This window comes from Rhodococcus sp. 14-2496-1d (assembly GCF_002259365.1).
Taxonomy (GTDB): Bacteria; Actinomycetota; Actinomycetes; order Mycobacteriales; family Mycobacteriaceae; genus Rhodococcoides.
In genome coordinates this window covers 56204-111761 of sequence record NZ_NPFV01000018.1, presented here as the reverse complement: position 1 = coordinate 111761, position 55558 = coordinate 56204, and the positions used below count along the sequence as shown (strand labels likewise).

At 65.0% G+C, this 55558-nt stretch carries 60 protein-coding genes and 1 riboswitch (1 of these 61 only partly in view); of the genes, 23 read left to right on the top strand and 37 right to left on the bottom strand.

Annotation, left to right across the window (positions count from 1 at the left end):
* The first annotated feature begins 151 nt into the window (after positions 1 to 151).
* Entirely contained in the window at positions 152 to 490 is a 339-nt protein-coding gene (locus CH296_RS14045; protein WP_094685047.1) for a TfoX/Sxy family protein, read from the top strand.
* Positions 491 to 504: 14 nt separating this feature from the next.
* Here the strand turns inward: CH296_RS14045 and CH296_RS14040 are convergent, their stop codons facing one another.
* From CH296_RS14040 to CH296_RS14015, 6 genes are all read right to left on the bottom strand, one after another.
* A complete protein-coding gene (locus CH296_RS14040) occupies positions 505 to 1029 on the bottom strand; it encodes a GNAT family N-acetyltransferase (RefSeq protein ID WP_094685046.1) in 525 nt (174 codons plus the stop codon).
* 16 nt (positions 1030 to 1045) lie between these two features.
* Positions 1046 to 2074, bottom strand: coding sequence for an FAD-dependent oxidoreductase (locus CH296_RS14035; protein WP_094685045.1), 1029 nt, complete (start codon positions 2072 to 2074; stop codon positions 1046 to 1048).
* Positions 2075 to 2081: 7 nt separating this feature from the next.
* Positions 2082 to 3059: an ABC transporter substrate-binding protein gene (locus CH296_RS14030; RefSeq protein WP_094685044.1), complete on the bottom strand. Its 978-nt coding sequence runs from the start codon at positions 3057 to 3059 to the stop codon at positions 2082 to 2084.
* Between the two features lie 34 nt (positions 3060 to 3093).
* Complete coding sequence (locus tag CH296_RS14025) at positions 3094 to 3891, bottom strand: amino acid ABC transporter ATP-binding protein (RefSeq protein WP_094646783.1); 798 nt, start codon at positions 3889 to 3891, stop codon at positions 3094 to 3096.
* Entirely contained in the window at positions 3888 to 4853 is a 966-nt protein-coding gene (locus CH296_RS14020; protein ID WP_373557282.1) for an amino acid ABC transporter permease, read from the bottom strand. The genes CH296_RS14025 and CH296_RS14020 overlap by 4 nt, the downstream gene beginning before the upstream one ends.
* 116 nt (positions 4854 to 4969) lie before the next feature.
* Positions 4970 to 5063, bottom strand: a riboswitch (SAM riboswitch).
* Positions 5064 to 5166: 103 nt separating this feature from the next.
* The gene (locus CH296_RS14015) at positions 5167 to 6522 is read right to left on the bottom strand and encodes an LLM class flavin-dependent oxidoreductase (protein WP_094685043.1); all 1356 of its coding nucleotides are present in this window, start codon (positions 6520 to 6522) and stop codon (positions 5167 to 5169) included.
* 203 nt (positions 6523 to 6725) lie between these two features.
* Here CH296_RS14015 and CH296_RS14010 point away from each other — a divergent pair, with 203 nt between their 5' ends.
* From CH296_RS14010 to CH296_RS13995, 4 genes are all read left to right on the top strand, one after another.
* On the top strand, positions 6726 to 7064 hold the full coding sequence (locus CH296_RS14010) for a WhiB family transcriptional regulator (RefSeq protein ID WP_306436981.1): 339 nt from the start codon (positions 6726 to 6728) through the stop codon (positions 7062 to 7064).
* Positions 7065 to 7151: 87 nt separating this feature from the next.
* The gene (locus CH296_RS14005; protein WP_094631006.1) at positions 7152 to 7910 is read left to right on the top strand and encodes an HAD-IIA family hydrolase; all 759 of its coding nucleotides are present in this window, start codon (positions 7152 to 7154) and stop codon (positions 7908 to 7910) included.
* Entirely contained in the window at positions 7910 to 8983 is a 1074-nt protein-coding gene (locus CH296_RS14000) for an isochorismate synthase MenF (RefSeq protein ID WP_094685042.1), read from the top strand. The genes CH296_RS14005 and CH296_RS14000 overlap by 1 nt, the downstream gene beginning before the upstream one ends.
* Positions 8984 to 9162: 179 nt before the next feature.
* Positions 9163 to 10104, top strand: a complete 942-nt coding sequence (locus tag CH296_RS13995) for a TauD/TfdA family dioxygenase (RefSeq protein WP_176459343.1) — start codon at positions 9163 to 9165, stop codon at positions 10102 to 10104.
* 5 nt (positions 10105 to 10109) lie between these two features.
* On the opposite strand, the gene CH296_RS13990 is transcribed toward CH296_RS13995, so the two are convergent.
* From CH296_RS13990 to CH296_RS13975, 4 genes are read right to left on the bottom strand one after another with little or no spacing between them, the layout of a single operon-like run.
* Complete coding sequence (locus CH296_RS13990; RefSeq protein ID WP_032397133.1) at positions 10110 to 11333, bottom strand: O-succinylhomoserine sulfhydrylase; 1224 nt, start codon at positions 11331 to 11333, stop codon at positions 10110 to 10112.
* Positions 11330 to 11743, bottom strand: coding sequence for a rhodanese-like domain-containing protein (locus CH296_RS13985; protein WP_032397134.1), 414 nt, complete (start codon positions 11741 to 11743; stop codon positions 11330 to 11332). The genes CH296_RS13990 and CH296_RS13985 overlap by 4 nt, the downstream gene beginning before the upstream one ends.
* 45 nt (positions 11744 to 11788) lie before the next feature.
* A complete protein-coding gene (locus tag CH296_RS13980; protein ID WP_094630957.1) occupies positions 11789 to 12316 on the bottom strand; it encodes a hypothetical protein in 528 nt (175 codons plus the stop codon).
* 34 nt (positions 12317 to 12350) lie between these two features.
* Complete coding sequence (locus tag CH296_RS13975; RefSeq protein ID WP_094659539.1) at positions 12351 to 13211, bottom strand: TauD/TfdA family dioxygenase; 861 nt, start codon at positions 13209 to 13211, stop codon at positions 12351 to 12353.
* 296 nt (positions 13212 to 13507) lie between these two features.
* Between CH296_RS13975 and CH296_RS13970 the strand changes: the two genes are divergently transcribed.
* Entirely contained in the window at positions 13508 to 14893 is a 1386-nt protein-coding gene (locus CH296_RS13970; protein ID WP_094685041.1) for an FAD-dependent oxidoreductase, read from the top strand.
* Positions 14894 to 14960: 67 nt separating this feature from the next.
* On the opposite strand, the gene CH296_RS13965 is transcribed toward CH296_RS13970, so the two are convergent.
* Positions 14961 to 15830, bottom strand: a complete 870-nt coding sequence (locus tag CH296_RS13965; RefSeq protein WP_179277722.1) for an SMP-30/gluconolactonase/LRE family protein — start codon at positions 15828 to 15830, stop codon at positions 14961 to 14963.
* A 55-nt stretch (positions 15831 to 15885) separates the two neighbouring features.
* Here CH296_RS13965 and CH296_RS13960 point away from each other — a divergent pair, with 55 nt between their 5' ends.
* Positions 15886 to 16632 carry an amidohydrolase gene (locus CH296_RS13960; RefSeq protein WP_094631008.1) on the top strand — a complete coding sequence of 249 codons (747 nt, stop codon included), beginning with the start codon at positions 15886 to 15888 and terminating at the stop codon, positions 16630 to 16632.
* Position 16633: 1 nt separating this feature from the next.
* On the opposite strand, the gene CH296_RS13955 is transcribed toward CH296_RS13960, so the two are convergent.
* Both CH296_RS13955 and purT read right to left on the bottom strand, forming a co-directional pair.
* Complete coding sequence (locus CH296_RS13955) at positions 16634 to 17116, bottom strand: DUF456 domain-containing protein (protein WP_094685039.1); 483 nt, start codon at positions 17114 to 17116, stop codon at positions 16634 to 16636.
* A gap of 24 nt (positions 17117 to 17140) precedes the next feature.
* Positions 17141 to 18337: a formate-dependent phosphoribosylglycinamide formyltransferase gene (purT, locus tag CH296_RS13950; RefSeq protein ID WP_094646778.1), complete on the bottom strand. Its 1197-nt coding sequence runs from the start codon at positions 18335 to 18337 to the stop codon at positions 17141 to 17143.
* A 95-nt stretch (positions 18338 to 18432) separates the two neighbouring features.
* Here purT and CH296_RS13945 point away from each other — a divergent pair, with 95 nt between their 5' ends.
* Positions 18433 to 19509, top strand: a complete 1077-nt coding sequence (locus tag CH296_RS13945; RefSeq protein ID WP_094646874.1) for a CaiB/BaiF CoA-transferase family protein — start codon at positions 18433 to 18435, stop codon at positions 19507 to 19509.
* 87 nt (positions 19510 to 19596) lie between these two features.
* On the opposite strand, the gene CH296_RS13940 is transcribed toward CH296_RS13945, so the two are convergent.
* On the bottom strand, positions 19597 to 21078 hold the full coding sequence (locus tag CH296_RS13940; RefSeq protein ID WP_094685038.1) for a PLP-dependent aminotransferase family protein: 1482 nt from the start codon (positions 21076 to 21078) through the stop codon (positions 19597 to 19599).
* Positions 21079 to 21169: 91 nt separating this feature from the next.
* Between CH296_RS13940 and CH296_RS13935 the strand changes: the two genes are divergently transcribed.
* Positions 21170 to 21694: a methylated-DNA--[protein]-cysteine S-methyltransferase gene (locus CH296_RS13935; RefSeq protein ID WP_094685037.1), complete on the top strand. Its 525-nt coding sequence runs from the start codon at positions 21170 to 21172 to the stop codon at positions 21692 to 21694.
* A 67-nt stretch (positions 21695 to 21761) separates the two neighbouring features.
* Here CH296_RS13935 and CH296_RS13930 read toward each other — a convergent pair whose 3' ends face one another.
* The 8 genes from CH296_RS13930 to CH296_RS13895 form a co-directional block, all read right to left on the bottom strand.
* Complete coding sequence (locus CH296_RS13930) at positions 21762 to 22202, bottom strand: LGFP repeat-containing protein (protein ID WP_032397143.1); 441 nt, start codon at positions 22200 to 22202, stop codon at positions 21762 to 21764.
* Between the two features lie 88 nt (positions 22203 to 22290).
* The gene (locus tag CH296_RS13925; protein WP_094685036.1) at positions 22291 to 23970 is read right to left on the bottom strand and encodes a signal peptidase I; all 1680 of its coding nucleotides are present in this window, start codon (positions 23968 to 23970) and stop codon (positions 22291 to 22293) included.
* 3 nt (positions 23971 to 23973) lie between these two features.
* Entirely contained in the window at positions 23974 to 24582 is a 609-nt protein-coding gene (locus tag CH296_RS13920; protein ID WP_094630965.1) for a SipW-dependent-type signal peptide-containing protein, read from the bottom strand.
* A complete protein-coding gene (locus CH296_RS13915) occupies positions 24582 to 25094 on the bottom strand; it encodes a hypothetical protein (RefSeq protein WP_094685035.1) in 513 nt (170 codons plus the stop codon). Before CH296_RS13915 ends, CH296_RS13920 begins: the two co-directional genes overlap by 1 nt.
* Entirely contained in the window at positions 25091 to 25690 is a 600-nt protein-coding gene (locus CH296_RS13910) for a signal peptidase I (protein ID WP_094630967.1), read from the bottom strand. The genes CH296_RS13915 and CH296_RS13910 overlap by 4 nt, the downstream gene beginning before the upstream one ends.
* Complete coding sequence (locus CH296_RS13905) at positions 25687 to 26247, bottom strand: hypothetical protein (protein WP_094630968.1); 561 nt, start codon at positions 26245 to 26247, stop codon at positions 25687 to 25689. Before CH296_RS13905 ends, CH296_RS13910 begins: the two co-directional genes overlap by 4 nt.
* A 9-nt stretch (positions 26248 to 26256) precedes the next feature.
* Positions 26257 to 26805 carry an alternate-type signal peptide domain-containing protein gene (locus CH296_RS13900; RefSeq protein WP_094630969.1) on the bottom strand — a complete coding sequence of 183 codons (549 nt, stop codon included), beginning with the start codon at positions 26803 to 26805 and terminating at the stop codon, positions 26257 to 26259.
* Between the two features lie 424 nt (positions 26806 to 27229).
* A complete protein-coding gene (locus CH296_RS13895; protein WP_032397149.1) occupies positions 27230 to 28519 on the bottom strand; it encodes an adenylosuccinate synthase in 1290 nt (429 codons plus the stop codon).
* A 202-nt stretch (positions 28520 to 28721) separates the two neighbouring features.
* On the opposite strand from CH296_RS13895, the gene CH296_RS13890 reads away from it, so the two are divergent.
* The 3 genes from CH296_RS13890 to CH296_RS13880 all read left to right on the top strand — a co-directional run bounded on the left by CH296_RS13890 (position 28722) and on the right by CH296_RS13880 (position 30743).
* Entirely contained in the window at positions 28722 to 29387 is a 666-nt protein-coding gene (locus CH296_RS13890; RefSeq protein ID WP_032397150.1) for a hypothetical protein, read from the top strand.
* Entirely contained in the window at positions 29384 to 30157 is a 774-nt protein-coding gene (locus CH296_RS13885; RefSeq protein WP_045198668.1) for a site-2 protease family protein, read from the top strand. The genes CH296_RS13890 and CH296_RS13885 overlap by 4 nt, the downstream gene beginning before the upstream one ends.
* A 118-nt stretch (positions 30158 to 30275) precedes the next feature.
* Entirely contained in the window at positions 30276 to 30743 is a 468-nt protein-coding gene (locus CH296_RS13880) for a pyridoxamine 5'-phosphate oxidase family protein (RefSeq protein WP_176459341.1), read from the top strand.
* Here the strand turns inward: CH296_RS13880 and CH296_RS13875 are convergent.
* The 3 genes from CH296_RS13875 to CH296_RS13865 form a co-directional block, all read right to left on the bottom strand.
* Positions 30733 to 31662 carry a cation diffusion facilitator family transporter gene (locus CH296_RS13875; RefSeq protein ID WP_094630970.1) on the bottom strand — a complete coding sequence of 310 codons (930 nt, stop codon included), beginning with the start codon at positions 31660 to 31662 and terminating at the stop codon, positions 30733 to 30735. The two genes, CH296_RS13880 and CH296_RS13875, sit on opposite strands and share 11 nt — an antisense overlap.
* A gap of 78 nt (positions 31663 to 31740) precedes the next feature.
* Entirely contained in the window at positions 31741 to 32808 is a 1068-nt protein-coding gene (locus tag CH296_RS13870; protein ID WP_094614127.1) for an aromatic acid exporter family protein, read from the bottom strand.
* Positions 32809 to 32872: 64 nt separating this feature from the next.
* Positions 32873 to 33289: a DUF3151 domain-containing protein gene (locus CH296_RS13865; RefSeq protein WP_032397398.1), complete on the bottom strand. Its 417-nt coding sequence runs from the start codon at positions 33287 to 33289 to the stop codon at positions 32873 to 32875.
* Between the two features lie 149 nt (positions 33290 to 33438).
* Between CH296_RS13865 and CH296_RS13860 the strand changes: the two genes are divergently transcribed.
* Positions 33439 to 34230, top strand: coding sequence for a hypothetical protein (locus tag CH296_RS13860; protein WP_094659545.1), 792 nt, complete (start codon positions 33439 to 33441; stop codon positions 34228 to 34230).
* A gap of 87 nt (positions 34231 to 34317) precedes the next feature.
* On the opposite strand, the gene fbaA is transcribed toward CH296_RS13860, so the two are convergent.
* On the bottom strand, positions 34318 to 35358 hold the full coding sequence (gene fbaA / locus CH296_RS13855) for a class II fructose-bisphosphate aldolase (protein WP_094630972.1): 1041 nt from the start codon (positions 35356 to 35358) through the stop codon (positions 34318 to 34320).
* A 289-nt stretch (positions 35359 to 35647) separates the two neighbouring features.
* Here fbaA and CH296_RS13850 point away from each other — a divergent pair, with 289 nt between their 5' ends.
* Complete coding sequence (locus CH296_RS13850) at positions 35648 to 36352, top strand: VTT domain-containing protein (RefSeq protein WP_045198665.1); 705 nt, start codon at positions 35648 to 35650, stop codon at positions 36350 to 36352.
* Positions 36353 to 36380: 28 nt separating this feature from the next.
* Positions 36381 to 37076 carry a DedA family protein gene (locus CH296_RS13845; RefSeq protein ID WP_045200918.1) on the top strand — a complete coding sequence of 232 codons (696 nt, stop codon included), beginning with the start codon at positions 36381 to 36383 and terminating at the stop codon, positions 37074 to 37076.
* A gap of 31 nt (positions 37077 to 37107) precedes the next feature.
* Here the strand turns inward: CH296_RS13845 and CH296_RS13840 are convergent, their stop codons facing one another.
* The 4 genes from CH296_RS13840 to CH296_RS13825 form a co-directional block, all read right to left on the bottom strand.
* Positions 37108 to 38244, bottom strand: a complete 1137-nt coding sequence (locus tag CH296_RS13840) for a glycoside hydrolase family 76 protein (RefSeq protein WP_094630973.1) — start codon at positions 38242 to 38244, stop codon at positions 37108 to 37110.
* A gap of 74 nt (positions 38245 to 38318) precedes the next feature.
* Positions 38319 to 39008: an RNA methyltransferase gene (locus CH296_RS13835; RefSeq protein WP_179273147.1), complete on the bottom strand. Its 690-nt coding sequence runs from the start codon at positions 39006 to 39008 to the stop codon at positions 38319 to 38321.
* Entirely contained in the window at positions 39005 to 39613 is a 609-nt protein-coding gene (locus tag CH296_RS13830; RefSeq protein ID WP_179273146.1) for a DUF6636 domain-containing protein, read from the bottom strand. Before CH296_RS13830 ends, CH296_RS13835 begins: the two co-directional genes overlap by 4 nt.
* 137 nt (positions 39614 to 39750) lie before the next feature.
* Entirely contained in the window at positions 39751 to 40539 is a 789-nt protein-coding gene (locus CH296_RS13825; RefSeq protein ID WP_045200914.1) for an SDR family oxidoreductase, read from the bottom strand.
* 89 nt (positions 40540 to 40628) lie between these two features.
* Here CH296_RS13825 and CH296_RS13820 point away from each other — a divergent pair, with 89 nt between their 5' ends.
* Positions 40629 to 41081 carry a hypothetical protein gene (locus CH296_RS13820; RefSeq protein WP_032397157.1) on the top strand — a complete coding sequence of 151 codons (453 nt, stop codon included), beginning with the start codon at positions 40629 to 40631 and terminating at the stop codon, positions 41079 to 41081.
* Here the strand turns inward: CH296_RS13820 and CH296_RS13815 are convergent.
* Entirely contained in the window at positions 41052 to 41687 is a 636-nt protein-coding gene (locus CH296_RS13815) for a lysoplasmalogenase family protein (protein WP_045198660.1), read from the bottom strand. The two genes, CH296_RS13820 and CH296_RS13815, sit on opposite strands and share 30 nt — an antisense overlap.
* A gap of 133 nt (positions 41688 to 41820) precedes the next feature.
* Between CH296_RS13815 and CH296_RS13810 the strand changes: the two genes are divergently transcribed.
* The 5 genes from CH296_RS13810 (at position 41821) to CH296_RS13790 (ending at position 46879) form a co-directional block, all read left to right on the top strand.
* A complete protein-coding gene (locus CH296_RS13810) occupies positions 41821 to 42417 on the top strand; it encodes a hypothetical protein (protein ID WP_094685034.1) in 597 nt (198 codons plus the stop codon).
* A 74-nt stretch (positions 42418 to 42491) separates the two neighbouring features.
* A complete protein-coding gene (locus tag CH296_RS13805) occupies positions 42492 to 42953 on the top strand; it encodes a MarR family winged helix-turn-helix transcriptional regulator (RefSeq protein ID WP_032397159.1) in 462 nt (153 codons plus the stop codon).
* Positions 42950 to 44176 (top strand): MFS transporter, encoded by a 1227-nt coding sequence (locus CH296_RS13800; RefSeq protein WP_094685033.1) that lies wholly within the window; start codon positions 42950 to 42952, stop codon positions 44174 to 44176. The genes CH296_RS13805 and CH296_RS13800 overlap by 4 nt, the downstream gene beginning before the upstream one ends.
* Before the next feature lie 275 nt (positions 44177 to 44451).
* Positions 44452 to 46284 carry a hypothetical protein gene (locus CH296_RS13795; protein ID WP_094685032.1) on the top strand — a complete coding sequence of 611 codons (1833 nt, stop codon included), beginning with the start codon at positions 44452 to 44454 and terminating at the stop codon, positions 46282 to 46284.
* Positions 46271 to 46879 carry a class F sortase gene (locus tag CH296_RS13790; protein WP_094630979.1) on the top strand — a complete coding sequence of 203 codons (609 nt, stop codon included), beginning with the start codon at positions 46271 to 46273 and terminating at the stop codon, positions 46877 to 46879. Before CH296_RS13795 ends, CH296_RS13790 begins: the two co-directional genes overlap by 14 nt.
* A 22-nt stretch (positions 46880 to 46901) precedes the next feature.
* On the opposite strand, the gene pyrE is transcribed toward CH296_RS13790, so the two are convergent.
* The 5 genes from pyrE to clpB form a co-directional block, all read right to left on the bottom strand.
* Positions 46902 to 47450: an orotate phosphoribosyltransferase gene (gene pyrE / locus CH296_RS13785; protein WP_032397163.1), complete on the bottom strand. Its 549-nt coding sequence runs from the start codon at positions 47448 to 47450 to the stop codon at positions 46902 to 46904.
* 103 nt (positions 47451 to 47553) lie between these two features.
* On the bottom strand, positions 47554 to 48144 hold the full coding sequence (locus CH296_RS13780) for a LemA family protein (RefSeq protein WP_256980449.1): 591 nt from the start codon (positions 48142 to 48144) through the stop codon (positions 47554 to 47556).
* 58 nt (positions 48145 to 48202) lie between these two features.
* On the bottom strand, positions 48203 to 49273 hold the full coding sequence (locus CH296_RS13775) for a hypothetical protein (protein ID WP_094685030.1): 1071 nt from the start codon (positions 49271 to 49273) through the stop codon (positions 48203 to 48205).
* An 85-nt stretch (positions 49274 to 49358) separates the two neighbouring features.
* Positions 49359 to 50354 (bottom strand): DUF5666 domain-containing protein, encoded by a 996-nt coding sequence (locus CH296_RS13770; protein ID WP_094685029.1) that lies wholly within the window; start codon positions 50352 to 50354, stop codon positions 49359 to 49361.
* A gap of 93 nt (positions 50355 to 50447) precedes the next feature.
* Positions 50448 to 52994, bottom strand: coding sequence for an ATP-dependent chaperone ClpB (gene clpB, locus CH296_RS13765; RefSeq protein ID WP_094685028.1), 2547 nt, complete (start codon positions 52992 to 52994; stop codon positions 50448 to 50450).
* A gap of 203 nt (positions 52995 to 53197) precedes the next feature.
* Between clpB and CH296_RS13760 the strand changes: the two genes are divergently transcribed.
* Positions 53198 to 54361 carry a globin domain-containing protein gene (locus CH296_RS13760; RefSeq protein ID WP_094685027.1) on the top strand — a complete coding sequence of 388 codons (1164 nt, stop codon included), beginning with the start codon at positions 53198 to 53200 and terminating at the stop codon, positions 54359 to 54361.
* Positions 54362 to 54383: 22 nt separating this feature from the next.
* Here CH296_RS13760 and CH296_RS13755 read toward each other — a convergent pair whose 3' ends face one another.
* The gene (locus CH296_RS13755; protein WP_143544543.1) at positions 54384 to 55055 is read right to left on the bottom strand and encodes a hypothetical protein; all 672 of its coding nucleotides are present in this window, start codon (positions 55053 to 55055) and stop codon (positions 54384 to 54386) included.
* A 293-nt stretch (positions 55056 to 55348) separates the two neighbouring features.
* Here CH296_RS13755 and CH296_RS13750 point away from each other — a divergent pair, with 293 nt between their 5' ends.
* Positions 55349 to 55558, top strand: partial view of a helix-turn-helix domain-containing protein gene (locus tag CH296_RS13750; RefSeq protein ID WP_032397406.1) — the start only. 210 nt of this gene lie beyond the right edge of the window; 210 of the gene's 420 nt are visible here — the first part of the coding sequence; the start codon lies at positions 55349 to 55351; its stop codon lies beyond the right edge, outside the window.

Below are 55558 nucleotides of genomic sequence, written 5' to 3'. Positions count from 1 at the left end.
CAGCATCAGGGCACAGCCCTGCCTCGAGGACACCGCTCTGCTTCTGCACAACCTGCTACCGACACAGCAGTCCACACACGGGGTGATTCGCGGTTGCGTCCGATGCGGAACAGGTCTTCGATGAGTGCAGCGACCACCGGAGAGGCAGGACATGCCGTACGACGAGCTACTCGCAGACCGCGTCCGCGCCACTCTCGCCGATGAAGCGAATCTGCGCGAGCAGAAGATGTTCGGCGGTCTGGCGTTTATGGTGCGCGAGAAAATGGTGGTGTGCGTCGGGACCGGAACCCGCGCTCTGCTGGTTCGTGTCGACGGTGTGCGCGAACCCGAATATCTCCAGCGGGAGGGAGCACACCACGCCGTGATGGGTCGAGACCGGTCGATGGGCCAAGGGTGGATCACCGTCGACGCAAACTCGCTGAACAGCGAAAAGGCACTGGAATTCTGGGTCGCCGCAGCGCTCGCGTACAACGCGAGCCGAGCCGGCTGATCACTGCAACGGGCTCATTCGAGACTCTTCTCGAAGGGATGTGATCCGACAGTCCTGGACGGCAGGCTCCGGTCGTACAGTGGGGTGTATCCGGCTGACAAGTACAGCGCCACAGCCTCGGGCTGGTTCCAGCCGGTCGTCAGATACACGCGGCGATATCCGCGCTCACGTGCGCTGCGTTCCAGCTCGGCAACGACACGCTTGCCGAATCCCCTGCCGCGGTGCTCTTTCGAGGTCCAGATACGTTTGAGCTCAGCGGTATCCGAGTCGTACTGCCGGTACGCACCTCCCGCCACAGGAACGCCGTCGGACAATGCTATGACCAGCACACCGCCCGGCGGGGCGAATTCCTGCGCGGGATACGACTTCAATTCTTGGTACTGAACGCCGGGACTACGGCCGTACCTGGACGCGTACTCGTTCGCCAGCTCCTGCAGCAGAGGCGCCGCGAGTGGATCGTTCTGATCGACTTCGACGAAGGTAAGCCGCCCTGGACCGGCATCGCCAGTGAGGGTGTTCAGGTCGAACGTTGCGCTCATGTGCTTCCTGTCTCGTCTATCCGTCGACCAGATCTGCGACCAGTTCCCCGACCGCAGGGGCGAACTTGAATCCGTGGCCCGAGAATCCCGCAGCGACAACGGTGTTGCCTGTGCGTCCGATGGCGAAGTTGGAATCGGGCGTACTGGTGTACAGACACGTCAGCGGGTCGGCCGTATCGGCGTTCACTCCCGGGAGCCAGTTGCGTGCGTACGCGATCAGGCGATCGACTCCCGCTGGTTCGGGCACGAAGTCGCGGGTGTTCGGATCGACGACCGGTCCCGTGGCGTGTTCGCCGATCTTGATGCCGTCGAGTGAGGACAAGCCGTAGATGCCGGCCGTATCCAGAAGTGCACCGGGATGATGAATGAAGCTCGGCCACTCCACGTCCGGGCACAACGGTACGAAATGTGCCGGCTGTTCCTGGGTGGTGACCAAAGGCGGAATCACTCCCTGCGGCACGAACTCGGATGTCCACGCTCCTGTAGCGAGGACGACCACGTCGGCCACGTAGGTGCGAGTGTCCGTCACCACGTCGGAGCCGGCGAGCTCGCGCACCGGCGTCTCGTATTCGACGATCGCACCGCGCGATCGAGCTGCTGCCGTTGCCGCGGCGACGCTGCGATCGGCGTGCAGTCGCCCGGCCTCGGCATGGAACAGCACAGTGGTGTCGAATCGAAGTCCGGTCCACCGCCGCTGCGCAGCAACCGGTTCGAGAACCTCGAACTCGAGCCCGGCTCGCTTCAGTGCGTCGATCCTCGGATTCACCGTCGCCGGATCTCCATGATCCACAGCCCCTGTGATGTCCAACAAGCCGGTGTCGGTAGCGGTTTCGAGATCTCGCCAGAGCGTGTGCGCCCGAGCGGCCAGTGATACGTAGTGGTCGTCGGCGTAGGCATGCCGAAAGATTCGCGAACTGCCGTGCGAGGCACCGTTCTTGTGTCCCGGACCGAATTGCTCGAGCACGGTGACGTCGCGCCCGCGTTCGGCGATCTGCCACGCCGACGACGCTCCGACGATGCCGCCGCCGACTACCACTACTTTCACCGTGTACCTACGCTGCGGGCTTGCGAGGCAGCCCGGGCGGATTGATGACGGACTCGGACACGGCCTCGGACTGGAGGCCCCACCGATCGATGACCCGCTGGTAGCTGCCGTCGTCGATGGCATGTTGCAGTGCCTCGTGGATGGCCTCGATGAGACCGTTGTCCTTCTTGGTCAGGACCGCAATCTCGCCCTGCAACGCATCGCCGGCCCCGGAGAACGTCCCGACGACCTTCGATTCCCCACTGGTTGCCGCGTGGTAGACGGCAGAGGGGTTGGGGCCGAGATAGCCGTCGATTCGCTTCGATCCCAGCGCCAGGTAGTAATCGGACGTGTTCTGGTAGTAGGCGAGCTCTGCCGGTGCGAGACCTTCGGCCACGTTGGCCTCGTTCCAGTCCACCAGCAGCTGCTCCTGGTTGGTGCCGGAGCCGACGCCGATCTTCTTGCCTGCGATGTCCTGACGCTTCTCGACCTTCCAGTCGGTGTCCTTCTGGGTCTCGAAGGCGAGGTTGTCGAGACGGTACGTGGCGAAGTCGTACTTGTCCTTGCGCTCCTCGGTGACCGTGACGTTGGAGATGAACACGTCGTTCTCACCGGAGTCGATCTTGACGAAGTTCTGCGACCAGTCGGCAACCTGCAGATCGACGTCCAGCCCGAGAATGTCGCCGACGAGGTAGGAGAAGTCGACCTCTGATCCGACGATGGTGGTGTCGTCGGTGGCGTAGAAGCGCAGTGGCGGCGCAGTTCCGCCCGAGCCGGTGACGATCAGGGTTCCTCGGTCCCGAATGGCCTGTGGCACTTTCGCTGCGATCTCGTCGACCTTGTCGACCCGGACTCGTTCGGTCTGCTCGGGCGAGAGGTCGAAGCTTTGTCCCTGCTCGGTGACGACCTGCGACTCGGCCGCGGGTTCGCTGCAGGCGGTCGCAGTGAGCGCCACGATAGCCAATGCTGCGGCCATGACCGTCAGCCTGCGTGATGGTTTCGACATGGGTGTTGTCCGTCTTTCGCTGAAGTGAGGTGGTTTACAGAACGTGGGAGAGGAAAGCTTTGGTCCGCTCGTGCTGCGGCGAATCGAGAAGTGTTGCAGGAGGTCCTTGTTCGACGATCACACCGGAATCCATGAACACGACGGTGTCGGCGATCTCGCGGGCGAAGCCCACCTCGTGCGTGACGATCACCAGAGTGGCACCGTCGCGGGCGAGTCCACGGATGACTTCGAGCACCTCGCCCACGAGCTCCGGATCGAGTGCCGAGGTGGGCTCGTCGAACAGAATCACTTTGGGGCGTAGCGCCAGTGCCCTCGCAATGGCCACTCGCTGCTGCTGGCCACCGGAGAGCCGACGAGGGTAGTCGTGCGCTTTTGCGGCGACACCGACCCGCTCGAGCAATGCCAGTGCCTCGGGCTCGACGTCCGCACGCTTGCGCTTCTGCGCCGAGATCGGTGCCTCGATGACGTTCTCGAGCACCGTCAGGTGAGGAAAGAGGTTGAAGTTCTGGAATACGAAACCGATCTGCGAACGCTGGCGCAGGATGTCGCGATTGCTGAGCTCGTGCAGCTTCGAACCTTTGCGCCGGTATCCCACCAGGTCTCCGTCGACGCGAACGGTGCCCTGGTCGACCTTCTCGAGGTGGTTGAGGGCACGGAGCAGCGTGGACTTACCGGATCCGGACGGGCCGATGATCACGGTGACCTCTCCGGGGCGAACGGTCAGGTCCACACCCTTCAGAACTTCGAGGGCACCGTAGGACTTGTGCACCCCGCGCACTTCGACGGCGTACTTCGTTTCCGATCTGGACGTGCCGGCATCGAGCGTGGTCATCGTGTTGCTCCTCGCGGGGCCAGGGTGATCTCGGCCAGTTTCTTCCGTAGCTTCTGAATCGGCGTGAGCTCGATGGTGCGGACGGCCCCCTTGGCGTAGTGCCGTTCCACGTAGTACTGCACCACCGACAGAATCGAGGTGAGAATGATGTACCAGACGGTGGCCACCATCAGCAGCGGTACTACTCGGCCGCTTCGGCCGTAGATGACCTGAACCTGATAGAACAGCTCGGCGATGGCCATGACGGAGACGATCGAGGTGCCCTTGAACAGGCTGATCACCTCGTTGGCGGCGTTGGGGAGAATGCCTCGCATCGCCTGTGGGAGGACGATCTTGAAGAACTCTCGGCGCTTCGGAATACCCAGTGCTGCAGATGCTTCCAGCTGCCCCTGGTCCACCGAGATGATTCCGGCGCGGACGATCTCGGCGGAGTATGCAGCCTGATGCAGGGCCAGTCCGATGATCGCAGCTGTCGAGCCACTGATGACGTTGTTGACGTCGAACTCGAAGAAGCTGGGACCGAACGGAATCCCCAGCGACAGGGTCTGATACAGGTACGCAATGTTGAACCAGAACAACAGCTGCACGATCAGTGGAATGGATCGAAACGCCCAGATGTAGAACCACGAGATCATCTGCAGGACGGGATTGTTCGACAGCCTTGCCACCGCTAGGGCGATGCCGAGGGCAAAGCCGATCAGGGTCCCCCAGAACGTGAGCTGGATGGTGAGCCACAGAGCCGAGAGCACCGATTTCGCCGTGAAGTACTGAGCGAAAGTGCCCCAGTCCCATCCCGCATTGGTGGCCAACCCGTGCAGGAACTGAGCGACCACGACCAGGGTGGCGACGCTGATGACCCAACGCCACGGATGCCACTTCCTGGCGACGACGAGTTGCTCGTCCGGCAGTTCTGCGGTGTCGCTCGAAACGGTGGATGTCGGCGAGGTCTGTAGTTGCGTCACCGGAGCCGCCGGTGCGGATGGGCAGCGATCATCGCTGTGGTGCCTTTCGAAAGGGTGGACTGTGAGTACGCGAATCGGTCAGGCGGGCGTACGGATACAGGTGTTCATCAGCAGTTCCTCCATCGGTCCTGGCGGTAGCACCCACACGCCCGAGGGCGGGGTTGCTGCGACGTCGTAGAGCCAAGGTCTCTCGGTCGCTCTGGATGGTGACAGGAATGTATAGAACGTCAGATTGAAAAGTCAAGTGCGCGTAGTCTTTCGGGTTGAAATCACGATGATTTCAACCCTTGCCACGTTTCCGAACTGCCCGGTGTCAGCTGAAGGCGCCCCGGTATCGGACAGCCGGATGCGACGCGGGCAGTCTGTCCCGGCCGGTGAGTTTGGCTCGGACGGTGCCCCGGCCGTACTCCCGTTGCGCCAGCCCGCGTTGCCGAAGAACCGGCATCAGATGATCGATGAATTCCAGGTAGCTGCCCGGGATCGTCGAGTTGATGACGTTGATCCCGTCGACGCCGGCGTCGCGCCACTGTTCGAGACGATCGGCGATGGACTCCGGCGTTCCCACCACCCGCCCGCTCCGAGTCCGCATGTGCGCCAGATCCCGAACGGTGGGTTCTCGATCGGTGATCGCCTCGCGGAGCCACGCCAACGTGCTCTGCGAGCCTTGTCCCTGCACCTGACCGATCGGGGTGTCCAGGTCGTAGGAGCCCAGATCTATGCCGATCCCACCCGCAGCGTGCGCGATCATCGCCTCGTCGTCGACGTATTCGTCCAACTCCGCTTCTCTGCGTCGAGCTTCGCTCTCGGTACTACCGATGACGAACGACAGACCCTGGAAGAATTCGAGGTCCCCGGGGGACCTCCCTGCCTCGACGACCAGACGGCGCGTGTCGGCGATGAGCGAGCGCGCGGCCTCGGGTGTGGGAGAGGCGATGAACTGGGCCTCGGCGTTGCGCGCAGCGAAGCGTCGGCCCGTCGGCGACGATCCGGCCTGGAACAACAGTGGTGTCCGCTGCGGAGACGGAGCCACGAGATGCGGGCCCTCGACGCTGTAGCGCGCACCGACGTGATCGATCTTGTGCACCTTCGAGAAATCACCGTGTCGACCGGATGCTTTGTCCTGCAACAGAGCTCCGTCGTCCCACGACCCCTCCCACAGCTTGTACACGACGTCGACGTACTCGTCCGCCCAGGCGTATCGATCCTCGTGCAGAGCCAGATCTCCGTAGCCGAAGTTGCGCCAGGCGTTGGGTGACAGGCTCGTGACGATGTTCCAGGCGATACGGCCGTTGGACGCATGATCGAGCGTGGACATCTTCCGCGCGAAGTTGAACGGATGCTCCTGCAGAATCGACGAGGTCAAGGCGATCCCGAGATGCTCTGTCGCGTAAGCGATCGCCGACGCGATCACGGTGGGATCGTTGCTGGGAATCTGCAAACCGGACTCGACGAACTTCTCCCACGAACCTCGATGGTCGTCGTACAGCCCCACGACATCGGCAAAGAACACGAAATCGAACTTGCCTCGCTCGAGTTGTTTCGCCAACGACACCCAATGCTCCAACGAGGAGAAATCGGACTGCTCCGCTTCCGGCTTGCGCCACGCACCGTGCACGATATGAGAGGTGGTGTTCATGACGAATGCGGAGAACCTGAGCGGCCGAGTCATATCTGCACCTTGCCACGAATTCGCACCACCCGGCGAAGCTGCAACACTCCGCAGCCGTCGGCAACGCACCGACCGCAGCCCCTCGAATCAGCCTGATTTCAATCATTGCGTCGCACCATCGACCCGGCGAGCCTTTTCGGTAGCGAATCGTTCTGTGCGGGCCGGGTCTCGCGCAGCGTCGACGAAAGGAATGGGTCGCCACGATGCCGAACAGCTCTGCCACGTCGAAGAACACCGCAATCGCCATGACCGAACGCAGAATCTCCTCCACCACCGAATCCTGGGATTGGCAGGTCGACGCACTGTGCCGAGGACAGGACTCGGACATCTTCTTCTCCCCGTCCGGCGAAGGCCGCTCGGCTCGCCGCGCACGGGAGGACCGCGCGAAGCAGGTGTGCGCGGGCTGCGGGGTCATCGACGAGTGCCGACGATTCGCACTGGCCGCCAACGAACCGTTCGGAGTCTGGGGCGGAACGACAGCCCGGGAGCGACAACAGCACCGAGCCAACTCCCGGCGTGCGGAGGAACTGCAGGCGAGTTAGTACCGTAGTCGCGCCTTCGGTGCGACCGCCGTAGTTCACAATGGGTGGGTGAGCGAAACCGAGAAGCCTCAGCAGTGGACGTACCTGATGGACATGGACGGCGTGCTCGTCCACGAGGATCACCTGATCCCCGGTGCCGACACGTTCCTCGCCGAGCTGCAGGCCAACGAGATTCCGTTCATCGTGCTGACCAACAATTCGATTCGCACCCCCCGTGACCTGCGCGCGCGTCTCGCATTCACCGGTCTGGACATTCCGGAGAAGTCGATCTGGACCTCCGCCCTCGCCACCGCGACATTCCTGGGCAATCAGCGGCCCGGTGGTAGCGCCTACGTCGTCGGCGAGTCGGGTCTGACCACCGCCCTACACGACATCGGCTACACCCTCACCGACTCCAGCCCCGATTACGTGGTGCTCGGCGAGACCCGGACGTACTCGTTCGAGGCCATCACCACCGCCATTCGTCTCGTCGAGAGGGGTTCGCGCTTCATCGCAACCAACCCCGATGCCACCGGCCCGTCCCGCGAGGGGTCACTGCCCGCCACCGGTTCGGTGGCCGCGCTGATCACCAAGGCCACCGGTAAGGAGCCGTACTACGTCGGCAAGCCCAACGCGTTGATGATGCGGTCGGCCCTGCGCGCGATCGGCGGACATTCCGAGAACACGCTGATGATCGGCGACCGGATGGACACCGACGTGCTCTCGGGCCTGGAAGCCGGACTGCAGACCATCCTGGTCCTCACCGGGATCTCGACGGTCCAGTCCGTCGAGCAGTACCCGTACCGGCCGACCAAAGTTCTCGATTCCGTCGCAGACCTGGTGGGCCGCACGCAGAACCCGTTCTGATGACTCTCGAATTCGTTCTGTCCCGCCATGATCACCACGTCGTCGGGCTGGGTGTCCGGCACACGTTTCCCGATATCGCCGACGCAGTCGCTGCGGTGCGGGACGGCCGAAATGTCGTCGGCGCAATCCCTTTCGACATGTCCGACGCCACCGCCCTGATCGAGCCGGAGCAGTTCTACCGCCTCGACGGACCCTGGTCGACGGTCGATGCTCAACCGCCGTTGCCCGAGGTGACCGTCGCACGACAGATTCCCGATCCCGACGTGCACGTGCAGCGAGTGCGGGATGTCGTCGAGCAGCTGAAAGCCGGTGTGGCCGAGAAGATCGTCCTCGCGCGGGCCATCGAGGTGACCGCGGATTCCCCGATCGACGCTGCCTCGGTGCTCAGCGCTCTGGTCTCACGCGATCCGATGGGCAACGGCTTCCTGGCGGACCTGTCCCCCGCCACGCATCGGGGTAGGCACATCGTCGGCGCGAGCCCGGAACTGTTGGTTCGCAAGCGCGGCAACATCGTCACCTGCCATCCGTTCGCCGGCACGGCCGCACGATCGACCGACCCCGACGAGGAAGCGCGCATCTCCGCGGCGTTGGCGGCCAGTGCGAAGGATCAGGCCGAACATCGCTTCGTCGTCGACGAGATCCGGGCTGCGTTGACGCCGTTCTGCGAGACGCTGGAGGTGCCCGAGTCGCCACAGCTCAGCAGTACTCCGCAGCTGTGGCACCTGTCGACGCCGATCGTCGGCACCTTGGCCGACCCCGAGACCTCGGCGCTCGACCTCGCGCTGGCACTGCACCCCACCGCTGCAGTCGCCGGTGTCCCCCGCGCGGCAGCGATGGCGGCGATCGCAGACGTCGAAGGCTCCCGCGGCTTCTACGCCGGAGCGGTCGGCTGGACCGACGGCAGCGGCGACGGCGAGTGGATGGTGACGATCCGCTGTATCGAGCTCTCGGCAGACGGACGGTCAGGAACGGCCACGGCAGGTGGGGGCATCGTCGCCGATTCCGACCCCGACGCCGAGCTGGACGAGACCACGGCCAAGTTCCGCACCGTTCTCAGCGTGTTCGAGCACTGACGTCCACCCGTACACCGCTACCAATCGATCGTGGTGTCGAGATCCTGGTGTCGAGATCCTGGCATTGAGATCACGGTGAATCGAACTGTGTACATCCACGATCGACAGTGGTCAGCTTGTTGAATTACGCACTGCGCCGGTGTGATTCGGGCAGTCTTCGACCAGCGAAAGGTATCGACATGTCGGTGGACACTCTTGCCGAGAATACGACAGCTCTGCGTGCGATCAAGATCGGCGGCAACCTCGGTGCCCGCATCGAGGGTGTGCGACTCGGCGGCGATCTCGATGCCGACACTGTCGAGTTCGTTCGTCGGGCTCTGCTCGAGCACAAGGTCATCTTCTTCGGCGGCCAGCACCATCTCGACGACGAAAGCCAGTATGCGTTCGCCGAATTGCTCGGGTCGCCGACCACCCCGCACCCGACGGTGACCTCCCGTGGCACCAGGACACTGGCCATCGACTCCGAATACGGCAAGGCCAACAGCTGGCATTCGGATGTGACCTTCGTCGACCGCATCCCGAAGGCCTCGATCCTGCGTGCGGTCAGCCTCCCGGAATACGGCGGGAACACCACCTGGGCCTCACAGACCGCCGCCTACGCTCAGCTGCCGGATTCACTGAAGGCGTTGGTGGACAACCTCTGGGCCACGCACTCGAACAACTACGACTACTCGGCGACCGCTGCAGAGAAGATCAGGAACGACAAGACCGAGGAGTACCGAAAGGAGTTCCAGTCCACATACTTCGAGACCGAACACCCAGTCGTCCGCGTACACCCCGAGACCGGCGAGAAGACTCTGCTACTCGGTCACTTCGTGAAGAACTTCATCGGATTGTCGACCAAGGAGTCGCATACGCTGTTCGATCTCCTACAGAATCGAGTGACCAAGCTGGAGAACACTGTTCGCTGGACCTGGAGCCTCGGCGACGTGGCCATCTGGGACAACCGTGCCACCCAGCACTACGCCGTCGCCGACTGGGACGATCAGTACCGCCGCCTCGAACGCATCACCTTGGCCGGCGACGTGCCGGTACACCCGAACGGTGAGAGAAGCCGAGTGGTTGCAGGCGATGCCGCGCACTACTCCCTCATCGACAAACCGGTACCGGTGACACTCTGACCCAGCTACTTCAGCGCCTGATCCAGATCCCCGATCAGATCCTCGGTGTCCTCCAGACCGATCGAGATGCGTACGACGCCGTCGGTGATGCCCACTGCTGCACGGCCTTCCGGCCCCATCGCGCGGTGCGTGGTGGTCGCCGGATGCGTGATCAGCGTCTTCGAGTCGCCGAGGTTGTTGGAGATGTCGACGATGCGCAAGGCGTCGAGCACCTCGAAAGCACGCTTCTTGCCCTCGCCCTCGGGAGCGTCGAGCTCGAACGTCACGACGGTACCGCCGCCCGACATCTGCGACTTCGCCAGCTCGTACTGCGGATGCGACTGCAGGAAAGGATATTTGACCCATCTGACCGCCGGATGGCCTTCGAGGAACTCGGCGATCTGCAGCGCCGATTTCACCGAATGCCGCACCCGCACCGGCATCGTCTCCAAGCCCTTGAGCAATGTCCAGGCGTTGAACGGGCTCAGCGCCGGGCCGGTGTGCCGCATCAGAGTCTGCACCGGTCCTTCGATGTACTCCTTCGAGCCGAGGATGGCACCGCCGAGAACCCGCCCCTGGCCGTCGATGTGCTTGGTACCCGAGTACACGACCACGTCGGCACCGAGTTCGAGGCTGCGCTGCAGCAGCGGCGTTGCGAACACATTGTCCAGCACCACCGTTGCGCCGGCCGCATGAGCCAGCTCGGAGACGCGCCTGACATCGACCAACGACTGCATCGGATTGGACGGGGTCTCGAAGAACACCGCCGTGGTCGGCACCGACAGCGCCTGCTCCCACTGCTCGAGGTCTTCGCCGTCGACAAAGACGGTCTCTACTCCCCACCGCGGCAGAATCTCGTTGCACACCACGAAGCACGATCCGAAAAGACTACGCGCAGCGACCAATCGGTCACCGGCCTTCAGCAATGCACCCAACGCGGTGAACACCGCGGACATCCCGCTCGAGGTTCCGAAGCATGCCTCGGCACCCTCGATCAGCCGCAACCGTTCCTCGAACATCTTGACCGTCGGGTTGCCGTAGCGCGAGTACACGAAATGATCGATTTCACCGGTGAACGCCTGCTCGGCCGCACCGGCACTCTCGTACACGAAACCCGAAGAGAGATAGAGGGCTTCGGCGTTCTCGTCGAAGCCGGATCGCATCAGGCCGCCGCGCACTCCCAGCGTTCCCTGACCCACGCCCTCGGGCAAGGGCTTGTCGAATCCGCCGCCTTTGGGAAGGTTCGTCACGACTGCCTCCAAGGCAACCCGACCGCACGCCAACCCGTGGCTCCGCGGTGGCCGTCGGCGTCGGTGGCACCTTCGAAGCCGTCGAGCACGTTGTAGGACGGACCGATGCCTGCTGCCGTCGCGGCCTCGGCGGCTCCGATGGATCGCTGACCGGAGCGGCACAGGAACACCACCGGTCGATCGCCGTCCACGCCTGCGGCTTTGAGATCGTCGACGAAGTTGGCGTTCCGGGCACCGTCGGGGAAGCTGACCCACTCGATCAGGTGCGTCGGGCGGTCGATGCCGGAGGTGTCCGGCACTCCGACGTACTGCCACTCGGCGCGCGTACGAACGTCCACGAGCACGGCCTCGGGGTTGTTCTGCAACAACTCCCAGGCAGCTTCCGGGGTTATGTCACCTGCGTAGGTCACTGGATCAGCCTTCCGTCACTTGCCGTTACGTCACACATACCGAGATCAGACATTGCACACCAGCCACTTGTCGTCGACGCGGAGGAACTTCCACACGTCGTCGGTCTGCGCTCCGGATTTCTCTTCCTTCAGCGGAACCGTGACCATTCCGCGGTCGCCGTTGACCTGATAGTCGGAGGGCACCCCGTCGATGGACGTCTTGCCGTTCCGCTCGACCTCGCCTGCTCGATCGGTTCGGTACTGCGCATCGTCGCCCGGAACGAGGCGCTCGACCTGATCGAAGCAGGTGTTCTGGCGCAGCAAGTCTGCGTCGCCGGTGTTCTGTGCCTCGAGGAATCCGTCGACGGCGTCGGTGAGCAACTGGGCCTGCGTCACGTTGTCCTCGGCAGGTGCGAACTTCGAGGCCGCGAAGATGCCGACCAGCAACACCACGACGACGCCGACGGCGAGGATGAACGGCCACGCGTTGGGCGGACGCTGCTCGCCGGAGTCGGCAGCCGCCTTGGACGCGTTGTTGCGCGCTTCCTCACGACTGTCGACCCACTGCTGCCTACGTTCACTCCACGACGCCATGCGGCCAATCTTCCTCGATCCGACGGGCCGGGCACTAGCGGGGTCCGACGGGAATGTCTCCTCGCAACGTGATGCGGTGCATCTTGCGGTGCTCGGTGCCGTAGTCGCGATTGGCATAGTGCGAGGTGCTGCGGTTGTCCCACAGCACCAGATCGCCCAACCGCCAGCGGTGCCGCACGATGTGTTCGGGCTTGGTCAGGTGCGCGTACAGCAGGTCCAGGATTCCGCGACTCTCGGCCTCCGACACCCCCACGATGTGGGAGGTGAAACCTGGATTGACGAACAGCCCCTTGCGGCCGGTTTCCGGATGGACCCGCACGACCGGATGTTCGACGGGGACCAGCGCGGTGACTTCCTTGCCGTCCCACACGTTGCCTTTTCCGCCGCGCTTCTGCGCGAGGTAGTAGCCGAACTCGCGGTTGCCGTCGTGCATTGCCGTGAGGCCGTCGATCATTCGGCGGACCGGTGCGGACAGCGATTCGTAGGCGAGCTGACTGTCGGCCCAGTTGGTGTCGCCACCGTGCGGCGGTAGGACGACGGGACGCAGGATCGAGCCCATCGGCGGGCGTTCCATGAACGTGACGTCGGTGTGCCAGACGTCGGCGAATCCGTTGTCCTGGCTGTCGAGGGCGTAGACCTCGGGGGCGACGTGACCGCTGTCGTGCACCGGGTGACCTGCGGTGAGGTCACCGAGCCTGCGGCCGAAATCGATGTGGCCCGCGTCGTCGAGCGTCTGCCCACGCAGCACGAGAACCTTGTGTTCGACGAGGGCTCGTCGCACGGCGTGAATCTGGCTGTCCGACGCCGACGCGACGTCGAGGCCGATGACCTCGGCACCGAAGCTCGGGCCGAGCTTGTCGAGAGTGAGAGTTGCGGTCTGTTCCAGAGTGGTCATGTGTCCTCGAATCCGTGCACGGCCGAGCGCTGATCTTCGGCAACGCTGCCGTCGAGAGAGGGGTCCCGTCCTGCTGGAGGAGGGGAAGGGGCGTCGGGTCTTGTCACCGACAACACATGTTGGTGCAGGTACGACAGAAGTCGACGGTGAACCGTCGGACCAGGTATGTCGTGTGCACAGAGCAATTCCTACCGGAAACCGGGAAATCCGGCAAGTTGCCCACTGCCCCAGCTCAGGTAGTCCTTAATTTATGCTGGGGTGTCCGCACTTCCCTCGAAGAAGGTAGCTCGCTGCACATGACCGATCAGACTCGTCCACTCCGCGTCGCCATCGTCGGTGCCGGACCGGCAGGCATCTACGCCGCCGACGCGCTCATGAAGTCCGACCACAATGTCAGCGGACCGGGCGTCAGCATCGACCTCTTCGAGCGCATGCCTGCGCCGTTCGGGCTGATCCGCTACGGCGTGGCCCCCGATCATCCGCGCATCAAGGGCATCATCACCGCCCTGCACAAGGTGCTCGACAAGCCGCAGGTTCGCCTCCTCGGCAACATCGACTACGGCACCGACATCACGTTGGACGACCTGCGCCGCTTCTACGACGCCGTCATCTTCTCCACCGGTGCCAACGCGGACCGCGCCCTCAACATCCCCGGCATCGACCTCGAGGGCAGCTACGGTGCCGCCGACTTCGTCTCCTGGTACGACGGCCACCCGGACGTGCCGCGCTCCTGGCCGCTCGAGGCCGAGAAGGTCGCCGTCCTGGGTGTCGGAAACGTCGCTCTCGACGTCGCGCGCGTGCTCGCCAAGACCGGTGACGAACTGCTCCCCACCGAGATCCCCGCCAACGTCTACGAGGGCCTCAAGGCCAACAAGGCGGTCGAGGTGCACGTCTTCGGCCGCCGCGGACCGGCTCAGGCGAAGTTCACCCCGCTCGAGCTGCGCGAGCTCGACCATTCCCCCAACATCGAGGTCATCGTCTCTCCCGAGGACATCGACTACGACGAGGGCTCCGAGCAGGCCCGCCGCAGCTCCAAGCAGATCGACATGGTCGCCAACACCCTGCAGGACTGGGCCATCCGCGACGTCGGCAGCCGCCCGCACAAGCTGTTCCTGCACTTCTTCGAGTCACCCCACGAGGTACTCGGCGAGGACGGCAAGGTCGTCGGTCTACGCACCGAGCGCACCGAGCTCGACGGCACCGGCAACGTCAAGGGCACCGGCAAGTACAACGACTGGGACGTTCAGGCCGTCTACCGCGCCGTCGGCTACCTCAGCCAGAACATCAGCCAGCTCCCGTTCGACGAGCAGGCAGGCACCATCCCCAACGAGGCCGGACGCGTCGTCGAGTCCCCGTCCTCCACCACGCCCGTTCCGGCCACGTACGTCACCGGCTGGATCAAGCGCGGACCCGTCGGCCTCATCGGCCACACCAAGGGCGACGCCAACGAGACCGTCGCGAATCTGCTCGAGGATGCGCCGAGCTTCGTCGGCGCAGTCGAACCGGATCTCGATGCCGTCACCTCGTTCCTCGAAGGCAAGCAGGTCCCCTTCACCACGTGGGACGGCTGGTACCGCCTCGACGCGCACGAGCGCTCACTCGGCGAGCCCGAGGGCCGCGAGCGCGTGAAGGTCGTCGAGCGTGAGGACATGCTGAAGGCATCCGAGCCCGACAAGGCCTGAGTGCCTGCGGCAGTGGTGTGGTTGTGTGCCCCAGGGAGCGCACAACCGCACCACTGCGCGAAGCGCACTACACGCGCACTGCCAACAACTTGCCCTCGGTCTCGATCTTGCGTTGATGCTCGTTGAAATCCGGTGCCGCGCAGACGAACAGCGTGCGGCCGTCGGATCCGCCGAGTCCGCAGGCGAAGACTCCGAGATCGAAATCGAGTTGCTCGAGAACCTCCCCGCCCTGCGCAACGTGCAGCACTCGCTGCCCCAGTGCGTCGGCGATCCACATAGTGCCGTCGGTGTCGATGCAGCATCCGTCGGCGGCCACTTTCACCTCCCCGATGGCCGTGGCCATGTCCGTCGACGACGGCAGTTCGCCGAACTTCGCCCAATCACGGCGCTCCCCCAGTGACCCGTCCTCGGCGATGTCGAAGGCACTGACCCGATTGCCGACCGTCTCGTCCACCAGCAGTTCGCCCGACGCGGTGAACGCCATTCCGTTGGGGAAGTACAGATCCGACGCCACGACGTGCGCGGAACCGTCCGGGTCGACGCGAATCAGGTCGGCCGTCTCGACGGGCGCGAAGTTCATCAGATCGAAGCCGAAATTGCCGATGTACGCGCGGCCGTGCGCGTCGACGAGCATGTCGTTCAGATTCGCCCGAACATAAGTCGACAGATCCGCGTGCACGGTCAGCGAACCGTCGTGCTCACGCAGTAGCAACTTGTAGTCACGCATCGACACGATCAGCAGCCGCCCGTCGGGCAACCATCCCAGGCCCGACGGCTGATTGGGCACCTCGGCTTCGACTCGTACGTCGGAGCCGTCCTCGAGGGCGGACACGACGCGATGGGAGTAGAAGTCCGATACCCAGATCCTCCCCTCGTGCCATCTCGGACATTCGAAGTAGGTGTATCCGTCGAGAACGACTGTGGTCTCCGGTTTCATGTTTCGAATTCAAACACCGCGGACGGTGGCCGCGACGCCGAATGCGCGAGCTGGCATGCTGGGGCCCGTGTTCGACGCCCACCTACACATCATCGACCCCGCGTTTCCGCTCATCGAGAACCACGGTTTCCTGCCCGATCCGTACACCGTCTCGAACTACCTATACGACGTCGACGGGCTCGGTATCACCGGTGGCGCAGTGGTCTCGGGATCGTTCCAGGGCACCGACCAGACCTACCTGCTCGCGGCGTTGAAGACCCTGGGGCGTGGCTGGGTGGGCGTCACTCAGATCGATCCGGAGTGCTCCGACGAGGACATCGTCGCGCTGGACGACGCGGGTGTCCGCGGAATGCGGTTCAACCTCAAGCGCGGCGAGACGGACGTCCAGATGCTCACCACCCAGGCGCGGCGCGTGCACGAACTGGTGGGGTGGCACGCCGAGCTGTACGTCGATGCGTCCCTGTTGCTCTCCCTCGAACCCATCCTCGCGAAGCTACCGGCCGTGAGCATCGACCACCTGGGACTGTCGACGCAGGGCCTGCCGTATCTGCTCGACCTCGTCGACCGCGGAGTACGCGTCAAGGCAACGGGATTCGGCCGGGTGGACCTCGACATCATCGACACTCTGCAGAAAATTCATCGCGTGAATCCGGCAGCATTGATGTTCGGCACCGATCTACCGGGCACCCGCGCCCCGCGTCCGTTCTCGGAGACCGACATCGACATCATTTCTCACGCCGTCGGCGGCGACCTCCCGGCGGTGCTCGACGGCAACGCCCGGGCCTGGTATCGGGTCACCTGACCTAGACGAAGAGCGCTCCGCCGAGCCACACCGCCGAGGCGAGCAACGCGCCGAACAGCTCCACCAGGATGGACAGTCCTGCCGCCTTGGTGGCGTGCACGGTCGATCTCCATGCCTCGGAATGATTGCGATGCCTGGGCACCTCGGCGACGTAGACGCCGGCGATGAAGCCGACGAACAGTCCGACGACGGGGATGACGAAGAATCCGACGATGCCGAGCAGTCCGCCGATCATCAACGATCGCATCGGCACTCCGGCCTCCCGCATGCGCCGGCCCGGCCAGGTGTACTTCACGACGCCGCTCAGAACCAACAACACCGTCGCGACCGCGAACACCGTCCAGGCGGCGGCTCCGCCGGTGACCCACGCCCACACGGCGACGGCCGCGAAGATCAAGATGGTGCCCGGCAGAATCGGGACGACGATACCGACGAGGCCGACCAGAATCACCAGGCCGACCAGGACCTCACCGAGCACGCTCATGGGCTCAGTGTGCCCTGTGCCGAGTCAGACGACAGGACGAACCTTGCCTGCTGCCTCGCGGGCCCTGCTCCGTGCCGTCTCGATGTCCGAGGCCGTCGACACCGCGACGCCCATCCGGCGTCGGACGAAGCTCGTCGGCTTGCCGAACAGGCGCAGGTCGGTCTCGGGGACGGCCAGCGCATCGGCGACGCCCTCGAAGTGAATGCCGTCTGCGTCGACACCGCCGTAGATCACCGCCGACGCACCCGGCGACAGCAGCGTCGTGTCGATCGGCAGACCCAGAACGGCGCGGGCATGCAGCTCGAACTCCGAGAACCGTTGCGTACGAAGCGTCACCAGGCCCGTATCGTGCGGCCGCGGACTGACCTCGGAGAAGTACACGTTGTCGCCCTGCACGAACAGTTCGACGCCGAACAACCCACGCCCACCGAGCGCCGTCGTGATGCGCTCGGCGACGTCGCGCGCACCGGCCAGGGCCGCGTCGGACATCGGTTGTGGTTGCCAGGATTCGATGTAGTCGCCGGACTCCTGCAGGTGCCCGATCGGCTCGCAGAACGAAGTTCCGTCGCTCGCTCGAACGGTGAGAAGTGTTATCTCGTAATCGAAATCGACGAATCCCTCGACGATGACACGGCCGAGGTCGACGCGACCGCCCTTCAGGGCGTAGTCCCACGCCGCTTCGACGTCGTCCTCGCTGCGCACGACGGACTGCCCCTTGCCCGACGAGGACATGACGGGCTTGAGAACGGCAGGAAAGCCGATGGTGGACAACGCTTCTCGTACGTCTTCCAGCGAATCGGCGAACGCGTACGGTGACGTCGGCAGCCCGAGCTCCTCGGCGGCGAGACGCCTGATGCCCTCACGGTTCATGGTCAACTGCGTCGCGCGCGCCGTCGGGATCACCACACTCCTGCCCCGCGCTTCGACCTCGGCCAGGGCATCGGTCGCGATGGCCTCGATCTCCGGCACCACGAAATCCGGCTGCTGCGAATCGATCAGCGCCAGTAGTTCTTCCGGGTTGCTCATGTCGATCGTGAACGCGTGATGAGCCACCTGATGGCCAGGGGCGTTGTCGTAGCGATCGACGGCGATCACCTCGACGCCGAGGCGCTGGAACGCGATGATCACCTCTTTGCCCAGCTCACCCGAGCCGAGCAGCATCACCCGGGTGGCCCCGGGAGTGAGCGGTGTACCGATACGGACGGGATCTGCGGCAGTCACAGCCCTATTATCCACACCCCGATCGGTTGGACGACCTAGTACAAGTTAGTCTCCATTCACATTCGCAGGTGACGAGTCGGAACGAGGCAAACAACGTGTCGAACACTGGTGGACCACTCGCAGGGCTTCGCGTGGTCGAACTCGCGGGCATCGGGCCCGGCCCGCACGCCGCACTGCTGCTGGCCGACCTCGGCGCAGACGTCGTACGCGTCCAGCGCGCCGGGCAGATCTCTGCCCACGACCACCAGCTGCGCAGCCGCACCATCGTCGAGGCCAACCTCAAGGATCCGGCCGACATCGAGAAGGTGCTCGGTCTCGTCGAACGCGCCGACGTGCTGATCGAGGGCTTCCGACCCGGCGTCACCGAACGCCTCGGCCTCGGACCCGACGACGCCCTCGCCCGCAACCCGCGCCTGGTCTACGGCCGCATGACCGGCTGGGGCCAGCAAGGCCCGTGGGCGCAGACCGCAGGCCACGACATCAACTACATCTCCGTCACCGGCGTGCTGAACGCAATCGGTCGCGAGGGCGAGCGCCCCGTGCCGCCGCTGAACATGGTCGGCGACTTCGGCGGTGGCTCGATGTTCCTCGTCTTCGGCATCATGGCGGCGCTCTACGAGCGCCAGAACTCCGGACAGGGCCAGGTGGTCGACGCGGCCATGGTCGACGGCACCGCCGCACTCTCGCACATGATCTGGGCCTGGCGTGGCGTCGGAGCCTGGAGCGACGACCGTGGCACGAACCTGCTCGATACCGGCGCACCGTTCTACGACACCTACGAGACCTCGGACGGCCGGTACATGGCAGTCGGCTCGCTCGAGCCGCAGTTCTACGCCCAGCTGCTCACCGGCCTCGGCCTCGCCGATGCGGACCTCCCGCCGCAGATGGACAAGTCGCGCTGGCCCGAGCTGCGCGAGAGGTTCACCTCGACGTTCCTGTCCAAGACCCGCGACGAATGGGCCGCGATCTTCGACGGCACCGACGCCTGCGTATCGCCGGTACTCACCTTCGCCGAGGCCCCGAACCATCCGCACATGAAGGACCGCGACTCCCTCATCGACATCGGCGGCGTCACCCAGCACCGCCCGGCACCGCGCTTCTCCCGCACCGAAAACGGAGTCCCGACGCCACCGCCCGCCGAAGCAACCGACATCGCGTCGGTTTGGGTCTGATCTGCTTGCGCCGAACTCGAAGTTGTGGACGCTTTTTTCGGCTGATTTCCGTCCATAACTTCGAGTTCGCGGTCAGAACATGGCCGGTCAGAACACCAGCGCCGGCTGCTCCGATTCGGCGCTGGGAGCGAGGGCACGATAAGCAGCAGCCGTGGCCATCACCGCGGCCCGAAGCTCCTGTGGCTCACGGGTGTACGGCAACCTGAGGTAGCGCTCGAATGCACCCTCGACGCCGAATCGTGGGCCTGCCGCGAGTATCGCGCCGAATGTGGGCGCGGTGGCGGCGAGCGCACTCGACACCGGTGCAGGCAGCTGCAACCACAGCGACATGCCGCCCTCGGAGCGGCGGTAACGCCAGTCCGGAAGATGTTCGGCCAGAGCCTCTTCGAGTACGTCCCGACGCTCGCGCAAGTGCGATCGACGGAGCTCGAGCGCGGGTTCGGCGTCCTGCAACAGGAACGAGGACGCCAATTGATCCATGATCGAGGTGCCGAGGTCGTGCGCTGCCCGCGAGCCCGCGAGCTGTGAGACGAGCGACGGATGCGCTCTGATCCATCCGATGCGCAGCCCGCCCCAGAACGACTTGGACGCCGAACCGATCGTGACGATGTCGGACCCGGAGACCCGCCCGAACGACGCGACCGGCGGCGGCGGCGGGGCGTCGAGCCACAGGTCCACCATGGTTTCGTCGACGATGAGCGTCATACGGGTGTCGCGGGTGATGCGGGCGAGTTCGGCCCGCCCCTCGGCACCGAGCACCTGCCCGGTTGGATTGTGGAAGTCCGGAATCAGGTACGCAACCTTGGCTGCTGTTTGCCTTGCTGCACTGCGTATCCCGTCGAGATCCCAGTCGCCGTCGGCCGGACGTACCGGCACCGGTACGGGACGGGCACCCACTCGCCTGATGGCTTCGAGGGCGTTGGGATAGGTCGGGTGATCGATCAGCACCCGATCGCCGGGCGAGGTCAAGGTACCCAGCAGCAGCCGAACTGCTTGCTGCGCACCGGAAGTGACCATGATCTGGTCGGCCGTCGTCGGCAGGCCACGCTCGACGAAGCGTTGCGCGATGGCCTCCCGCAGCACCGCCAGACCGATGGGCTCCATGCCGTGCGTCGGAAGATAGGTCGGAAGTGCTTGCAGCGCAGACTCGTACGCCGCGGTCATGGTGCCGTCCGCTGCTGCCATCGCTGCGTGAGACATGTCCACGACCGGACCCGAAGGCGATGTCGACTGAATCAACATTCCGTTGGGGGTGGGCGCAGCAGGCAGAGCGACGGTACTGCGTGATCCCTGCTTACTGATCAGATAACCCTCGTCTCGCAGCACCGAGTACGAGGACGTGATGGTGGTACGACTGAGATCGAGAGCCGCGGACAGATCACGCTCACTGGGCAGACCGACGCCGAGTGGAATGCGACCGTCGTGAATCAGCAGTCGAACGCCATCGGCCAATGCGCGATACGTCGGACGCGACGCCTTGCGCCTCCCGGATCCGTCCGAGGACGCGTCGCCGCGCCAGCTGCCGAGATCGCGGGCCAGTGACGTTGCATTGAGGACTCTCGAAGCCATGCACTCCAGTATTCGCCCACTGGCCTCCGACTTTCAAGTCCATTGCGCACTCCACTGGACTGCCACATGAGGGCAGGTAGATACTGAACCCATGCCGAGCAGCACGCTCTTCGACACCTCCATCGGCCGTTGCGGAATCGCCTGGACCGACGACGGCGTGCTCGCCGTCGCCCTGCCCGAGCCATCGGACGAGGCGATGCTGGACTATCTGAACCGCTTCGGCGCAGCAACAGGGCCTGTCGACACATTGGCGGCCGACGCGATCGCGCGAATCGTCGCCCTGCTCGATGGACGGACAGTCGACATGAGCCCGATTCCGCTGGTCCTCGACATCTCGGAGTTCGACGCCTCGGTCTACACCGTGTGCAGCAGCATTCCCCGGGGCGCGACACTCACCTACGGCGACATTGCCCGCCGACTCGGCCACCCAGGCGCAGCCCAGGCCGTAGGCGGCGCGTTGGGACGAAACCCCGTGCCGATCATCGTCCCGTGCCATCGGGTACTCGGCGCAGGCACGGAAGTCGGCGGCTTCTCGGCACCGGGTGGCGCGAACACCAAACAGAAAATACTCGGCATCGAAGGAGTCCCAGGATTCGACGAGCCAACATTGTTCTGAGCTGCTTCATCGACGAACAAAACCGCGAGACCGAAGAATACAATCGAAACGGGGAGCAGGAAAGGATTCAGGCAGAAATACCGAGTGCGTCGATGGGCGCGTCCACCGCCGACACCAATTCAGCTTCCGGGCCCGGAGTCACATCGGATTCCTCGTGCCGACCACCGATGGTGAATGCACCCACCTCCGGCAACCACCCGATAGCTCCGCGTTGAAAGAGGTTGTAGCGACCGGATCCGGTGGGTGTCGGACGCTCGTTACTGATCGGATAGCCAAGTGCGCCATAGGGTCCCCCGTGACCGAGGTACCAGTCGAGGATCGGACCGTGCACTTCGTGCGCGCCACCCTCGGGAAGCGCGAAGACGGTAGCGTGCGTGAATTCGAGCATTCCCCCACCCTCGGGGCCGAGCATGAATTCACCGGCCTGAGCGCCGATCCATGGATGTTCGTATGCGAAGCGATCGAATTGGTAGCTGAAAACTTCCAATCCGTTGTAATTCTCAGTCATCGCTCGACCTTCCGTCGATTTACCTGGGCGCAATTATCCACGCAGGCGAGCAGATGTGCAGTTCGATTCCGACATATATGTGACGGCACTAATTCAAGAGCGCGAGAATTTCCGCCGGAATTTGTTCCGTCGCCGTCGGATCGATCACCGTTCGCGACCACGAACCGCCGGTGCTGTCGAGACGAACGAGACGATCGGGACCGAGCAGCCACAGCTGATCCCCGGCCGACCAATTCACGCCGTAGCCGTATGCCTCACTGGACGTGGCGGGAGCGCTGTACTGGACTGCTCCGGCTGCGTCGACGATCTGCAGAGTCGGAGCGCCGTCGATGTCGACCACCCGGGCCGTCGATGCACCCGACGGCGAGGTCACCGGGGCGGACAGCGCCGCAGGTGCCGGCGGGGTCGTCGTTGTTGTTGTGGTGGTCGGCGGTGGGGCCACCGCCGCGGGTCCCCCGTCAGTGGTCGACGGGACAGTCGTGGACGGCGGGACAGTCGTGGACGGCGGAACCTCGACCGACGGCGTAGTCGTTCCGGGTACTGCGGTTGACTCCGGTGCCAGAGTGGTGGGGGTGGATGTCGTGGAGGACGGAGTAGTTGCCTCGGGAGCGATCGCCTGCGGGGCGCTGCGGGCTGCGGCAGCGGCAGCGGTGCCTCCGCACCGCGCACTTGCAGCCAATCCGAGAAGTAGGCCGTTGCTCATGGTCAAGTTCACGGTCGGGCTCGGCTGCGAGAACCTCGTACCCGATTTGGTTCGGATGGATGCGGTGTACACGCCGTCGAGTACAGGGGCCAGTGGCAGCGGCAGCAATTCCAGGAGGGCTCCGTTTTCCACTGCTTGAGTGATGACTACCCCGGTAGCAGCGGTCCCGGCTACCGCGAACTCACGGTCGTTCTCGCCTGCCTTCTTCAAGGTCAACTGGTACGTGTACTGCGACCCGCGTGATGGAAAACTGAGATTCACGAATCGAATCGCACCGACAAGACCCCGCTCGGCATTCGTACAAGTCAGCGACAGCGGCGCGGGGATCGGCAATGCTGTGGTGATGGTGCCGCTGAGGGCCGTTGCCGTGTCTTGCCCCGCAGCAAGGGTTGTCGGAGTGTTCGACGCAGTGATGCCCACTGCCGAGATGGCCGCCAGTGCGAGCACCACACCGAGGGTGGACGTCCCGCGTCCCTGGGCGCTGTGCCGTCCGCTGGGCGGTTCCTGCGGTCGATCGTCGTCGTCCGGCTGCGCAGAGGACTCCACAGGGGACCTACGAAATCCGAACGCGGTCATGAGAAGTACGCCGACGGCGATGCCACCGATGAACACTGCGACCGGGCCGCTGAGCCAGGTGACCGCGTAGCCGAGTTTCCCGACGCTGAAGAACACACGATCGGCCTCGGACACGACGTAGCTCTCGGCATCGGGCTCGGGGTTCGCGTCACCCTGAAGGAACAGTTGCACACTGTCGGTTCCGACTGCGCCGATCTCGACCACGCGGTGGGTGATTCCTGCTCCCGACGCGCTAGTGACCTTGACGACGTCGCCGACCTCTATGTCTGCGGCAGGGGTCGACTTGCTCAGTGCCAGCGCCCCGGTGTCGATGGCCGGGGCCATGGAGCCGGACCGAAAGACCAACGGGGTGATACCGAAGAACACGGCCGCGAGCGCGAACAGCACACAGACGAGCCCGGAGACAGCGCCGACGGTCAGTGCGATCTCGCGAAGCAGACGCCGGCCGGATGGCGCTCCGGTAGCCGAGGCTGCGTGGGTATCGGACATGATCTACGACGACGTCGCGGTGATGGTGTACGTGATGGTTCCGGTAGCAACGGGATTGGGCGGAGCCGTACCGGTCGGCATGGTCACGCTGATACACAGCTGATCACTGCCGTTGACGGGAAGCGAACGATTCAAGGCAGGGAATTGCTTCGAGGTTCCGAGGCCGGAGACCGTGCTGACGGCGGCACCTGTGCATGCACCCCCCGATGGAAGTCCGCTGTGCACCGAGGAATTGAGCACATTGCCCAGCGCAGTGTTACTGGCCAGCACGGAGATGGTGTAGGTGTTGGCGACGGATCCGGTCGCATTGCTCACCAACAGCCCGGCTGCGACGGTATCCCCGGGGAAGATCGCGGGATTGGCCAGAGTCGTCGAGAACGCGATCGGATTGTTGTCCACCGCGGGGTCACCGACTTTGATATCGAGCCTGCCGGTCGTGAAGGTGCCTGACGTCGCAGTCGCCGTATCCGACCATGCAGCAAGGGTTCCCACCGCGCCGAGGCCGAGCACGATGCCGATCGACATGAAGGCCCGAGCTCGCGCACTGATGAGCGCGACACCGACCCGACGGAGAACCGTCTTCGGACCGACTGAGTCCTTGTGACGCGACATCAGGGCTGCGCCCCTTCCATATCCGTCCGCGCACCCGACGATTCCGGGCACTCGGCTCTGTTGCTGTTGTCCCACTGCACAACGAGATCGACTGCAGCAGAGGAGGACCAGGTGTCGTTTTTAGCTGCTCCGGCCATCGTGATCGTGGAGTCGATTCGCTTCTTCTGGCCGGCCTCGAGGTCGATCCACGCACACGATTCGGCCGACTCGCCGCCGCCGATCGACGCGCTCAGAGCTCGAAGGAACGCCGGGTTGTCACTGCCGAAGGTCAGCCAGAGACGCCCGTCTCGGTCGGTGTCGTTGAACACGTGGAACTGCGATGTACGCACGTCGCCGGGAACCCATCGAATGTCGCTGTCGTACAACGGGCTCGGAAAGTCGGTACTCCAGCGCTCGCCGTCATCGCTGTACTTGACCGTCTGCGCCGCTTGCGACGGACCGGCACCCATCAACAGAACGACCGCGATGCCGGCGAACGCTGCGGTGCAGGCGGCAAGACCGGGGTGCTTCATCGCGCCTGCTCTTTTCGGCTCCGGTAGCGATCGACACCGGCCCCGACGAACATCACCAGCGCATAGCCGAACAGACCGATCACGATGACCGCGACCGTGATCTTGCGCTGCTCACCGTTCAGCCAGTTGTTGACGTAGCCCATGTACGGCACCGAGTACCAGACCTTTCCGCGAATCTGCCCGATCTGCACCGGGTTCTCGTCGTCGGATCCGTTGTTGTCCCCGCGAGTGACATAGGTGGTGATACCTCGTCCGCTCTGCCGGGTCGCCACGATGCGGTGAGTCACCACTTCGGGCTCGCCCGAACGGATTTGGTAGGTGATCGGTGTGCCTACCTCGAGTTCGGCTGCGTCGGCGGGCTTGACCACCACCAGGCTTCCCGGTGGGTACGTCGGCTTCATCGAGCTGGTGAGAATCGTGTACGGCGTCGAACCGGTGACTTTCGGAATGACGACGGTCACCCCGAGGACGAACAACATCGCCGCCAGAAGCGTGTACGACGCGATCCGGCTCACCCACCACCAGAGACCGGTCCGGTTCTCCTCGGATACGTCCGTGACGGTTTCGATCACGTCCGTGTCGTCGTCGGCACTCATGTCTGGTCCGCCCGGAACGAGAACGTCACCGTCGACGACGCGCTCTGCGGCGGAGTGGCACCGACGGCGAGCCGAAAGCACCACACTTCGCGGGCGCCTGCGGCCAACAGTCTGGCCGCCGGTGGCACCGGAGCTTGCGCACCACTGGCGTTTCCGTTGTACAGCAGTGTCGTCGGTCCCGTCGGTGTACCTGTCGCCGGGCAATTCGTCTCGGCCGCAACAGTTGTCGCAGTCAGAACAAGGGGGACTATTCCGGTCGACGTGGTTCCTTGCAGTCGAAAGTTGAACGGTACGTTGCCGGAGTTCCGAATCGACAACGGTGCCTGCGAGAAACCGTTCGGTCCGAGACCGGTCGAACCGAGCGCAGCGAGAACGTAGTCGTTCACTTCTGCTCCGTTCGGGCCGACCTTGATGTCCAAGGTGCCGGAGTTGATGGTCCCGCCTTCGACGACCTCGTCGTCACGCCACAGCGCGCCCGTCGTCTGTGCTGATCCGAAGACCACCACCGCGACGGACGCGGCTGCGAGCGCCCAATAACGACCGTGCTTGTTCGTCACTGCAACAGATCAGGGACGGACCTGGTCGAGCGTCAGGGTGAAGTCGTTGAGGTCGACGCTCTCGTTCTGTGCGATGAGATCCGCAGTCGCTTCATCGAACGTAATGGTCACCTCGACGGAGATGGTCTGAGGCGATGTGGTCAGCGGTAGGTCCACGGCCGAACCGTTCGGAAGGGACGTTCCACCGTTGACCGACACCTCGGTGTCGAGAGCGGCAGCAAGGTCGGCGTCGCCGGCAACATTGGTGAAGTCCGCGGTGATCGAAGCGCGAAGATTGTCTCCTGCCCAATTGACGGTGTACTGGGTCGAGTACTCGAGAACGTCGCCCGGCACGATGAGGAAGCCGGACGGGTCGGCTCCGAGAGTCACGTTCGGAGTGACCGAGGTTTCGGTCCAGTTCGCGGTGCCGGCAACCGGAGCGAAATTGAGCTCACCGGAGTTGATCTCACCTCCGGTGACCGTTTCGGTGTCCTGCCAGAGCGCATAGGATCCCAAACCGCCGAGCAGCAGTACCGCTGCCGCCCCCGCGGCTATGGCACCCTTGGTTGCCTTGTTCATTCGTTGTCGCTTTCTTCGGTGGCCCTTGTTCGCTAGGCCGAGGGGAGGTGACCCGGTTGCGGGTCGGTCGGCCGGAATGTGGGCCTCCGCAACTTGTGCGATGTCCATTGTTTCGGCACGACCGTCTCACCCGTTACCCAAGTGAAGGTAAAAGTCCGAGGGAATGTTCGGCCGCCTGTTTCATACTTTTGGTTTACACAACTACATGGTGTGTAAAGCTACCCAAATTACGAAAACTGCTGCCCTGCAGCGGATTTCCCAGCAAGACCGCTCGAATACAGCGAACACAGTACTTTTTCGCGCTGTTTTCCTACTGAAGGCGCTGTTTCCTTGCATTGGTGAGAGCGACTCCCGACGGCATGTCCGGGCACGAAAAAGCCCCGAGGCCGTGGGGCCTCGGGGCTTGGAGTTTCGCGTGGCCTGATTACCGCAGAATGTCCCGCCGAACGATGGTTTCGTCGCGGCCCGGTCCGACTCCGATGCACGACATGTACGCGCCCGAGAGCTCCTCGAGACGCAGGACGTAGTTCTGCGCGTTGATCGGCAGTTCCTCGAACGTACGGGCACCGGAGATGTCTTCCCACCAACCGGGCATCTCTTCGTAGATCGGCTTCGCATGATGGAAACCGGTCTGCGTCATCGGCATCTCGTCGTGGCGGACGCCGTCGACGTCGTACGCGACACAGATGGGCACCGTGTCCAGACTCGAGAGCACGTCGAGCTTGGTCAGGAAGTAATCGGTGATGCCGTTGACGCGGGTGGCGTACCGCGCGATGACGGCGTCGAACCAGCCCGTGCGTCGTGCCCGCCCGGTGGTGACGCCAACCTCGCCGCCCTGCTTGGCCAGGTATTCACCGTGATTGTCGAACAGCTCCGTCGGGAACGGGCCCGAGCCGACACGCGTCGTGTAGGCCTTCAGGATGCCGAGGACGGTCCCGATCTTGTTGGGGCCGATACCGGAACCGACCGATGCGCCGCCCGCCGTCGGGTTGGAGGACGTGACGTACGGGTACGTGCCGTGATCGACGTCGAGCAGAGTGCCCTGCGATCCCTCGAGCAGAATCGTCTCTCCGCGCTCGAGAGCCAGGTTCAGCTGCAGCCTGGTGTCGGTGATGCGGTGCTTGAAGCCCTCGGCCTGCTCGAGCACCTCGTCGACGACCTGCTGCGAGTCCAGCGCCCGCCGGTTGTAGATCTTCGAGAGCACCTGGTTCTTGAATTCCAGTGCAGCCTCGACCTTTTGGGTCAGGATCTTCTCGTCGAGCACATCGGCTGCCCGGACGCCGACGCGAGCGAGCTTGTCCTGGTAGCACGGCCCGATGCCGCGGCCGGTGGTTCCGATCTTCTTGGCTCCGAGGAAGCGTTCGGTCACCTTGTCGATGGCCACGTGGTACGGCATGATCAGGTGCGCATCGGCGCTGAGCAGCAGGTTCGTGGTGTCGACGTCACGCTTTTCCAGGCCGTCGAGTTCGGTGAGCAGCACACCCGGGTCGACGACGACGCCGTTGCCGATGACGTTCTTCACGCCGGCTGTGAGGATTCCCGACGGGATCAGGTGCAGCGCGAACTTGTCGCCGTTCGGGAGAACCACGGTGTGGCCGGCGTTGTTGCCGCCCTGGTAGCGAACGACCCACTGAAGTCGTTCACCGAAAAGGTCGGTGGCTTTGCCTTTGCCCTCGTCGCCCCACTGGGCGCCGATCAGGACTATCGCCGGCATGTGCTCTCCTACGTTGCTTTCGTGCGAGGACGTGCTGCAGATATTGCTCGATCGAACGCAGCCGTCACCAATTGCCGCAGGCGCGACAGTGGCCGGGGGAACAGTCTAGCCGAGGCGGTGAGCTGGCCCGCATGCCGCTACGGTGGAGCCGAAACGAGGGCACTATGGTCGTTCGAGGGTTAACCGATGATCTAGGAGCGCCGTGACACCGTTCGTTCTGCACTGCGGAAACCCGCCGTTGCCGATCACGCTGACCGACGTCCCATTGCGCAACGCCGATGCCGTGCCTACCGACGACGACTGCAACGCACTGTTCGCCGACATCGAATCGGCCCCCGCACCGCGCATCATCGTGTTGGGCGACGACGCCTCGCTGGCCGCCGTCCTGACCAGGTTGATGCGCACCGAACGCCTCCACATCGAGGTCGCGTTCGTGCCCGATACCGCGACCAACGCCGCCCACATCTACAAGCTCGGCACCGGATCGCGCGCGGCCAAGGTGGCACTGACCGGCACGGCGTCGAGCACGCCCCTCATCCGCGACGACGCGGGCAAGGCCGTTGTCGGGCGGGCTCTGCTCGGCGGCGGTGGCGGCGCGGACCTCGAAGGCGAGGCGTACGTCGACGACACTCGGTTGTTCTCCGGAGTCGTTCCCGGCGTCGAGGTGGCACCGACCCCGGAGCTACCGGGCCTTCGTGCGCGGGTGATCAGCCGTCGACGACTGCTGCCGCGCCGCTGGGTGAGCGGACGCGCGATGCAGCTCGGCTCCCCCGCCGCAGACCTGATGCGCGACGGCATTGCCGGCGACAGAACAGTCAAGCGGTCGACGTTCTACCGTCACCACGAAGAGTGGTTGCTGGTCCGATGACCGTTCCGGTGCGCCGCAGTCCCGTTCTGCCGAGCCCGGTGTTCGTGGCCGTTCTCGCCGTTGCAGGAGTGGGCGGCGCGCTGGCGTGGACGGCGGAGGACGTCACCTCTCTCACCGCCCGACTCGGGGTGTTCGTGCTGGTGCTCGCCGGGTGGATCGCCTCGGTGTGCCTGCACGAATTCGGGCACGCGTACACCGCATTTCGGGCCGGCGACCGCGAAGTCGAACTCCGCGGCTATCTGACGCTCAACCCGCTCAAGTACACCCACCCGTTGCTTTCGATCGTGCTGCCGGTGCTGTTCATCGCGATCGGCGGAATCGGGCTTCCGGGCGGTGCCGTGTACCTGCGAACCGACCGATTCTCGGCGTCGACTCAGCGGCGCATCGCTCTCGCCGGACCGTTCGCCAACGCCGTTGTCGCCGTGGTCCTTCTGATCGTCATTCGGATGTTCGGCACCGACGGCACCCATCAGGCCTTCTGGTACGGGCTCAGCTTCCTGGCGTTCCTGCAGATCATGGCCACGATCCTGAACCTGATTCCGGTGCCCGGACTCGACGGATACGCCGCACTCGAACCCTCGCTCTCACCCGCCACCCGCGCCTCGCTGAACCAGTTCAAGGGTTACGGAATCCTCGTTCTCGTCGCGTTGCTGTTCGTGCCCGCGGTCAATTCCGCCTTCTTCGGGGCGATCTACACCCTGTTCGGGCTGTCCGGTGTTCCCGAGTTCTTCGCAGGCAACGGAAACTACCTGATGCGATTCTGGCTGTGACCCGAGCGCCGGGAAGGACTGCACGACACCGACCGTGACCGACGGGATTTCCGTCGCTTTCGAGAAGTTGTGTGCAGCAATTCCCGATTCGGTCGGTGGCGGGTCGCATAATTCCCCCATGACGACGTGGAACGACTTCTCGACAGCCGCCCCGAACCTGGCCTCGGCAGTGCAGGCCAGGTTCACCGCCCACAAACACCACGTACTCGCCACACTTCGGGCGGACGGCTCACCGCGCGTGAGCGGCACCGAGGTCGAGTTCGCCGACAGCGGTGTGCTGCGCCTCGGTTCGATGCTGGGGGCAGTCAAAGCACGAGATCTGCAGCGCGACGGACGGTTCGCGCTGCACAGCAATCCGGGTCACCATTCGATGGAGGGCGGGGACGCGAAGATCGGCGGCCGTGCCGTCGAGATCACCGATCCTGCTGTGCTGCAACCGATATTCGACGCCACACCGGGTGAACTGGTGCCGTACCACGTGTTCGACCTCGACATCACCGAGGTCGTCCTGACGTCACTGGTGGACGATCACATGCAGATCGACGTGTGGCGTCCCGGCTCCGAGGTGCACACCGTCACCAGGTGAGCTCTTCCTTGCAGGTCCGGCCGTGCGCGGTAGGTTCGACCTGGACCGTGGCGTGGTCGAGACCGTAGGCGGACAGCAACGACCGGGCGCGATCGAGCACCATCGACGACGACCCCTCGCACTCGAGATGCACTGTGGCCACGTCCATTCCGGTGGTCAGCGTCCACACGTGCAGGTCGTGAACCCCCGTCACGCCCGGCAGCGCGCTCAGGTCGCCGGTCAATGCGTCGACGTCGACGTGCCCCGGACTGGCCTGGGTGAGAATGCGCAGTGCCGAGCCGGCGAGCTTGATCGCGCGCGGGATCACCCACAGGGAGATCAGGACACCGACGACGATGTCTGCCCAGGTCCACCCGAACACGACCATCAGCACGCCGGCGACGAGCACCCCGACGCTGCCGACCGCATCGGCCAGAACCTCCATGTACGCACCGCGGACGGCCAGGGAATCCTTGGCGTCGCCGCGAATGAGCAGCATCACGACGATATTGGCCGCGAGACCGGCTGTCGCAGTGAGAATCAACGGAACACCGGGGATTTCGGGAGCGTCGCCGATGCGCGAGACCGCCTCGTACATGATGAACGCCGCAACACCGAGCAGCAGAACGGCATTGGCGATGGCGGTCAACACTTCCGCGCGATGCCAGCCGAAAGTCCTTGCCGCTGCAGCACTTCCCTTGCGGGCGAGCACGAGTGCGATCAAGCCCATCGTCATGCCGAGCACATCGGTGAGCATGTGGCCCGCATCGGCGAGCAGGCCGAGCGAGCCGATCGCCACGGCGACGGTCGCCTCGACGACGAGAAACACCACCAGGATCGCGAGGGCGACGATCATCTTGCGAACGCGGGACCTGGGTGGCCCCGCACCCGCAGGCGTGTGTCCGCCCACGCCGTGGCTGTGCCCGTGACCCGCGCCCATGACTCCCCCTCGTGACTGCATCGACTTCCGGGAGTCACCATATGCGTACATACGCATATATGCAATGGTGTCCTCGGGTCACAACTCCGGAGGGACGTGCGGGTGCTTCACCGTCGGCGGAAGCGTCGCCAACGCAGAGATACGCTTGAGCCCGGCAACCTGCAGCAGGTCGACGATGATCGACCGCAACTGCGCCAGGACCACCGTTGCCGACAGACCGGCGTTCGAGATCAACTCCGGTTTCGCACCGGCCGCAACCGACCGCAACACTCGTGCAGCCTCTGCCGCATCCGGCTTCTGACCCGGATCGGCAAGGATCATCTGCCGCAGGACCTCCACCGCATGCGCCAATTTCTCCACTTCGTCGACGACGCGCGGATCGAGGATCTCGTCGTCGCGCACCAGCGTCAGCGACCGTCGCGCGAGCACCCGAATGTTGCGGACGGCGTTGTCGATGGGATCGGCCGTCGCCGCCAGCGACGCCAGACGGTTGCGGTGATTCCAGTACATCGGCGAGATTCGCGCGATCTCCCGGCCGCCCTTGAGATCGGTTCGCAGAGCATCGATACCCGACTGCGTCGCACGCGCCTTACGCAGCGCCTCCTCGATCGGCTTGGGATCGTTCGCCACCAAGCCGTCGGCCACCTTCTGCAACACACTCGCAGCCGTGGCCAACACACTCGCCGCATCCTTGCGGGCCCGCCACACCGGGTGCGTCGGGATCAACGCCACGATCGCGATGCCCACCAGACCACCGACCAACGCGTCGACCATGCGGTTGGGGCCACCCATGTTGCCGGGCGGGATGAGCGTGGCCACCAGCACCGCGGACGATCCGGCCTGCATCGCGATGATCGGCCCGCCGTCGAGGAACACCGCTGCCGACATCGCCAGCACCACGACCAGAGCGATCTGCCACGGCCCGCTACCGATCAGCGAGATGAGCAGATCCCCGATGCCGATGCCCACCGTCACTCCGACGACGAGCTCGGCCGATCGGCGTAGGCGAGCACCGAGCGAGACGCCGAGCGAGACTACAGCGGCGATGGGTGCGAAGAACGGGCTCTCGTGACCGACGATGTCCGTCGCCACGAACCACGCCACTCCCGCAGCCAACGCGCACTGAATGATCGGTAGCAGCGACAACTTCAGCCGAGCACTGCCCGACTTCAGCCGGGTTCGACCCCGCGCCCGGCTGGCGCGAGCCCGATCAGCCCAGGCCGAGCGCTTCTGCTGCCTTGGGGTCACAGTCTTCGAGGAGGTCGAGGCAGCGGGCGTACTCGTCGTGCTCGTTGATGTCGCGGGCCGCTTTGGCAAGGACTGCGACGCATCGGAGGAATCCTCGGTTGGGCTCATGGCTGTACGGGACCGGCCCGAATCCCTTCCATCCATTACGACGCAACTGGTCAAGACCTCGGTGGTAGCCGGTACGAGCGTAGGCGTACGCCGTGATGGTGGCTCCCGACTCGAGCGCCGCCTCGGCCAGGTAGGCCCACGCAATGGACGCCGTCGGATGCGCCGCCGCGACGGTCTCGGGTGCCTCGTGGTTCAGCAGCGCGGATTCGGCCTCGTCGTCGCCGGGCAACAGTGTGGGTTGGGGTCCGAGCAGATCACCGAAAGAAGTCATGGCGCTCATTGTGCCCCTACGTCACCGAATCGTGTCCGAACACCCCCGGTGGCGCTCGCGCCGAGCGCCCGACACGGTCGATAGGCTGCCAGCTGACGAAATCGAGAACACGTGAGTTCTCGCAGGATTCGGTGAACGAGGGAGAATGCATGCCGGACGAGAACAAGAAGGCGTCCTCCGAGGCCGATGCAGCCACCGAGAAGATCGATCTCCGCAAGAAGAAGCAGGCCGACGAGCCGGCCGACGCAGCCACCGAGAAGATCGCCACTGCTCCGGCCGAGGAACCGGCCGCAGCGGAATCGAAGCCCGTCGCAAAGCCGACCGCGGCCCCGCGTCGTATCCCGCCCCGAAACCCGTCCGAGAATCGGACCAAAGATGTTGCGGTTGAGAAGAAATCACCCGCCGCCGTGCCACAACCAGTCGGGCCGAGAAGGATCGAACCGCAGAAACCAGGGTCGAAGCAGGTCGGTCCCCAGCGCATCGGACCCGACCCGACGGAACCCGGCACACCGAGTCACAAGAAGTGGTGGGCGGCGCTGGTGGCCGCAGTTGTCGTGATCGGGGCAGTGGCCGCCGGTGCATACCTGCTGATCGACCGCCCGAGCGTCGACGACTCCCCGGAGGCCCGGATCAGGACGACCGTCGAGTCGTTCACCAAAGCCTTGGCCGTCGGCGACCTCGCCACACTGCGCAGCACCTCGTGCGGTGACCTGGCGACGTTCTACCGAGACATCCCCGACGCGGAATTCGCCGACGTCCATCGCGTCTCGCTCGAGCAGGGCAACATCCCCACCGTCGACAGCATCGACGCCATCCAGGTCGGTGACGACGACACCGCGATCGCTCAGGTGATCGCGCACACCGATGCGAACCCGAACGACCGCTCCCCGCGCACCTTCGACCTGCGCCTCGACGGCGACCAGTGGAAGGTGTGCAACTGACCACCCAGGTGAGCGGCGGAGCCTGCGGGTCGTTCCGCAGGCTCCACTCCTACCTCGTAGCCTGCTACGAAGTTCCGCTCACGGGGATCAGCCGGCGCTGACGCTGCGACCGGCGGACTTGAGGTCGTTGCAGGCCTCGACGACACGGGCCGCCATACCGGCCTCGGCCTTCTTGAGGTAGCTGCGCGGGTCGTAGGCCTTCTTGTTGCCGACCTCGCCGTCGACCTTGAGCACACCGTCGTAGTTGGAGAAGAAGTGTCCGGCGATCGGACGGCTGAACGCGTACTGGGTGTCGGTGTCGACGTTCATCTTCACCACGCCGTACTCGAGCGCCTCTTCGATCTCGCTCTTCGCCGAACCCGATCCACCGTGGAAGACGAAATCGAAGGGCTTGGATCCCGAGGCCAGACCGAGCTTCTCCGACGCGACCCGCTGACCGTCTGCCAGCACCGACGGCTTGAGCTTGACGTTGCCCGGCTTGTACACGCCGTGCACGTTGCCGAAGGTCGCCGCCAGCAGGTAGCGCGAGCCCGCGTCGCCTGCGCCCAGGGCCTCGACCGTCTTGAGGAAGTCCTCGTTCGAGGTGTAGAGCTTGTCGTTGATCTCGGCTTCGACGCCGTCTTCCTCGCCGCCGACGACACCGATCTCGACCTCGAGAATGATGTTCGCAGCCGCAGCGCGGGCCAGCAGATCCTTGGCGATCTCGAGGTTCTCGTCGATCGGGATGGCCGAACCGTCCCACATGTGCGACTGGAACAGCGGGTTCTTGCCTGCGTCGACGCGCTCCTGCGAGATCGCGATCAGCGGACGAACGTACGTGTCCAGCTTGTCCTTGGGGCAGTGGTCGGTGTGCAGAGCGATGGTGACGTCGTACTTGGCCGCGATCACATGCGCGAACTCGGCGAGCGCCACGGCACCGACGACCATGTCCTTGATACCGAGCCCGGAGCCGAACTCGGCTCCGCCGGTCGAGAACTGGATGATGCCGTCGCTACCCGCGTCGGCGAATCCCTTGATGGCGGCGTTGATGGACTCGGAACCCACACAGTTGATTGCCGGAAAGGCGAACTTGTGTTCCTTCGCCCGGCCCAGCATCTCGGCGTAGACCTCGGGAGTTGCGATAGGCACGGCGTCATTCCTCCATAGAAAAGTTCGGTTGTGTCCAGTGCAGTATGGCAACCTCCCGGCCCGGTGTCGTGCGTACCCGCGTCACCCCGGTCATTCCGCAGGCTCCACTCCCGCGCCCCTCCGGTCATTCCGCAGACTCCACTACCGCTGACGTCGGCCGGGAGCGACGGCCCGTCGACGGTGCCGAACAAGCCATCACGTTCACAGCAGAGCGACACCATCTGTTCAGGACTTACCAGTTTCGGCCGGTAGTGTGGGCGCGGTGAGTCTCCTAGCTGCCTCGGAAACGATGACGACGAACCTGGCCCTGTTACCGGGCTTTCTCGACCCGGTGAACCTGCTCAACTCCTTCGGGCACTGGGTGTTGATCGGGCTGCTGCTGGTGGTCTTCATCGAGTCCGGGCTGCTGTTTCCGCTGCTCCCAGGTGATTCCCTCCTCTTCACGGCCGGGTTGATCGCCGCGTCGAAGTCCACCGAGATCGAGCCGTTCGCGTCCATCTGGACCCTCGTCGTTCTGATCCCGATCGCGGCCATCCTCGGCGACCAGGTCGGCTATCTCATCGGCACCAAGGGTGGCGCGGCCCTGTTCAAGAGCAACGATTCGCGATTCTTCAAGAAGAAGTACATCGACGAGTCGCACCTGTTCTTCGAGAAGCACGGCCCGATCACCATCATCCTGGCGCGCTTCGTACCGATCGTGCGTACCTTCGCACCGGTCGTCGCCGGTGCGTCGCACATGAAGTACTCGCTGTTCCTCACCTACAACGTCGTCGGCGGCGTCCTCTGGGGCGCGGGCGTGACGGTGCTGGGGTACCTGCTCGGGCAGATCGCGTTCATCCGCGAGCACGTCGACATCATCTTCCTGATCATCGTCGCCGTCTCCGTCCTCCCCATCGTCGCCGAGGTCGGCAAGCGCATGATCAAGGCCCGCAAGACCCCGCTCGGGGAGGCGGCCGACGTGATCGAGGCCGACGCCCCGGACACCAAGTCCTGATCGAGATCTTCCGAAAGTGATCGAGTCCATGTCGTCGATTACCACTGCGCTGTCGACCGAGTCCGTCCAGGCCGCCGGCAGTTTCGGTCCGTTGGAGACAGCGGGCCCACTCGTCGTGTGGATCGTCGTGATGACCTTCGTGTTCATCGAATGCGCAGTGATCATCGGGTTGTTCCTGCCCGGAGACTCGATGTTGATCACGGCAGGAATCGTGATGGCGACCCACGCGTCGGGCACCGGTCACATCTGGGCGCTGTCGCTCGGTGCGATGGTCGCCGCCATCGCAGGCAACCAGGTGGGCTATTCGATCGGCCACCGGACCGGCTCGACTCTGGTGGCCCGCAAGAACGGCAAGTATCTCAACACCAAGAACCTGCACAAGGTCAATCTTCTGCTCGAGAAGCACGGTTTCTGGGCGGTGCTGGTCGCGCGGTGGATCCCCTGGGTCCGCACCCTGTGCCCGCTGGTCGCAGGTGCTGCGAAGATGGATCACCGCAAGTACACGATCGCCAGCACTCTCGGTGCCATCATCTGGGCTCCGGTGCTGCTGCTGATCGGGTTCTACTTCGGGTCGTTCATCGAGGGCATCCCCTGGCTGATGCCCGCCGTCCTCATCGGCATGGTGGTGCTGCTCGTCGTCGGAACCGGTCTCGGTATCTGGCAGTACCGCAAGGAAATGGCACGGCCCGAAGAGACCATCGAGGTCGAAGAGGTCGTCGAATAGGGTCTGCGTCGGTCCGCTCCGACGAGGTGTTCTAGAAACCCGCAGCCGAGACTCGGTAGGCCGCTTCCATCAGCATCCAGCCGCCGAGCTGCACCGAGAAATCCCGTTCGGGCACATCGGACGGTCGGACCGTGCCCTCGGCGAAGGTGGCGATGTGCAGGCCTTGCCCCGGGAAGCGGGCTTCGCGGGTCCAGTCGGCTCCGAACAGTGGATTGTCTTCCACTTCGAGGCGGTTCTCCCACGCCGACTCGGCCGAGTTCAGCACGATCGCCGCAGCGAGTTCGCGTGCCCGGTCGTCGGCGTCCGAGTCCCCGGGTAGCTCCACCGCGACCATGGCCAGGTAGCGCGCGAGGATGGGGTTGAACAGGCCGCCGTCTCCCCCACCGCCGCCGGTGACGACGAGGTTGCGGGTCAGGTGGTTGTCGACGGCGTCGACCAGGGCATGGACTCGCTCGGCGTGCCGGGGTTCTCCGAGTCGGACAGCGAGTTCGGTCTCGAGGCCCAACGTGACGCCCTGGCAGTAGCTGTACACGGCGCGTTCCATCTCGCCGGTCTTTCCGGCGTCGACGAGTGCACGAGTGGAATGCATTCCGTCCAGAACGAGCCCCGTACGCGGGTCCTTGAGGGTGCGGTCCATCCAATCGGCCATCTCCTGGGCACGCCACAGCCGACCGGTGCGGGCCAGCAGGATCGCGGCCGGGCCGTTGGCGGGTGCGTTGTAGAAGTCCGACTTCTTGCGCCACGGAATGCCGCCGCCCTCGGCCGGAGCCCAGGCGTCGAACAATTCCATCTCGATCTGCTGGATGCCACCGCGATTGCCGACGAAATGCTGCCGCTGCGCGCGTTCGAGCGCCAACCCGAGCCACGCCATGTCGTCGTAGTAGTTGTTGGTCCACCCGCTGACGTTGCGGGTTCGGTGCGCTCGGGTGATCTTGTTCAATCGCCGACGGCGCTTGGCGGTGAGGTCACGATCGGCGGCGTCGACCGCGCAATCGAGCAGGTGGGCCTGCCACCAGTAGTGCCAACGCAGGAACATCCGTTCCGAACGCGCCGGTGGCCAGGCGACGACTCCCAACGTCGTGCCCGGCAGCCCCCACAGCCGACGCATGTGCCGCGCGACGACGGCCCCCTCCGCAGCGTCCGCACGCTGCGACCACAACTCCTGCATAGCCGCAATCCTGCCACTACCGTTGCCGATTCGTTACATCCCGCCCCGGAAACCCCCTCGGACAGCGCTGCGACTCACCACGCTGCATCGAGATCCGCGTGCCGCCGAATCCACGAGTGCATGGCAATCCCGGCGGCAACACCTGCATTGATGCTGCGCGTGGAACCGAATTGCGCGATCGATACCGTCATCGAAGCCGACTCGCGGGCACTGTCGGTGACACCCGGTCCCTCCTGACCGAAGAGCAGCAGACAGTGACGCGGCAACTCCGCGGTCTCGATCGGTACCGACCCAGGGGTGTTGTCGACGGCCACGACCACGAGGCCCTGCTCGGCCGCGAACGCCATCAGCGCCTCCACCGAGTCGTGGTGATGGATGTGCTGGTAGCGGTCGGTGACCATGGCACCGCGACGGTTCCACCGACGACGTCCGACGATATGGACCGCCTGCGCGGCGAAGGCGTTCGCGGTGCGCACCACCGTCCCGATGTTCGCGTCGTTGGTGAAGTTCTCGATGGCGACGTGCAGCGAATGCCGTCGGGTGTCGATGTCGGCGACGATCGCCTCGCGTCGCCAGTAGCGGTAGGCGTCGACCACGTTGCGGCGATCTCCGCCCGCGAGCAGGTCCGGGTCCAATCGCGGATCGTCGGGTGGCGGTTCGGTGTGCGTGTCGAACCACGGTCCGACGCCGTTCGGGTTCTCACCCCACTCGGTGGGGCCGGCATCGTCCGACGACGATTCGCTGCCGATCGTGTTCTCGCTCAATAGACTTCGTTGCTGTCCGGTGCGATGCGGAAGCCGTGCCCGGTTGCGTCGTCGACGCACGAGATGCCGTTCTCGGCGGACGTGCAGGTGAATCCGTTCTCGGAGATGCTCGCTCCGACCGCCAGCGGTGGATCGATCGTCTCGCCGCCCGAGGTGTAGACCACACCGCCGGAACACATGAACGCCGCCGGGCCGTCGTTGGTGACACGAATACCGTTGCCCCAGTTGATCATGCAGTCGTCGGGCCGCGGCGGCACCGGGGTGGTGGTGCCCTGACACCCGGCCTCGACACGACTGGAGAGCGGCACGATCCCGCACTGGAACAGACCGTCGGGGGAACTGAAGTAGTACGCACCGCCGATGGCGGCGTACGTCGTCTGCGGTTCCGCGGTGGGCGGCGGCTCCACCGGAGGCGGGGGCGGCGGCAGTGGCACTTCCGTGGTCGTCACGGGCGCAGGAGTGGTGGTGGTCTGCGTCGTCGTCGGCACCGGAGTCGTGGTCGACGCAGGCGGCGGAGGCTGGGCAGCGGACTCACTGCTGCAGCCAGCGAGAACGAGCGCAGTACCGACCCCGATTCCCACCAACCAGGCTCGTGCCCAACCCATTTGCCGTGCCCTGCTCGATCGCTGCCCGCTCGCACCCCACGTAATCGGCATGAAGAAACCCCGACCCACCTTTCGACATCGACTGCTCGAAAGACCGACGATACCGGCGCAGTGCCGGCATCGTCCGGCGAGGAGTTCTAGGTGTGGCTCAGACGCCGGTTGACCTCGCGAGTGAGCCATGCGGGCGAGAAGCGCGAGCCGAGCGAGAGTGCCTTGGACGGCAGGCCGACCGGGAAATGCACCTTGTGCAACCGACGCTTCACCGGACGAGTCGCGTCGAAGATCGCGTCGGACACGTCCTTGACGGTGAGCTTGATACCCAACGAGCTCGTGGTGCCCGTCGACACGCCCTGCGTCATCGCCGTTTGGACGAACAGCGGCCACATGGCCTTGACCGAGATGTCGTACTTGCTCCACTCGAGATCCAACGCCTCGGTGACGCCGCGCACCGCGAACTTGGTCGCGCCGTAGGTCACCAACTCGGGCTGACCGTAGATGGCCGACGCGGAACACAGGTTGACGACCTGCGCGCCTGCGGTGTCCTTGAGGTACGGGAAGGCCGCGAGGGTGCCATAGATGACCCCGTTGAAGTTGATGTCGATCTGACGACGATGCACCGACAGCGGCATGTCCTCGAAGGCACCCGCGGCGAGAATTCCGGCGTTGTTGATCAGAATGTCGAGTCGACCGTCACCCTCGGTGACGAACTCCTTCAGCCGGGTTTCCCACTGGTCGGAGTTGGTTACATCCAAGATGCCGGTGACGACGCGGCCGCTGAGCGAGGCAGCTTCCTTGCCGAGCGAGGCCAAGCCGGTCTCGTCGATGTCGTATGCACCGACGAGGTAGCCGTTGGCCGCGAACTTGAGAGCCGTCGCGCGGCCGATACCGGCAGCTGCGCCTGAGATGAAGACAGTTGGTCGAGTCACATCGATCACCGTACATGTAACCCTACTTACCGGTAACCCCCTATCGTCGAATATCGAACAGTCGCCTCCGGCGACCCAGGAGCACCGAAGTGAACAACGCGAGAATCGTGCGAGCAGTCGTCGTAGTGACGATCGGATACGCCATCGTGCTGGCGATCTGGATCGGCTGGCTGATGAAGCGAACCCCGCCCGGGACGCTTCCGTACCAGCTGGCGGCCCTGGTCGCCGGATTCGGCGCGGCCCTCGGCCTGGCCATGATGCTCGCGGGACGACCGACGCGTGAGCAGAAGGAACTGATCGAACACGGCGTCGAAGGATGGGCGACGGTCGATGCGATCCGTCGCATCGACGAGAACACCGCCGAGTTGGACCTCGAATTCACCGTGCCCGGCTCGAGCAGCTACTTCGGCAAGATCGTCTACGACGTCCCCCGCTCGGACACCTCGCGGTTCGAGCCGGGCACCGTCATCGCCGTTCGCGTCGACCCCGCCCACCGCGAGCGAGTGCTGCTGCTACCCCGAAGCGAGGGCTTCGACGAGTAGGACCTGCGCCGCGACGTAGGTCGACAGGACTATGGCCTCCGCGGTCCGCCGCTGACGATCCTCGGTCAGGAACAGTCGGCGGAAGACGATCAGTGCGTCGGATGCAGTGAACAAGGCACCGCCGATCATCAGCCGTCGATCGCCGCCGCGGGAGACAGAACGAGCAGACAGGGTCGACGTGGTCGCGAGCACCGCACCGTACGCGATCAGGGTCGACGCCACCGCGGGCTGTCGCCTGGCCAGTAGCGTCGCCGCGGCCGCCCATCCGGCGTACCGCGGAACGGCGTCGATCAGTGCCGGACGCGCACCCTTGCGGTACAGCAGATACGTATAACTGCCCTGCATCACGGCGAACGCACGCGCACCCCATTCCAGAGCGGAGTCGTCGTCCGGGTCGATCAGTAGAACGTCGCCGATCGTTGCGGCCGCGAGACCAGCCGTGAGCACCCGATCTCGGCCCGGATCGAGGCCGCTCGCCAGGGCCGGGACTATCAGAGGCTTGGCCATGCGCTGCAACGGTATCGACCCCGTCCAGGCACCGACCACGGTCACCGCACCTGCTATCAGCGCGGCCGCACGAGCCCGCCGAACCCGACCGACAACCATCGCAGACCTCCACCCGAACATCTCGTCACAGTGAGCATCACATGTGACGCTGACCCCTATCGCTTGATACTCGCAGGTTGCGTCGCCATCGTGGAAAGGTCGGTCGGATCATTTCGAGGCAGTGGGGACCAGCATGCGCCGCAAACTCACCGGGCAGGACAGTTCGGGCCGCTCCGCGTTCGCAGGCCACCCCAACCCGTTGCTCCGCGACTGTGACGTTCGCCAGGCTCGCATCAAGCACTGGGTGACCGCACTGCTGATCCTCATGGTTCCGGTGTCGCTGTGGATCGGTGCCGCCGCCCACACCGATCAACAACAGCGACTCGAGGACCAGAAGACCTCGATTCGCCAGGTCACCGCGACCACCACCGCCGCCGCCGAATCCACACCCGTCGCATCGACCGAATTCGGCGCGTCCGGCGCAGCGGCGACCGCCGTCGACTCACGGTGGGTCTACCGAGGCGTCGAGCACACCGGACGCGTCAGCGTGGACACCGGATCACCCGTCGGCACCACCACGCAGATCTGGGTCGACGACAGCGGCAACCCGAGCATGCGGCCACTGACCTCGTCGGACGTCGTGGCCGCGTCGATCTTCAACACCATCGGTAGCTGGGTGCTCGTGGCATCGATTCTCATCGGCTTCCATCACCTGATGCGCTTTCGCTACGACGGTCATCGGGACGCCGAGTGGGACCGCGACATCGCCGCTCTCCTCCGCCAGTACTGACGCGACCCCCGGTGCCCTTCCGCAGGTCACCTGTGCCGTTGCATTAGATAGTTAGTGTAAGTAACAATAAATCGGTGAGTCACTCCGACGCAGACATCCGGGACCTTCTGTCGCAATTGGTCACCAGCTCGTCACGTTTCGTCCGATTGGCCGCACGGTTCGGCAGCGACGAATGGCCGAGAGCGTGGATGCGGGCGCTGTCGTTGCTCGAGGAATATCAGCCCCTGCGCATCAGCACGTTCGCCGAGCTGGACCGCTGCTCCCAACCGTCGGCGACGGCCTTGCTCGCCAAGCTGAGCAAGAGCGGCCTCGTCACCCGAACCGCCGATCCCGACGATTCCCGTGCCGTCCTCATCGAGATGACCGACGACGGCCACCGATGGCTCGCCGCGAGTCGACGCCACATCGTCGACGGACTGGTGCCGTACCTGTCCGACCGCGACCCGGAACAGATCCAGAAACTGACCGACGGACTGAGCGAGCTTCGCAGCATCCTCGAGCCCGTCGATCGCGGAATGAGAGGAACCTCTTCGTGACCACCAGCACCTCCCCCGACAGCCTGCTGAAGCAACCGCGAGCGGTGTGGGCCGTCGCGTTCGCCAGCGTCATCGCCTTCATGGGCATCGGCCTCGTCGATCCCATCCTCAAGCCCATCGGTGAACAACTCGATGCCTCGCCGTCTCAGGTGTCGTTGCTGTTCACCAGCTACATGCTCGTGACCGGATTCGCGATGCTGATCACCGGGGTCGTGTCGAGCCGCTTCGGACCCAAGCGCACCCTGCTGGCCGGACTGGCGATCATCGTCGTCTTCGCGGCTCTCGCGGGCACGTCCGGATCGGTCGGCGAGATCATCGGTTTCCGCGCAGGCTGGGGACTGGGCAATGCCCTGTTCATCGCGACGGCGCTCTCGACCATCGTCGGTGCCGCATCGGGAGGTGTCGCTCGCGCGATCATCCTCTACGAGGCCGCTCTGGGTATCGGTATCGCCACCGGACCCCTCGTCGGTGGCGTTCTCGGCGGGTTCAGCTGGCGCGGACCGTTCTTCGGCGTTGCCGCACTGATGGCCGTCGCGTTCATCCTGCTCATCGTCATGCTGCCGGACACCCCGAAGCCCGCGCACACCACCTCGATCCTCGACCCGTTCCGCGCGCTTCGTCACCGCGGCCTGCTCACCGTCGGCATCACCGCGCTGCTCTACAACTACGGATTCTTCACCCTCCTCGCCTACACCCCGTTCCCGTTGGACATGGGCACGTACTCCATCGGCTTCATCTTCTTCGGCTGGGGCCTGTGCCTGGCGATCGCATCGGTGTTCGTGGCACCGAAACTGCAGCGGGCCTTCGGAACGCTGAACATGATGATGCTCGCGTTGCTGCTGTTCGCCCTCGACCTGGCCGCCATGGCGATGTTCACCGAGAACAAGATCGTCCTCATCGTGGGAACCGTCGTGGCCGGGCTGTTCCTCGGCGTCAACAACACGCTGATCACCGAGACCGTGATGATCTCGGCACCGGTCGAGCGCTCGACGGCGTCGGCGGCCTACAGTTTCGTTCGCTTCACCGGCGGGGCCGCGGCTCCTTACCTGGCCGGCAAATTGGGCGAGTCGAACATGCACGTCCCGTTCTGGGTGGGTGCCGCCTGCACCGCTCTCGCCATCGTGGTCCTGGCGACCGGCCGGAAGGTGCTCGCTCATGTCGACGACCACGAACCCGCACCTCACAGCATCGACGAGGCCCGGGCCGTGACGGTCGGCGACTGAAATACCTTCACCTGAACAGGTTTTCGCGGCGGTCGAGATCTTCGGATCTCGACCGCCGTTGGCTTTCGCAATTCTCACTCGTCACATGAGTCCCATCAGTAACACTTTCATAACCAATTCTCAGGTAAAGGCTTGAAGGGTTCCCGAGACCGGCCGGTTGGTTTACGGTCACGTCAACACGGTTGTTCGTGTGACTCACCAACTACACCCGTTCCGCGTGGGAGGGCGGGTGCGCGCAGCACTCTGCTGCCACTGACCGAAGGGCCACAATCTCCATGTCGCAGAAGTCGATCGCCAGGTCCAAGAGGGCGCGCCTCGCCGCTGCCGGGGCCGCCATGGCACTGTCCCTCTCCATCGCTGCACCGGGAATTGCCAGTGCGCAGGATCAGACACCCGAAAGCTCCGCAGTCGAGCAGCCGGCCACCGAGGGCGGCACCGAATCCGGAGCTCCCACCACCGAGGAGGGCGCAGCGGTCGAAGGATCCGCCACCGTCGACGCGCAGATCGAAGCACCTGCTCCGGCCGTCACGCCGGAAGACGCCGCAGCCGCAGCGGCCGCAGCCGTCCCGGCCCCCGAGCTACCGTCGACCATCCGCCCGCTGCCCCAGGTCACCGGCGGCGTCGTCTTCAACGACGACGGCACCGCGACGGTCAACCTCGACGTCATCCCGCAGCTGTCCGACGCGGAGAGGCAGGCGATCGCCGACGCCGAAGCGGCCAGCAAGCTTGCCGCCGAAGCATCTGCCGCCGCTCAGGTGCGCCTCGAGACCGCCAAGGCCGCCGACACCGCCGCGAGTAACGACGCCACCAAGGCCGAGGTCGCTGCAGCCGAGGCCGACGTCAAGGCCAAGGCTGCCGTCACGGCCGCCGCATCGGCCAAGGTCCAAAGCGAGGCCGCGAGTGCTGCGGTCACCGCAGCCAAGAAGGACGCTGCCGAGCTCGAGACCGCGGCCGGCGAGGCCAAGGCGGCAGCGGACCAGGCCGCAGCCGACGCGAAGACGGCGGAGGATCTGGCTGTCGAGCTCGAAGCCGCAGCGGTATCGGGCGACCCCGAAGCCACCGCCGCAGCTGCGGCCGCCCGCGCCGACGCGAACGCGAAGGCCGAGCTCGCCGCCAGCGCCAAGGTCGAGGCCGATGCGTCGACCAAGGCCGTCGAGGACTCCCTCCAGGCACTGCAGGACTCGTTCAAGAACTTCAACCTCGCCAAGGTCGCTGCCGCCACCAGGGCCGCAGCTGCCACCGCGGCCAAGTCGCTGGCCTTGCACATCGAGGCTCAGACCGCAGCTGCCGTGGCCGCGATGGCCGAGCAGAACGCCAAGAACCTCGAAGCCGCAGCCGAGGCTGCCGCAGGCGAGGAGACCGAATCGCAGAAGGCTGCAGCCGACGCCCGAACAGCAGCCGATGCGGCCAAGGCCGACGCCGACGCCAAGGCAGAAGCGGCAACCGCAGCCCAGGCCGCACTCGACGCCGCCCCGTCGGACGCGGACATCGCGGCACTGCAGAAGACGGCCGACGACGCCGCGCAGGCAGTTCTGGACGCCGACGCCGCGGTTGTCGCCGCCGATGCAGATCTGGCAGCCAAGACCGAGGCAGCCGCGGCAGCCAAGGCCAAGGCGACGGAGGCCGCGGACGCCCTGGCAGCCGTACAGGCCGACGTCGATGCCGCCAAGGCCGATGCCGACGCGAAGGCCAAGGCCGAGGCCGATCTGAAGGCCGCAGCAGCCGAACTGGCCGCCAGCGGACCGAAATTCGAGTGGACGATCAACCTCGGAAATGTTGTCCGCGAGGACGTTCCGGTCACCGAGATCGACGAGAACACCGTCGTCGTCGACGAGACCGGAGTGTCACTGGTCGGTGTCAGGAACGAGGACGGATCGTTCACCGTCGCGGACTACTTCACCACCGACGAGAACGGTGTCGTCAGCGTTGCCGGCGATCTGCCGCCGGTCGATCTCGCTCTCGGCGATTCCTCCGACGAGGCATCGGGCGGGTCGGACAGCTCGTCCAACACCCCGGTGATCCTGGCCGGAGTCGGCGTGGTCGTGGTCGCGGCAGCAGGCGGAGCGTTCTACCTGCGTCGCCGCAGCTCCACCGATGCCACCTCGTAGAACCCGCTGGCTGTGGACGGCGATCCTGACCCTCGCTCTACTCGTATCAGGTTGTGCGAGTGACGAAGTCGGGATCGCCGCACCCGATCGCTCGCCCGTGCAGTCACAGATCTCGGTGGCTGCACCGGCGAGCGACGTCGCTCCCGCTCAGCCGGAACACATCGAACTCCGATCCTCGGACGGCACGACCTACCTGAGCAGCCCGATCCATCCCGACCCGCTCTACCGCGGCGGCGACAGTGGCCAGGTGCTGAACCCGGTCGACGAACTGCCCGCGTGGTGGGCCGAGAGCGGAATGCCGGGAACCTCGACCGAACAAACGGTAGTGGTTGCCGGACATAACTACTCGAAGCGTGACGCCCCGTTCAAGGCGTTGCGGGTAGTGACCCCGGGCGACACCGTCGTGTTGCGCACCCCGAGCGGCACCTTGCAGTACGCGGTCGAATCGGTCGGCCCTCTACCGAAGGGATCTCTGCTCGCGGACAACGAACTCCGACGCTCGGTACCGGGACGATTGATCCTCGCCAACTGCGACGTCCAGGGCGGCGAACCCACCGACGACAACTTCGTCGTCGTCGCGCAACTCGTTCGCTGACAAGCCCTTTCGAAGCCAGGGGCTACAGGCCGAGGTCCGCCAGGCCGAGGAGGGATCGATATTCGAGCCCCTCTGCGGCGATGACCTCGTCCGCCCCGGTCGCCCGATCGACCACCGTGGCCACGCCGACGACCGTCGCTCCCGCGTCCCGCAGAGCCTGCACGGCAGTGAGCGGAGAATTTCCGGTGGTCGTCGTATCCTCCACCACCAGAACACGTTTGCCGACGATGTCCGGACCCTCGATCCGACGCTGCATGCCGTGCGCCTTCGCGGCCTTGCGCACCACGAACGCATCGATCGGACGCCCCTGCGCATGCATGATCGACATCGCCACCGGATCTGCACCCATCGTCAGACCGCCGACCGACACGAAATCCCAGTCGGCAACCAGATCACGCATCAACGAACCGATCAGCGCGCCTGCCCGATGATGCAGAGTCGCGCGACGAAGATCGACGTAGTAGTCGGCTTCCTTGCCCGACGACAACGTCACCTTCCCATGCACGACGGCAAGCTCTTTCACCAAATCGGCCAGTTCCTGCCGGTCCGAATTCGCGGCACTGTCGGCCATGTTCGGATTCCTCTCGTCGCACCACGGATCTTCGATAGGTCGGTACGAACTTACCCACCGACCCGCGCAGGCGCTCCCGCCGGCTCCGCTGATCGTTCTGCCACTAGGCAGCGATCTCGGCCGACTGCTGCTCGTCGAGCAGTTCCTTGGTCTCCACGAACGGTTCCGGTGCGGTCAACGAACGAGCCCTGGCGACGAGCGAGGACGGGAACGTGCCGATCGCCTGCGACAACCGATACGCGTTGTCGTTGTACACCCGCACCGCGCCTGCGATACGGCGCTCGGTGACGTTCAGTTCACCGGCCGGGCCTTGAAACGACCAATTGCCCAACGCGTTCCGGCGCGCATCGGCATCGGCGAGCACGGCGTGAAACGCGGCGGACAGGGCGTTCTCGGCGGCGGCCTGCGCCTGCAGACCCAGGCTGCGATCGCGCACGGCCTTGGACCACGAACGTGCACCGCCGAGCTGACGCAGCAGATCGGCGGACAGCCCGGTGGCCTCCGCGGCGGCGAGGAACGGGCCCAACTGCTCGTGACGCCGATCGAGCTCGACATCGACCAGCCGCAGACTCTGCTCCGTCTGATCGCTGTATCGACCGAGTCGACGCACCGCGACCACCACGTAACCGACCACGTAACCGACCACGACAATGAGGACCAGGACTGCCACGACAACAACCGAAGAAACCGTCACGAGGTACGAATTTAGCCGCGTAAGCGCGTCTGCGCCCGTAAACACGCCCGAACTTCGATCACGGCTGATTGCGTCGGCGGTCCGAGTCGAACGGAATCGGACGCGAGACGGGCGGACGTGGCACCGGACGCGACGGATTCGCCCTACTTGCGGCCTGCGGGCCGGCAGCATCGGGCCTCGGCGGACGCGGCCTGCGCCCCGGCTCCTGCGGACGCGGCTCCTGCACACGAGGTTCCTGAACACGGGGTTCCTGGATACGCGGTTCCTGGATACGGGGTTCATGGATACGGGGCTCGGCGGCGCGAGGAGGCCGCACCCTCGGCTCAGGCGTCTTGGGTGCTGGGGTTCTGGGCTCGGCGACGGGCGGCTCCGGGCGTCGAACCGCCTGAATACGGGGTTCGGCCACACGAGGCCGAGGATTCTGTGCCACGGGTGCTTGCTGCGTGGGTGCCTCGTGCACCGACGGCCTACCGGGATCACTCCGATCATCACCGGGGCGAGCGCCGTAGACCGCGCTTCCGCGAACCGGCGGCAGCACGTGCAACATGCCCGACAGTCTCGCGACCGCGTCGATCGCGGCATCCCAATCGCGACCGACACTGCCGAGCGGCAGTGACCCGAGCGTCCAGTCCTTCTCGCTCCACAGCAGCTGCAGATTCTCCGGGATGGACTCGGTGAACGCTGCCATCCGCTGGTCGCAGACACGCCGAGCGATATCGACGTCGGTTGCGAACACCACGCGTGGGCCGATGGAACCGAGCAGTTCCATGTCCTCGTCGCGCGGCGGTGGCGTCGAGCGGGGCCGAAGATCGATGTCGACATCCGAACCGACCGAGCGTTGCACGGCCACGATCGTGCCTGTCTCCTCGACGTCGAAGAGAACGAACTCCTCACCGCGTCGAACGCCGGTCACCACTCCGAGAGCCACGTCGAACTCCGGCTTGGACAGGGCAGCGCGCGAGAACCGCGTGACCAGTTCTCGATCGTGCGGTCGGTACTCGTATCCCTGAGCCTTGGCCCACATCTGCCGTACACGTCCGGACCGATCTCGCTTGGACCTGTCGATGTAGAGCAGGGCCACTGCACCCATCAGTGCAATTGCCGCAAGGCCGAACCACATTGCCGTCATCGCGAACCACCTTAATCGACATCGACACCTTCGCCGCCCACCACCGCCGGGGCCTGTGAACCGTCCCTACTGCGACGCGGGTTGCCTAACCACCCAGACTCGGCGTTTCGATGATGACGTTCGCGCGAATCGTTCCGTCCTGGACGGCCTCGCCCTGCACCACGACGAATGCACCGACGGTCAGCGACGCCAGATCGCTACCGGACAACGAGATTATCTGGGTCTGGGGTGTGGTCTGCACCGTGACCGGGGCCCCGTCGAGACCGTCGAGCGTCAGAGTCGAGCCGTCGTTGGCGGTGATCGTTCCCACCGACGAGCCGAGCTGGCCGAGAATCTCGGGAATTCCCCCAGGGATCAGCTCGGGTGTGGTGGCCGTGCCCGATTCGGTGGGCTGCGGCGTGGTCGTGGGCGCAGTCGAGGTGGGCGGCCGGATCGAGGTCGACGGCGCAGTCGCCGTGGTCTCGGGCTCGTCCGATCCCCCGCTCAGGAAGGAAATGCCGAACACCACGACGATGGCGAGAACGACGAGTCCGATGAGCGCCAGAACCCACGGTCGGGGCCCCTTGCTGCCGGAATCGGCGTCGTTCGGTCCTTCGGTGGGAGGTGGGGCACCGTACTCCGGCGGCTGTCCGAACTGCTGAGTGTGGCCGAACTGCTGAGTGTGGCCGTACTGCGCAGTGTCGTAGCCCGGAGCCTGCCCGTACTGCTGGGGTTGCCCGTACTGAGCAGTGTTGTACCCCGGCGCCTGGCCGTAACCCGGGGCCTGACCGTACTGCTGGGTCTGGCCGTAGGCCTGATTCGCCGCAGCCTGCTGCTCGGGGTCGTAAGGCGGAAACGCCTGCGTCGGCTGATACCCCGGCGGATACGCCTGCGGGTCCGGATTCTGGTAGGCCGCGTTCTCGTAGCCCGGGTTCTGATACGCCTGCGTCGGATATGCCTCGGTCGGGTGAGCGCCGTCGGGATTTTGCTGGGTTCCGGAGTACGGCCGACCGTCGTCCTGGGTCGGCTCGGACGACTCCGCCTGGCGCGCCGCGTCCTGATCGCGTTCTCGAGGTGACCGCGGGTCGTCCGGATTCGTCATTCCACGAGCGTACCCACCCGCTGCACCCCGGTCGAAGCACGAAACAGGCCCGCACGAGCAGCGCTCGTGCGGGCCTGTTCGGAAAGACCGCGGCTAGCCCAGGATCAGGTGCTCGCCATCCGGGCTGACGTTGACCGACACCACATCGCCGTCGTGGACTTCACCGGCGAGCAGCAACTTCGCCAGTTGATCCCCGATGGCCTGCTGGATCAGTCGACGAAGTGGACGCGCACCGTACAGCGGGTCGTAGCCGCGCACCGCGAGCCACATCTTCGCCGGCGACGACACCTCGAGCGTCAGGCGACGAGCCGACAGACGCTTGGCCAGGAAGCCGAGCTGGATGTCGACGATCGACTCGAGCTGATCCTCGGACAACGCGTCGAACACCACCACGTCGTCGAGTCGGTTGACGAACTCGGGCTTGAACGAACGCCGCACCGCGTCCATCACCTGCTCCTTGGTACCGCCGGCACCGAGGTTGGAGGTGAGGATCAGGATCGTGTTGCGGAAGTCGACGGTCCGGCCCTGGCCGTCGGTGAGACGGCCCTCGTCGAGCACTGCGAGCAGAATGTCGAACACGTCGGGGTGTGCCTTCTCGACCTCGTCGAAGAGCACCACCGTGTACGGCCGCCTGCGCACGGCTTCGGTCAACTGTCCGCCGGCCTCGTAGCCCACGTAACCCGGAGGTGCACCGACGAGCCGAGCGACGGCATGCTTCTCGCTGTACTCACTCATGTCGATGCGCACCATCGCCCGTTCGTCGTCGAACAGGAACTCCGCCAACGCCTTCGCCAGCTCGGTCTTACCGACGCCGGTGGGGCCGAGGAAGAGGAACGATCCCGTCGGACGGTTGGGATCGGCCACCCCGGCACGGGAGCGCCGGACCGCGTCGGACACCGCTTGTACGGCGTCCTTCTGTCCGACGACTCGCTTGCCGAGTTCGTCCTCCATGCGGAGCAGCTTGGCGGTCTCGCCTTCGAGCATCCGGCCGGCCGGGATTCCGGTCCAGGCCGCGACGACGTCGGCGACGTCGTCCGGTCCCACTTCCTCCTTGAGCATCACCTCGCCCTGAGCAGGAGAGTCCTCGGTCTTGGCGGCGAGCTCCTTCTCGAGCGTCGGGATGCGTCCGTAACGCAGCTCGGCGGCCTTGCCCAGATCGCCGTCGCGTTCGGCGCGGTCGGACTCCCCGCGCAGGTTCTCGAGCTCCTCCTTCAGGACTCGCACCGAGTCGATGGCGTTCTTCTCGTTCTGCCAGCGGGTGCTGAGCCCGGCGAGCTTCTCCTGAAGATCGGCCAGTTCCTGGCGGAGCTTGTCGAGGCGAGCCTTCGACGCGTCGTCGGTCTCCTTCGCCAGGGCCATCTCCTCGATTTCGAGGCGACGGACGGCCCGCTCCACCTCGTCGATCTCGACGGGGCGCGAGTCGATCTCCATGCGCAGCCGCGACGCGGCCTCGTCGACGAGGTCGATGGCCTTGTCCGGCAGGAAGCGGGCGGTGATGTACCGATCACTGAGCGTTGCCGCAGCGACCAGGGCGGAGTCCGTGATCCGGACGCCGTGATGCACCTCGTAGCGTTCCTTGAGTCCGCGCAGGATTCCGACGGTGTCCTCGACCGAGGGCTCTCCGACGTAGACCTGTTGGAAGCGTCGTTCGAGGGCAGCGTCCTTCTCGATGTACTTGCGGTACTCCTCGAGGGTCGTCGCACCGACCAGACGCAGTTCGCCGCGGGCCAGCATCGGCTTGATCATGTTGCCCGCGTCCATCGCGGACTCGCCGGTCGCGCCGGCACCGACGATGGTGTGCAGCTCGTCGATGAACGTGATGACCTGGCCCGCGGAGTTCTTGATGTCGTCGAGCACGGACTTGAGCCGCTCCTCGAACTCACCGCGGAACTTCGCCCCCGCGACCATGGAACCGAGGTCGAGAGAGACGACGGTCTTGCCGCGCAGGCTCTCCGGAACATCGCCTGCCACGACCCGTTGGGCGAGTCCTTCGACGATGGCCGTCTTGCCGACGCCGGGCTCGCCGATGAGCACCGGGTTGTTCTTGGTGCGTCGCGACAGGACCTGCACGACACGCCTGATCTCGGTGTCGCGCCCGATGACGGGATCGAGCTTGCCTTCGCGGGCCAGCGCGGTCAGGTCGGTGCTGTACTTCTCCAGCGCCTGGTAGGTGTTCTCGGGATCTGCGCTGGTGACCCGCGCGCTGCCACGGACGGCCTGGAAGGCGTCGCGCAATTCGTTGGGTCCGGCTCCGTGGCCGCTCAGAAGCTTGGCCACGTCGTCGTTGCCGGTCGCCAGGCCCACCATGAGGTGCTCGGTGGAGACGAACTCGTCGTCGAGTTCGGTGGCCAGGTGCTGCGCTGCGGTGATCGCGGCGAGGGTTTCACGGCCGAGTTGCGGAGTGGTGGTCGAGCCGGATGCCGAGGGCATGCGATCGACGAGGTTCTGCGCTTCTCGACGCACCGTTGCAGGGTCGACGCCGACGGCCTTCAACAAGGGTGTGGCGATGCCGTCGGTCTGATCGAGCAACGCCACCAACAAATGTGCCGGACGAATGTCCGGGTTACCGGCCGCGGATGCGGCCTGCAGGGCAGCAGAAAGCGCTGCCTGCGACTTCGTGGTGGGAGTGAAACTGTCCACCGGTCACCTTCTTTCTCGGATCGGGTTTCGTGACTGTCGCTGGGTACAACCATAGACAAGTTGAGTCTGTTCCGCTCAACCCTGATTTTCTTCGTGCGCGACTCTGCACATTCCGCACCGTGCGCGATACCCTCGATCGGTCTACTTTGGAGACGGTCGACGGCAGTGACCGGTGGGGCAATCGGTGGGGTGGAGGTAGATCGATGCTCGACGCACGCACGATCTCCCTGGTTCGCACCGGATTCAAGTCCGTCGTGGCCGCCCAGGACGGACCGGCGCGGCTGTCTCGGTCCTTCTACGGCCACCTGTTCGCCGAGCACCCCCACTTCCGCGCCCTGTTCCCCGCGTCGATGGATGCGTTGCGTGAACACTTCGTCATGGCGCTCGGGTACGTCTTCGAGCATCTCGACGACCCCGACCGCGTCGAACCGTTCCTCGAGCAACTCGGCCGGGACCACCGCAAGCACGGAATCTCGGGCGCGCACTTCCGTGCGGGCAGCTCGGCCCTGATCAGCGCGTTCCGCACCTTCGCCGGCAACGAGGTGTGGACCGACGAGGTCGAGACGGCCTGGAACGACACACTCACCGTCGTGAGCGACGCAATGGCCGAAGCCGCCGACAACGACGAACTGCCGCCGTTCTGGAGTGCCACCGTCGTCGAACATCATCGGCTTCTCGACGACCTCGCAGTCGTGCGGCTCAAGACCGACGGCGAAATTCCGTACTTCCCCGGGCAGTACGTCAGTGTGCAGATTCCGCAGCGGCCCAAGCTGTGGCGGTATCTGTCCCCGGCCATCCCCAGCAATCCGTACGGCGAGATCGAGTTCCACGTCCGACGCGTATCCGGGGGCTGGGTGTCGCCGGCGATGGTCACCGAGACCGCGGTCGGTGATCGCTGGTCCATCAGCCCGCCACTGGGCGGGATGCACGTCGATCGCGCGATCCGCGAGGACGTGCTGATGATCGCGGGAGGTACCGGCCTGGCTCCGCTGCGCGCGCAGGTCATGGAGATGGCGCAGCGCAGCAACAATCCGCGGGTGCATCTGTTCGTCAGCGGGAAGTATCCGTGCGATCTCTACGATCTGGACACGCTGTGGCAGCTGTCTCTGTCCAATCCGTGGCTGACGGTCGTTCCGGTGACCGAGGAGCTCGAGAATCCGTGGTGGTACTCGGGCACACCTCGCGAACTGCCATGGGGAATGCACCACCGTCTGCACGGCGCGGTGGGCAAGGTGGTGACCCAGTTCGGCTCGTGGGCCGATCGGCAGATTCAGATCTGTGGGTCGCCGTCGATGGTTCGGACGACGATCTACGCCCTCCGCAAGGTCGGCACACCGATGGAGCACATTCAGCACGATCCGTTCTGAATCACGTTGCGCTGCTCGGTTTTCAGCTCGACAAAGACTTCGGCGGCAGATCCTCGACGATTCCGCCCGCCACCAGGCGAGGAGTCCAGGTCTCGGTGATGAGCCTGCCGTCTCCGGTGATGATCGCGTCGGGATCGGGGTCGATCAGAATGGGATAGCCCGCGTCCGCGTCGGCCAGGACGTTCTGCACCAGAAGGTCGTTCTCGATGGTGTAGTGCACGCGAACCGGATGCAGATCCGAGTCGAAAGCCCATGGGCGGCCGATGAAGATCACCGCATCACCGGAATCGTCGAGTACCGACACCGAGCCGTCGTGCTCGAGCCGCAGGCTCCACCGAGGCGGCATGGACGTGACGAACTCGAAGCGGTGGGGCGCTCGGGTGTCGAGCAGGTGGATCATCAGCAGTGCACCGTCCCAGGGATCTCGTTGCGGGACAATCACTTCGAACGATCCACATTCGTAGAACCTGGATCCGAACGGACCCGGGATACCTGCGCCGAGATCGTCTGCGATGGCGAGTTCGAGCCGAACGAATCCGGAGCCGTCCTCGGCGCGGAGCATGATTCCCTCGGACGGGTGCGGCATGGGCGATTCGTCCCGCGGTGCGTAGGACAGCACTGCACGAAGCAGAGGCTCGACCACCTCCGCGTCACCGTCTCGTGAATCGAACGTTCGTCGTCGACGACCGGTCATCTCCACCCCCTCCGCCTGGCAAGACAGTCTGCCACCGAGGCTCCGATCACGCGCCCGATTCTGCGGAAAAGCATTCGTTCGATCCCGTTTCCCCGGGTACCCGGCCGCGCGGACTCGGCCCCGCACGTCACCCCCCTCATGAAACCGATCAGTCCGATTCTGGGACGGATTTCTGCAGGTCAGCCATGATTCGACGGGATCACGACAGCGGCTACTATGAGCCGGTTCGGTCCGTGGCGGACCGATCTGCCCGGGTGGGCAGCGGCTGTATCAGGAAGGCACACACATCCCCGATGTCCGCTGATTTCGCCGCACGTCTGAACCATCTGTTCGCCACGATCCACCCGCCCGGACGCAAGCCACACACCAATGCCGAGGTCGCCGACGCACTCGCCCTGCGCGGGCACCAGATCTCCAAGCCGTACATCTCGCAACTGCGGTCGGGGCAGCGCGTCAATCCGTCCGCCGACACCGTGGCGGCACTCGCCGCGTTCTTCAAGGTC

Bases quoted from the DNA above. Each gene is read 5' to 3' on its own strand.
- CH296_RS13760 (WP_094685027.1), top strand. From the start codon at position 53,198: ATGCTCGACGCACGCACGATCTCCCTGGTTCGCACCGGATTCAAGTCC.
- CH296_RS13895 (WP_032397149.1), bottom strand. From the start codon at position 28,519: ATGCCGGCGATAGTCCTGATCGGCGCCCAGTGGGGCGACGAGGGCAAA.
- CH296_RS13790 (WP_094630979.1), top strand. From the start codon at position 46,271: ATGCCACCTCGTAGAACCCGCTGGCTGTGGACGGCGATCCTGACCCTC.
- CH296_RS14030 (WP_094685044.1), bottom strand. From the start codon at position 3,059: ATGTCGAAACCATCACGCAGGCTGACGGTCATGGCCGCAGCATTGGCT.
- CH296_RS13920 (WP_094630965.1), bottom strand. From the start codon at position 24,582: ATGTCGCGTCACAAGGACTCAGTCGGTCCGAAGACGGTTCTCCGTCGG.
- CH296_RS13930 (WP_032397143.1), bottom strand. From the start codon at position 22,202: ATGACTGAGAATTACAACGGATTGGAAGTTTTCAGCTACCAATTCGAT.
- CH296_RS13860 (WP_094659545.1), top strand. From the start codon at position 33,439: ATGCCGGACGAGAACAAGAAGGCGTCCTCCGAGGCCGATGCAGCCACC.
- pyrE (WP_032397163.1), bottom strand. From the start codon at position 47,450: ATGGCCGACAGTGCCGCGAATTCGGACCGGCAGGAACTGGCCGATTTG.
- CH296_RS13755 (WP_143544543.1), bottom strand. From the start codon at position 55,055: ATGACCGGTCGTCGACGACGAACGTTCGATTCACGAGACGGTGACGCG.
- CH296_RS14005 (WP_094631006.1), top strand. From the start codon at position 7,152: ATGGACATGGACGGCGTGCTCGTCCACGAGGATCACCTGATCCCCGGT.
- CH296_RS13970 (WP_094685041.1), top strand. From the start codon at position 13,508: ATGACCGATCAGACTCGTCCACTCCGCGTCGCCATCGTCGGTGCCGGA.
- CH296_RS13935 (WP_094685037.1), top strand. From the start codon at position 21,170: ATGCCGAGCAGCACGCTCTTCGACACCTCCATCGGCCGTTGCGGAATC.
- CH296_RS13865 (WP_032397398.1), bottom strand. From the start codon at position 33,289: ATGACTTCTTTCGGTGATCTGCTCGGACCCCAACCCACACTGTTGCCC.
- CH296_RS13955 (WP_094685039.1), bottom strand. From the start codon at position 17,116: ATGAGCGTGCTCGGTGAGGTCCTGGTCGGCCTGGTGATTCTGGTCGGC.
- CH296_RS13995 (WP_176459343.1), top strand. From the start codon at position 9,163: ATGTCGGTGGACACTCTTGCCGAGAATACGACAGCTCTGCGTGCGATC.
- CH296_RS13975 (WP_094659539.1), bottom strand. From the start codon at position 13,211: ATGACCACTCTGGAACAGACCGCAACTCTCACTCTCGACAAGCTCGGC.
- CH296_RS13915 (WP_094685035.1), bottom strand. From the start codon at position 25,094: ATGAAGCACCCCGGTCTTGCCGCCTGCACCGCAGCGTTCGCCGGCATC.
- CH296_RS13840 (WP_094630973.1), bottom strand. From the start codon at position 38,244: ATGCAGGAGTTGTGGTCGCAGCGTGCGGACGCTGCGGAGGGGGCCGTC.
- CH296_RS13815 (WP_045198660.1), bottom strand. From the start codon at position 41,687: ATGGTTGTCGGTCGGGTTCGGCGGGCTCGTGCGGCCGCGCTGATAGCA.
- CH296_RS13770 (WP_094685029.1), bottom strand. From the start codon at position 50,354: ATGACGAATCCGGACGACCCGCGGTCACCTCGAGAACGCGATCAGGAC.
- CH296_RS13775 (WP_094685030.1), bottom strand. From the start codon at position 49,273: ATGACGGCAATGTGGTTCGGCCTTGCGGCAATTGCACTGATGGGTGCA.
- CH296_RS13845 (WP_045200918.1), top strand. From the start codon at position 36,381: ATGTCGTCGATTACCACTGCGCTGTCGACCGAGTCCGTCCAGGCCGCC.
- CH296_RS14025 (WP_094646783.1), bottom strand. From the start codon at position 3,891: ATGACCACGCTCGATGCCGGCACGTCCAGATCGGAAACGAAGTACGCC.
- CH296_RS13940 (WP_094685038.1), bottom strand. From the start codon at position 21,078: ATGGCTTCGAGAGTCCTCAATGCAACGTCACTGGCCCGCGATCTCGGC.
- CH296_RS13880 (WP_176459341.1), top strand. From the start codon at position 30,276: ATGACGACGTGGAACGACTTCTCGACAGCCGCCCCGAACCTGGCCTCG.
- CH296_RS13830 (WP_179273146.1), bottom strand. From the start codon at position 39,613: ATGGGTTGGGCACGAGCCTGGTTGGTGGGAATCGGGGTCGGTACTGCG.
- CH296_RS13925 (WP_094685036.1), bottom strand. From the start codon at position 23,970: ATGTCCGATACCCACGCAGCCTCGGCTACCGGAGCGCCATCCGGCCGG.
- CH296_RS13885 (WP_045198668.1), top strand. From the start codon at position 29,384: ATGACCGTTCCGGTGCGCCGCAGTCCCGTTCTGCCGAGCCCGGTGTTC.
- CH296_RS13980 (WP_094630957.1), bottom strand. From the start codon at position 12,316: ATGGCGTCGTGGAGTGAACGTAGGCAGCAGTGGGTCGACAGTCGTGAG.
- CH296_RS13850 (WP_045198665.1), top strand. From the start codon at position 35,648: ATGACGACGAACCTGGCCCTGTTACCGGGCTTTCTCGACCCGGTGAAC.
- CH296_RS13960 (WP_094631008.1), top strand. From the start codon at position 15,886: ATGCTGGGGCCCGTGTTCGACGCCCACCTACACATCATCGACCCCGCG.
- CH296_RS13965 (WP_179277722.1), bottom strand. From the start codon at position 15,830: ATGAAACCGGAGACCACAGTCGTTCTCGACGGATACACCTACTTCGAA.
- CH296_RS14045 (WP_094685047.1), top strand. From the start codon at position 152: ATGCCGTACGACGAGCTACTCGCAGACCGCGTCCGCGCCACTCTCGCC.
- CH296_RS14040 (WP_094685046.1), bottom strand. From the start codon at position 1,029: ATGAGCGCAACGTTCGACCTGAACACCCTCACTGGCGATGCCGGTCCA.
- CH296_RS13875 (WP_094630970.1), bottom strand. From the start codon at position 31,662: ATGGGCGCGGGTCACGGGCACAGCCACGGCGTGGGCGGACACACGCCT.
- CH296_RS14000 (WP_094685042.1), top strand. From the start codon at position 7,910: ATGACTCTCGAATTCGTTCTGTCCCGCCATGATCACCACGTCGTCGGG.
- CH296_RS13900 (WP_094630969.1), bottom strand. From the start codon at position 26,805: ATGAACAAGGCAACCAAGGGTGCCATAGCCGCGGGGGCGGCAGCGGTA.
- CH296_RS13810 (WP_094685034.1), top strand. From the start codon at position 41,821: ATGCGCCGCAAACTCACCGGGCAGGACAGTTCGGGCCGCTCCGCGTTC.
- CH296_RS13795 (WP_094685032.1), top strand. From the start codon at position 44,452: ATGTCGCAGAAGTCGATCGCCAGGTCCAAGAGGGCGCGCCTCGCCGCT.
- CH296_RS14015 (WP_094685043.1), bottom strand. From the start codon at position 6,522: ATGACTCGGCCGCTCAGGTTCTCCGCATTCGTCATGAACACCACCTCT.
- CH296_RS13910 (WP_094630967.1), bottom strand. From the start codon at position 25,690: ATGAGTGCCGACGACGACACGGACGTGATCGAAACCGTCACGGACGTA.
- CH296_RS14010 (WP_306436981.1), top strand. From the start codon at position 6,726: ATGCCGAACAGCTCTGCCACGTCGAAGAACACCGCAATCGCCATGACC.